We start from the raw sequence: 57,671 nt of genomic DNA on the forward strand, positions 1-57,671 counted from the left end.
TTGCTTGTCTGCTCAGTTTTGGCATTAGTTTTAGTGCGCATGCAGCGATTGAAGTTTATGACTTCGACTCCGTACAACAAGAAGCGCAGTATCGCGGTCTTATCGAAGAGCTGCGCTGTCCAAAATGCCAAAACCAAAATCTAGCGGGTTCTGATGCGCCGATTGCGCAAGATTTAAAACAAAAAACCTATGATTTGATTAAAGAAGGTCGTAGTGATACCGAGATACGTGCTTATATGCAAGAGCGTTATGGCGATTTTATTACTTATAAGCCGCCCGTACGTCCGTCGACATGGATACTATGGTTTTTTCCGCCATTACTATTGATTGTGTTGGTGATTGGCTGGTTTTGGCAAAGTAAACGCAGCCAGCGCGTTGCGCGTGGTCAAAGCGGCGTCACCGTAGATAGCGTTGCGGCGTTATCAGCGGCAGAAAAAGCGGAACTTGATCGTCTGTTATCGCGTAGCAATAAACATAGCAATGACAATAACGAGCATGACATCACCAGTACAGAGGACAAAAAATGACCCTATTTTCTACTTTTGGCTTATTTATTGCCCTAAGCTTACTGATTGCGCTGTTACTGGCGGTCATCGTTATCATGCCATGGTTACGAGCATCACGCTTACGAGATAAGCCGGTTGACAATCAGCTGCTAGATATCAATATTGCGGTATTCCGTGAGCGCCTAGCAGAGCTGCAAACGGATAAAGACGGTGGCACTATCGATGAGGTGCATTACCAAAATCAAAAGCTGGAGCTTGAGCGTCAGTTATTGGATGCGCAGCGTACCGTAACGCCGATGGTGGCGCCCGGTATCAAAAGCCGTCTAATTATCATGGTATGGGTGCCAGCATTAGCGGGACTAGCGTACTTTTTAATCAGCGACCGCACGCCGGTGTTTGAATTGTGGGCAGCGGAAGATAAAGTCGCGCAGGTGGCAGATGACTTATTGACCGGTAAAATCGATCAGCCGCCCGCTTGGGCGATTGAAGATGGTACGCAACTGATTAGTGCCATGCAGACCAACGTTTATCGTCATGCTGATGACCCTGATCGCTGGATGCGTCTGTCTGAACTATTCTTATCATTAGAAGCCACCGATTCAGCACTTGAAGCCTTGTCGCGCGCTTATCGTTTGTCACCAGACAATGAAGAGATTGCCACGACTTATGCGCAAATCAGCTTTTTTGCCAATAAAGGGCAATTAGATGCTAATAGTCGCCGCGTCTTACAAGATGTACTGGCGAAAAACCCGCAGCATGAAGGCGCTCAAATGCTAATGGCAATGGGTGAGGCACGCGGTAATAACTTTGAGCAAGCACAAGGCTGGATTAAGCGTTTACGCGCCAGTATTGCTGCCAAACCGGGCGACCATAGCCAAGCGCTGGCAAGTCTTGATGAGTTGAGTGCGAATGTAAGCACGCAGCAGCAGCAAGCTTCTGAAGGCATTGAGGTGACTGTCTCTATTAGTGACAGTCTGTTGCCATTGGTCAAAGCGGATGATGTGCTGTTTGTTGCTATCCGTGATGTCAAAGGTGGGCCGCCATTTGCCGCCAAGCGTTTACCGATTAGCGTGATTAAGCAGGGTGAGGCAAATATTAGCCTAAGCGACTTAGATGCTATGATGCCAGAGCGTACGCTGGCTTCTGCTCGCAGCGATAAAGTTCAGCTTGCCGTCATTGCGCGTATCAGCCATAGCGGCACTGCTACTGCCGAGTCAGGCGACTTATCTGGTAATCCTGTGGTGATTAGCGCCGACCAAAATCAGGTCAATGTGGCTATTAATCAGCAGATTCCTTAATGACTAAATATCAAGATATAAGTGGTTAATAATTGCGCGCTATCGGGCTTCTGATGGCGCGCAATCTTATCCTATGAACAGATAAGTCATCGTAACTTGCCGCATCAAGACTAAAAATACTTGAGCTTTTGAAAGCCACAAGGTAAGGTAAGCTCTGCAACCCACCAATCCCTAAGTTTTATTAGTCCCAAAATCCTATCTTTTAAGGAGAGTCGTATAATGATGCGTATTATTTTGCTAGGTCCACCAGGCGCCGGTAAAGGCACCCAAGCCCAGTTCATTTCTAAAGAATATGATATCCCGCAAATCTCAACGGGCGATATGCTACGTGCCGCAATCAAAGAAGGCAGCGAGCTTGGCAAACAAGCCAAAGACGTAATGAACGCTGGTGGTTTGGTTTCTGATGATCTTATCATTAACCTCGTGCAAGAACGCATCGCTAAGCCTGACTGTGTCAACGGCTGCATTTTAGATGGTTTCCCGCGTACCATTCCACAAGCCCAAGCGCTTGCAGATGCCAACGTGACGATTGACCATGTGATTGAAATCAGCGTGCCTGATGATGAAATCGTTAAGCGTTTATCAGGTCGTCGTCAGCATGCAGGTTCTGGTCGCGTTTATCATATCGACCACAATCCACCTAAGGTCGATGGTATTGACGATGTGACGGGCGAGCCGTTGATTCAGCGTGAAGACGACAAAGAATCTACCATTCGTGACCGTCTAGCGACTTATCATGAGCAGACGTCAACCTTGGTTGGTTTCTATCAAGATAAAGCCAAAGAAGGTGGCGATGCCCCTAAATATGACAAATTCGATGGCACTCAAGGCATTGATGATGTTAAACAGCAAATTTTATCTGCGCTAAAAGGCTGATGCTTCTTTAGAATTGCTGATAGGACTTGTTGATTAACAGTCATATTCAAAACCCTGCTACTTGTAATCACAAGCAGCAGGGTTTTTTAATGGTCAAGATAAACGCTAAAAAACGTCCATAAAAAAGCCGCTTACTTAAATAAGTAAACGGCTTTTAGCTACTATTAGTTTAATGTAGCTTAGCTAATGCTTTATCCTGCTAAGTGTTACGCATTACCTTGCGCATCAACTTGTGCTTGCTGTTGGCTTTGTGCGTAAGCTTGGTCAAAGTTCACTGGCGCAAGCAATAGCTGCGGGAAGCTACCACGTGTAACGATGTCACTGATGACTTCACGAGCATACGGGAACAACACGTTCGGGCAGTAAGCGCCTAGGATTTGACCGATTTGGTCTTCTGGAATATCTTTTAATAAAAAGATACCCGCTTGATGAACTTCAGCGATAAATGCCGCTTCCTCAGCATTTTTAGCATTAACACTGACCGTCAATACCACTTGGTAATGGTCGTCATCCAATTTTTCTGCATTGCTAGATAGATTGATATCAAGCTCAGGGTTCCACTCTTTGGTGAATACGCCCGCGCCTGGGACTTCAAGTGACATGTCTTTTACATAAATGCGTTCTAGTGCCAATTGTGGTTGTGCTTGTTCTTCAGCCATGGTAATTCCTCTAAAATTTAATCAAATAATGGGCAAATGGTCATTGTCATAAAATATCATTGTAATATAAATCGAGATAGAATTTTGAGATTTTATCTCGATGTTTTTCAGCAATATAGTTTTTAGCAAGGTGCTTTACCCTTGCCGCCGTCTATTTTTACCTCGATAAAAACAGACCGCAAAACAAGATAGCAAATTAACCCGCCAATAGCTCGTCAAGTTTGCCTTGTTGGTTCATTTGGTTAAGCTCATCAAAACCACCGACAAAGGTATCGCCAATAAAGATCTGTGGCACCGTGCGATAGTTATTGGTTTTTTGCATCAATGCTTGGCGCTCTTCACGGCTTATATCATGCATGCCAATCTCTTCATAATCAACGCCTTTGGTTTTTAGCAATTGCTTGGCGTTTGAGCAGTATGGGCAGATAGGGGTGGTGTAAACTTTCACAGATACAGTCATGGTTAATCCTTGTTTATAAATTTATGCGGCAACAGTTTTATTATAAGTAATATGATAAATAGTGATATAAAAAATCATAGCGTAGAAATTAGCATAATCCGTTACCAATATGTAAATTGCAAATCTATTCGATGCTGCTCAGTATAAAGTGGGGATGGCACTGCTAAATTCAAGCATTATTGGCTGAAAAGCGCTCACAGTAGCATAACTGCCACATAAAAAAAGACACCTTTTAAAGAGGTGTCTTTTAGATTAGCGCTGTATATTTCCAAAGCTACATTGTGCTTATACTTACTTAGCCCTGCATAAACCAACGCTGAATCTATTGTCTTACTTATGTAAACTTGGCTTGGCTTTGCCTTTATTCTTCGGCTTAGCATCTTTTACACCAACCAACGGCATGCCAGCGCCTTGCCAGCCGCCGATACCACCTTCTAGGCGATAGACACTGTCTTTACCAATCATCTGAATCGCCGCGCCTGCTTGCACGCCCATATCACAAATGATAATCACTGGTTGCTCAATCGCACGAATTTCCTCAATGCAGTCTTTAAGCTCAGTGAATGGTATGTTGCGGCTGCCTTGGATATAGCCGGTTTCAAATTTCTTTTTGGCGCGAATATCGATCAGCTGCGCATTTTGCGAGTTAACCATCATACCCAAAGTATTGGGCGATATTTTTCTGCCACTACGTTTGTTTTCAATAGCAAAAAATAGCACGGCAAGTACGGCTAATATACCAAATAAAAACGGGTGGTTGCCCACAAATTCCAGCGCACGATCCAAACCATACCTCCAAAAAAATAAGTGTTCGGTTAAGCTGAGAAGACAGCCTAACGATATGAACAAGGCGCTATTATACCGATTAGACTAGCCATAGTAAACGTGTGATGAGCAACGTTTACTATGGCAGTGATTAATAAGGTAAGGGCTAATAAAGCACTGATTAATAAAGCATGCGTTAATAAGGCTCTGATTAATAAGGTTTAGTATCTGCCTCTTCTCTTAAGGTGACAAGGTTTTCAACACGGCGCTGCAATACCACGCCATCAGCAACCGCTTGCCATAACGCGCAGCCTTTGCTGTTATGAGTATGGCGACAATCGCGGAATTGGCAATCACCTGCTAGTGGGGCAAGCTCAACGAAACCTGAAATGATATCATCAGGGGTCAAATGCCAAATACCGTACTCGCGAATACCGGGGGTATCGACAATGCCACCCTGGGTTAAGTCGTCTGGGTTAAATGGCAATAAGCGACTGGTCGTGGTGGTATGCTGACCAAGTTTCGAGTTTTCAGAGATAATATTGACGCTCTGTGCCGATTCAGGTAGTAGGGCATTAATTAAACTGCTTTTACCGACACCAGACTGACCGGCAAAAATAACCAGCTTTTTATCGATATAGCGCTTTAATTCATCTAGCCCTTCTTGCTCATCGCTATCAGCAATATTTTCAGGACAAGCGACCGAAGTGAGGACGCTTTCATAACCAAGTGCCGCATACTGTGCGAGTAGCTCATTGGTATCGACGCCGTTTTCTTGCGCCAGCAGATCAGCTTTATTAAGCACCAAGAGCGGCTTGACACCAGCATGATGACAAACGACCAAATAGCGGTCAATGAGAGTCGGCGCAGCAGCGGGCAACGGCGCAAACACAATCGCTAAAATATCGACATTGGCGGCAACAGGTTTAAGCTTATGGTAGCGATCAGGACGTGAGACCAGAGAAGTACGTGGTTTGACCGACTCGATACGTCCAAAGCCAGTATTAGGATCAGCATTCCAGCGCACTTGGTCGCCAGCGGCTAGCATCGGTAAGTTAGTACGTACATGACAGCGCCAGATATCGCCTAACGCCAGCTCTTGCCAAAACGGCTCAGGATCATCGGGCGCAATCTCCGGCTGCACGGGAATTACTGCCGGCAAGCTGGTCACCTGTACTTCTAACTGCTTACCATAATGCGCCATGACCACGCCATCCATCAAACTGTCATCGATGCTATCTTGACTGTCCAGCTGCTGTTTGTCGATGCGACGAATCTGCTGTTTAGTCAGTTTGCGTTGCCGAATTAATGCCATGGGTTTTGAACCTATTAAAAAAATATTGCTAAGTGTAGCGTGAAAATTTGCTAACATACAGCCTAAAGCGCCGCTAGCCGATAGTGGTTTTGTAATGTTTTAGTTTTTTTAGACATTATCATTGAGCAAGCGCAAACATATATTATTTGAGCATGACCATTTATAGATGATTTATTTGGTTAACATTGCTTGCAAGTTGTTCCAAAATTTATTGACCATAGGATATTTTATGAGTACCGACGACCATCCCAATAAAATTAAAATCAAAAACCAAGGTAAAAAAGGGCTGGTATGGATTGACCTAGAAATGACCGGGCTTGATACCGTAAACGATGAAATCATCGAGATTGCGACCGTGGTGACAGATGAGGATTTAAACGTCCTTGCTGAAGGGCCGGTGTTTGCCATTAAAGTATCAGATCAAGTATTAAATAAAATGGATGACTGGAATACCAAGCAGCACGGTCAGTCAGGCTTGGTCGACCGTGTGCGTCGTAGTACGGTGACATTGGCAGAAGCGGAAGCGGAAACCATTAAGTTTTTAAACAAATGGGTTGATAGTGGTAAATCGCCTATGTGCGGCAACTCAATCTGCCAAGATCGTCGCTTTATGGCGCGCCAAATGCCTGAGCTTGAGCGCTTTTTCCATTATCGCAACCTTGATGTGTCATCAATTAAAGAGCTTTGCTTCCGCTGGCGTCCTGATATTTTGAGAAATTTTGAAAAAGGCGGCAGTCATTTAGCGTTAGACGATATTCGCGACTCTATTCGTGAGCTAAAACACTATCGTCAGCACTTTTTTAAATTAATGCCTTAAAGTCTAGTGTTAAAGGTTAATGTCTTAAAAATACTGCTTTAACTATAAGTCCGTACAACCTATCAAGCCGCTAAAAAAGCCTGCAAATGAAACGAATGCCAAAATATGGCTCGTTTCTTTGCGGGCTTTTTGTTTAATCAATATTTTATTTAACTGGTCTTGGATTAACTCTCATATAAATGGATTAGCGCTCCTCATCAGGGCGCTTAATGCTATCTGGACTGGCTTTATAAACAGCATCTAACTCTGCTTCTGTCAGATATTTTTCTACCGCAGGATATAACGCTCGCTCTTCAAATCGGATATGGTCGTATAATAAAGTGCCAAGCGCCTTAACCTGCGCGACTGTGATGTCTTTATTCCCAGATTTTTGTGACGCTTCAACTTCATTTATTATTTTATGTAATTGCTTATGTTGTCCATCAAGGGTGTCGAGTACCGAGGCAACATCAGGTTGAGTGGTACGATAGGGTTCTAAGGCATTAGCAATTAAATTATCTTCAATTTGGAAATGATATTGCATATCGTTAATATAGGAAGTGAGATTGTGCCAGTGCTTGGCAATCTCTTCGGATTCATCAGCGCATTCTTTCGCATGGCGCGACAGGTTAAGTCCAAGATGATGTTGGCGCGATAATGGCTGTAATTGATTGGCGCGTTTCATAATTAAAACCTTAATTTTTCAAGAAATCATGATTGGTTAATTATTTGGAGTGATATGGTATGTTCAACTATCTATTAATTCTGCACCTACTTGGCGCAGCAATATGGACAGGGGGTCATTTAATACTAGCATTAGTGGTGCTGCCTAAAGTACTAACTTCACGTAATTTAGAGGCGTTGTTACAATTTGAGGGGCAGTTTGAAAAAATTGGTATGCCAGCTTTGGCTATTCAAATTATCACTGGATTGTGGATGGCATATAGGATGCTACCCGATGTGAGCGCATGGTTTGCTTTTGATAATGACATTAGTGTATTGATTGGTATCAAGCTGATATTATTATTGCTGACGGCTGTCGTCGCTATGCACGCACGTTTTAGGGTAATACCAAGGTTATCAGCCAACAATTTGAATGGATTTGCCGTTAATATTATTTTGGTGACCCTACTTTCAGTGGCATTCGTTGTGGTCGGTACGCTGTTCCGTACGGGATTTTAGTGAAAATTTATCTAGATAAAATGATAAGTTCTAAGTAGTAGTTAATAGCTGATAACAATCAACAAGCACAAAAAAACCTCAAGTAAACGAATACTTGAGGCGAAACTTGCTTAAACTCGAGAGTTTAAATTCGTTTTAAATATGGCGCAGCGGACGGGACTCGAACCCGCGACCCCCGGCGTGACAGGCCGGTATTCTAACCAACTGAACTACCGCTGCTGAGGTCGTTTTAGTTTATTTAGCCACTTAGCTTACTACTTAAGAGTAACACTATACTAAATAGTGGTGGGTGATGACGGATTCGAACCGCCGACATTCTGCGTGTAAGGCAGACGCTCTACCAACTGAGCTAATCACCCTGAGCGAGGATAAAACGAAGCACTGCTTCGTCCGAGCGCAAGAGAATTTATATTGTCGTAAATTCTAGGAAACTACGCATCCAAACTAGGTATTACTGGAATCCTTTAAAAAGGATTTTCCTGAAAGTTTTAACATTCAAAGTTGTCACCCTTTGAATAACTTTCAACAGAAGAGAACTAACTAAAGCCTCGCTCTGTGGGTGTGTATTATATACATTTACACATGGCTGTCAAATATTATTTCAAGTATTTTTAAAATTGTGGTTGTTAACCTTTATTAACGGTCAAATTAAGACATAAATAAAGTGATTGTCAGGCGATACAGTTAGCTATTGCGCGCTTGCTAAAAGCTACTATACTGATAATGCTTTTGGCATCTCGTTAACAAGGCGTCTACTTAATAAGCCAGCTGGTTAATAAATAGGTAAATAGTTTGAGTGATATAGGGTCATGGAGGCGAGCATAAATAATTTTAATATAGAAGCGCTTTCTATTGAAGACTACTTTACCACATGGTCGGTAGGAGACTTTGCTGGATTGGGTCTGATATTGCACGTGATTCTCATGATAGTCATGACGCTGCGTATTGTCTCAGTGCAGCGCAATATCGGGGTGTCGATTGCTTGGGTTGCCGTGCTTTATACTTTGCCTTTGGTTGGCTTTATCGCTTATATACTCCTAGGTGAGCCAATGATTGGTCGGCGTTATCGTGAGCGTATGAATCAGGCGCGGCTACTGATGAATGATATGGCTAAGCGTGAGCAGCTGGTATTTGATGAAGGACAAGAGCTGCTGCCTGATAATTACCGCGGTGTCAGTAAAATAGGCACACGCTGGACAGGGTTTGGGGTATTTCCTAACCACCAAATGCAATTATTGACCACGCCGAGTGCTATCTTTGGGCGCTTGATTGAAGACATTAATGCCGCCCAGCGCATTATCCTGATGGAGTTTTATATTATTTATCCAAAAGGTCAGATACTCGATGTCATGGAAGCGCTAATGGCAGCGGCGCAGCGCGGTGTAGAGTGTCATATTTTGGCAGACAGTGTAGGGAGTTTTAGCTTTTTTAATAGCAAACAGCATCGGATGTTAGAAGAGGCTGGGGTTTTTGTACACCAGTCGCTACCGGTGGGATTATTTAAAACTTTGTTTAAGCGCTCCGATTTGCGTAATCATCGCAAGATTATCGTCATTGACGAACATATAGGCTATATCGGTAGCTTTAACTTGGTTGACCCGAAGTTCTTTAAACAGAATAAAAATGTTGGTCAATGGATTGATGTAGCGATACGTAGTTTCAGTCAAGAGCCGATGAATATTGCCACAGCGATGGCCAAAGTAGTGGTCACCGATATCGGGGCGGAAAATAAAGACAACCTAGACGCACTCAATCACCGCGTGAATACCTATACCCGTAAGCTTTATGTCATGCATCCGACCATTAACGATATCAACAGCCGCGTCAAAGTTTTAGACGAGCTTGTTGATTCTGATGAGCCGCCAGAGATTGGCTCGACATCGATTTTGATACCGCGCATGCCAGTGGTAGAAGATGTGCTAGCGCAGCTGATACCTTCGGCGCCGCAAGTAACGGCACATGTGATTTATAATACGTTGGTCACGGTGATTCATCGCGCCAATAAACGTATTCGTATTACCACGCCATATTTTGTCCCCGATGAAGCTTTATCAGGGGCGCTGACTACCGCCGCCAAACGCGGGGTCGAGGTGACGATTATTGTGCCAGAAAAAGTGGATTCGTTTTTGGTGCAGCACGCTTCCCAAGCGTATTATCAAGAACTGCTTGAAGCAGGGGTAACCATTGCTTTATTTAAAGGCGGACTGCTGCATGCTAAAACGGTGGTTATTGACGATGATTATTGTCTGTTTGGCACGGTAAATATCGATATGCGCAGTTTTTATTTAAATATGGAAGTTAGCTTAGCGATTTATACGCCAGAAATGGTCGCGCAGGTTGCTGACTGTCAAGAAGTCTACTTACAAAGCTGTCATTTTTTAGGCTTAGAAGAGTGGCAAGAGCGCCACGGGGCAGAGCGCTTGTTTGATAATGTGGTGCGCTTATTTAGTCCTTTATTGTAGCGCTTTCGCTTTTAAGTTAAGGTAAACTACTTATTTTTATTATCATCTCACTTATACAATTACTTATATAACCACTTCTATGATTGTTTTTTGAAATCTTAGTTTTTAAAAGCACTTAATTTTTAAAGGATAGGCTTGCCTTATGTCTGCATCGCCCTTAACGCCCCTTGATTATATTGCAGCAGGCTATTGGCAAGATTTCTTAGCTGGCCGACCCGTCGCTGGCGGCATGGCTTATGAAGCTGAATTGCATCACTGCAGACTCGATGAATCGCTGGCAAGTTTACAGCGTATAGATACCTTGCTGTCGCAGATACGCCGCGACATGATAAAGTCTGGCACGTGGGATGAGACGGCGCTATTAACAGATGAGCGCTATCGTAATTTTATGGTGTTTTTAGCGTTTTATGCAGGGCGCGTATTGGCACAGCAATGGCAGTATACGCCGCATTGGTTCGGTGAGTTTGAGCTACGTAAGCGTTATCCTGCTCTGCCGCTGCTGACCGATGAGTTTTATCAACATATGGCCGTAGTCTATCGTAATGATGTTGAGGATACTGATAAGCCTAACGTGAATGCCTCACTATTTTTTGCCTTAGAGCCGATAGGACTGCGGCTGTTTGGTCATATTGATAGACAGTTTCAATCGGTGCAAGGTAGTCAAGTGGCAAGCGGCCTATACCAAGCAGTGAGTGCAAGACTGCCAAACGCCATTGATAACCATCATGCATTACCTATAGCTACCGAGCATGCTACTAAAGAAGTAACTGAAGCAATAGTACCTCAACATAGCTGCCAAAGTATTCAGACAAATACTGATGCTGTTAATCATACTTCTTATAATGAGCTTCAAACAACACCTGAAATTGTCCAAGCAGATACTCTATTAGCAAAAACTGCTTCAGTAAAAAATCCACAAGCAGAGTCAGACACAATAGCGATAAAACCAATAATAAAACCAGCAGTAAAACCACTGATAAAAGAAGCGCCAACCCCAGAGCTTTTTAGCCAATTGCTCATAGAGCTTGATGAAATAGAAGTACCACAAACCGCTGGCAAGACAGAATACGAGCAAGCCTGTAAAGTCTTAGATCAATTTGAGCAGTATATTGCTAAGCAAGATAAACCGCGCGCGCAAGTTACCTTTTCACAGCAGCATTTGGCAGCCAAGCAACAAGCTCTGTTAAAACTGCAAGACGCGGCCCATGCAGGTAATAGCGCGGCGATGCTACGTTTGGCGATGTATGAGCTACTTGGCGAAGGAATAAGTACGGATAAAGTGACTGGCATGGAAGCAGGTGTTGAATGGGTCAAGCAAGCAGCGAGCAAAAACGACAGCCGTGCCCAGCGATTATTAAGTAAGCTCTACTATCAAGGCTTTGGCGTACCGCAAGATATGACCAATGGCAAATATTGGCTTGAGCAAGCGGCCGAAAACGGTCATACAGAAGCGGCCAGTTTGGTAAGTCAATGGCAGCAAGCGCAGGCGTTGATTAGCACACAAAAGCAAGAGCAGCATAGCCTTAAACGTTATCAGCTATTGTTTGCGGTAATTATTGTCGTCGCTATATTAATTTTCATTATTGTCTAGCTGTCTATGTCAAATTCTGGCTTTTAAATCTTTGTTTCTGATAGCGAGTGCTTTAAAAGTATTGTTTAGCATTAAATTCAGGTAGAATTGGCGCGTTTTTTATTGGCATTTCTTATTGTCATTTTATAACGTCACCTCCTATCGTCCGATCCATTACTAATCTGGGCTTCTTCATGCCATCTTCTGACAACTCCTTACCCTCTTCTGATAAGTCGACTCAGCCAAGCCGAGCCGTTTATAAGCCACCTGTTTATTATCAGGTGACGATTGGTTTGCTAAAACCGCTCTATCGTCTGCAAGTATGGCGTCGCTCGCATAAGCGTGATAATTATCAGCAAGAAGTGCAGCAGCGTTTTGGTAAGCGCTATCCTGCGCCACCCATGCCTGATGCAAATATTAAATCTAATGCGACTGCCATCGAAAATGGCAATCATAAAGAGTGCAATGGTAAAAAAGTCATTTGGTGCCATGCGGTGTCTTTGGGCGAGACCAATACCGTCGCGCCTTTGCTGGATGCGCTATTAGCAAAAGGCTATCAGATATGGTTGACCAATACCACGCAGACAGGATATGCGCGCGGTGCCAGCCGTTTTGCCGATGATATTGTCCAAGGTCGCTTAAGTCATAGTTATGTTCCTGTCGACAGCCCTGCGGTGATTGAGACATTTTTGGCACATGTACAACCCGTCGCCGCACTGTTTGTAGAAACCGAGCTTTGGGCCAATATCTTAACCAAACTGTCCGAGCATCATATTCCAAGTGTTTTGGTCAATGGACGGCTGTCGGCGTCTTCTTTTAAAAGCTATCAAAAAATTGGCGCGGTCAGTGCCAGTATGATGAAAAATTTGAGTTTGATTATTGCGCAAGATAATGAATCGGCAAAACGTTTTCGGCAACTGGGCGCTCATAGCGCGCAAATCCGCGTGGCAGGCTCGCTAAAATGGGTAATCAATACGCCAAAGCCAAAAAATGACAATGACAATGATGATATAAAAACAGCTGACATAGTAAACGATGGCGCAGACTTGGACTTGGACTTGGACTTGGACTTAGATTTAGGTATAGCAGATCGTCCGATTTGGGTAGCAGCAAGTACCCATAGTGGCGAGGAAGAGATCATATTGTCATGGCAACAGCAAATACTGTCTAACCCTTTATTAGCTAATAGTTTACTGATTATTGTGCCAAGACATCCAGAGCGTTTTGGTGACGTGGCAGAGCTGATTGAAAAATCAGGATTGGCGATGGCGCGGCGTAGTGTTGAAGATGCCATTAGCGCAAATACTCAAGTGTATTTGGCTGATAGTATGGGTGAGTTGATGCGCTGGTATGCGCTTGCCGATGTGGCATTGGTAGGCGGCTCATTGGTCGATATTGGCGGACATAATCCCGTTGAGCCGGCAAGCGTAGCAACGCCGGTATTGATGGGCAGTTATACCCAATCTTGCCAAAGTGTGGTTGATAAGCTTGCTAGCGTTGGAGCGTTATATCAACCCAATAATGTGTTTTATAGCGCGATTAGTGCGAATGGCCAAGCATCTCAGCCGCATTGCTCTGATAGTAAACAATCTTCTTCAGATGATGATGACAATCTTCTTTATCAGCAGCTAAAGTATTGGCTGAGCCATTTAACTTTAGCAAAACAGGCAGGGCGAGCGGGTGCAGCAATGACTAAGCAACAGCAAGCAGTCTTGCATCGTCAGCTATCGATGATCGAAAGTGTTATTGAACAATACGCTAAACCATCTTTTGAGCAAGACCTGAGCCAAGACGTGAATTAACAGCGGATATAAGTGAGGCTATGAACTGTATATTATTGCCAGCGACCAACTTTCAGCATGATAATGCGTCTGCGTATATCAATGATTTGGCGCAAATTGCTCATGTGAATAAAGTATTAACTGCCAAGGTAGGCGATAGGTTGAAAATTGGTCAGCTTGGTGGTCAGCTTGGCAGCGCTATTATTAAAGCCATTACCTCCGATAGTATTCAACTAAGCGATATACACCTGCCTATTAATCCGCCAGCGAAGCTTAATCTTACAGTGGTGTTGGCATTGCCAAGGCCAAAAGTGCTACGTCGCCTAATCATGGATATGACGGCGCTTGGCGTCAACGATATCATCCTTATCAACAGCTACCGCACGCAAAAAAGCTATTGGCAAAGTCCAATGCTAGCTCGCCTTGACGAATTTGTATTAGAAGGGCTGCAACAAGGCGTGGACACAATTGCGCCGCGCATTAGCCTACAAAAACGCTTTAAACCCTTTGTCGAAGATGAGCTTGCAAGCTTAATGACCAATCGCGCTATCGTTGCTCATCCTTATAGTGCGCTGTCTTTTGCCCAATATATGCAAAAGCTAGAAAATACTGAACCCCTTCATAACTCAGCACTGCCAAGTATGGTTTTTATCGGCTCAGAAGGCGGCTGGATTGATTATGAGATTGATTTACTTGCCAAGCAAGGTTGTATGGCGGTCAATATAGGGCCACGCATCTTACGCACCGAAGCGGCGGTCAACGTCATTTTAGGACAGTGGTTGCTAAATGGTCAGGATTAAGTAGAAAGTCAGAATTAAGCATCAGACAGATGCATAAGATATTTCTATCATTTTAAAAATTAAGGACATATTACTGGTATAGCAGGCTCAGATAAATGTATTGATAATTAATCTCATTTCTATTAGTATAATGTGTTTTAGACATTAAGGTCTTATTAATCCCGCTATTCAATCATTTATCAATGATTTTAATGTCGTCTTATCTCACTTATCCGTAGCACCATTATGGGGAATGCCATGTCATTAACTGCTATCAGTGCAAATCTATCTTCTAGTAAGCTTACTTTACCCATTGCTGTATTTGGCATGATGTTGGGTCTTGCGGGCTGTAGTAACTCATCGACGCCAGAAGAAAACGTAGATGCTGACACTACAACCACTGCTGAACAATCTGGCACTGAGCAAGAAGTGGCGAAAAATGATGACGCAACGGCCGCTGGTGGGCAAACCGTTACGATTTACTCATCACGTAATGAGCAGTTGATTAAACCGTTATTGGATAAATATACCGAAAAAACAGGTGTTAAAATCGAGCTGGTCACCGATAAAACCGGCCCATTGATGGCGCGTCTGCAAGCGGAAGGTAAAAACACGCCTGCGGATATGTTATTAACCGTTGACGCGGGTAACTTATGGCAAGCAGCAGAGCAAGGCTTATTGCAGCCTGTGTCTTCTACCATCTTAGAAACCAATGTTCCTGCTAAATACCGTGACCCAAAAGGTCAGTGGACAGGTCTGTCTTTGCGCGCGCGTACAATTTTTTATGATCCAAGCAAAGTTAGTGCTGACCAACTATCTACTTATGCAGATTTGGCCGATCCAAAATGGAAAGGCAAACTTTGTCTGCGTTCATCAAAAGCTGTTTATAACCAATCATTGGTTGCAAGCATGATGGAAAATCTGGGCGAAGAAAAAACAGAAGAAATTATTCGTGGTTGGGTAGCTAACTTAGCAACGGACGTCTTTAGTGATGATACCAGTATGTTAGAGGCAATTGCCGCTGGTCAGTGTGAAGTGGGTATTGCTAACAGCTATTACTATGGTCGCCTGCTTGATGAAAAACCAAATTTCCCTGTAAAAATATTTTGGGCGAACCAAGGTACGACTGGCACTCATGTCAACATCTCTGGCGCTGGGGTTATCGCTAACTCAGACAATCCAGATGGCGCGCTTAAATTGATGGAGTGGTTATCTTCTGATGAGGCGCAAGGTCTTTATGCCAGTTCTGATAAAGAGTATCCTGTCAAAGTAGGTATCGATGAATCAGAGCTACTCAGATCTTGGGGTCCGTTTAAACAAGACAGTATCAGCGTGCAGAAGTTTGGTGAGCTACAAACCCAAGCCATTCAAATGATGGATAAAGCGGGTTATAAATAACAGACTGTCAGTCGCTAAGCGGTTGGTTTTTAGCGATTAGATGTTTAGTCATCTAGCATCTAATCGCGTCATTATGCGTATGACACGGTAACAACTTATGATAACAATGCCAGAAGCGTCTGCTAAACAAGACAATACTGTCAATGAAGCTAATAACGACAATAATAGCCCGTCTATCAGTCAAGACCATGTCGTCCGCAAACGTATTATCTCGAAATCAGTCTTAGGACTGATTTCGTTGTTTATGCTCGTACCGATTTTAATCGTACTATTATCATGGACGCAGCCGGTCGCTGATATTTGGACGCACATGCGTCAATATGTATTGCCGCAAGTGTTAAAAAACACCGTCATTTTATTGCTGATGGTGACACTGATTTCTGGCATTATCGGAACGGCACTTGCGTGGGTGACCAGTATGTACCGCTTCCCGGGACAACGGTTTTTTGCCTGGGCGCTGATGCTGCCATTAGCGATGCCCGCTTATGTTTTAGCATTTGTCACTGTCGGTATCGTTGACTTTAGTGGACCACTGCAAACGGCGTTAAGGGAGTTTGGTTTTACCACCGCCATTCCCTCGGTACGTAATGTGTGGGGCGCAGGTTTGGTATTGTCGTTGGCATTTTATCCTTATGTCTATTTGCTGGCACGCCAAGCGTTTTTATCGCAAGGCAGGCGCGCGATTGAAGCGGGGCAAATGCTTGGTTTAAGTCGTAGTAAGGTGTTTTTTCGGCTGGCATTACCACAAGCGCTGCCTTGGGTTATTGGTGGTTTGCTGCTTGCTAGCATGGAGACGCTGGCAGATTTTGGCGCAGTATCGGTCTTTAATGTCGATACTTTTACCACGGCGATTTATAAAGCTTGGTTTGGCTTTTTTAGTTTAACCACTGCTGCGCAGCTGGCAGCGTTATTAATCGGCGTGGTCTTTATCGTCGTCTTGTTTGAGCAGTATTGGCAAGCAAAGCGTGGCAATACCATCACTCAGGGTAGCAGTAAGCGTTTTGAAGCCAGTAAGCCTGCGAAGTGGGGCATGACTCTACTTTGCACGCTGGTGTTTTTAGTGGCGTTTTTGATTCCGTTTTTACAGCTGCTTTATTGGACCGCAGAAAATTTCCAGCAAGATTTTGATGCACGTTATATTGATTTTGTCACCAATAGCCTTGTGATTGCGAGTATGACCACGATATTTATCGCCTTTTTGGCGATTATCATTGCTTGGGTCAAACGTCAGTATCCAGATAAATCCACCAAGCTGATGACCACCTTAGCCAATTTGGGTTATGTTGTACCGGGCACGGTGTTGGCCGTTGGAATATTTATTCCGATTGCGTGGCTTGATAATCAGCTGATAGCTTTTGGTATTACCTCAACGCAGTTTTTTTCTGGTAGTGTCATCGTCATGCTGCTAGCCTTATCGACGCGCTTTATGACGGTGAGCTTTCAGCCGGTAGACCGGCAGCTACAGCGCTTGACGGTCAATCAAGAAGCGGCAGCTAAATTACTTAGCGATAGCCCGTATCAGCGCTGGCGGCAAGTAATGTTGCCCGTATTGAGTCCGGGAGTATTAACGGGTTTGTTGATGGGCTTTGTCGAAGTCATGAAAGAGATGCCGATTACCTTAATGACACGGCGACAAGGTTGGGATACGCTGGCAGTACGGGTGTTTGAGATGACCAGCGAAGGCATGTGGGGACGCGCCGCATTGCCCAGTTTGTTGATTGTACTGGTTGGTCTGATTCCTGTTTGGGTATTGCTGCGCCAAAGTGATAAACAAGGTTAAGTTAAATGCGTTTTATTAAAAAGCTATAATTAAAGAGTCATAATTAAAAAGCAACATTAAGAAATAACTATATTAAAAAGAGCAACATTAAAAACCGCGTCAATGATGGGTTTTATTCACTAATAGCTTACTGGTACCGTCTATGTATACTGACTTGATGAACGATTCAACCAATCCAGCAGCGTCTAAATCTTTAAAGCCTGAATCCTTAAAGCCTGAATCCTTAAAGATAGGCGGTAAGCCAAGACCGGAGCATGTGAAAAAACCACCCGTCACCCTATTAACTAAAGCTCAGGTAGCACAGCTGCAAGCGGATAAAAGCTTGCCTCACAGCTCATCAACACAAGATACTTTAAATCAAAGCATATTAAATCAAAGCGTATCAAATCAGACTGCCTTAAATAAAGAAACAGCAGGACAAATTCACTTGCAAGATAACCATGTTTTTAATTCCTCTAAAAAGAACACTAGCATTGATGATGCTTATTTTAGCGTTCAAGATTTAATCGTTGGTTATGACGATACGATTATCGTTAATGGCTTATCGCTAGATTTGCAACAAGGTGAAATCGGCTGCTTTTTAGGCTATAGCGGCTGCGGCAAAACCACGGCCCTAAGGGCGATTGCAGGCTTAGAACAAAGCCGTGGCGGCAAGATTAGCTTAAGCAATCAGCGTTTAACGGAACAAACCGCACGTACCAAATTTGCGGTCGCGCCAGCCAAGCGCGGCATGGGCATGGTATTCCAAGATTATGCGTTATTTGGGCATTTAAGCGTGGCAAAAAATATCGCTTTTGGTCTTAATAAATGGTCGGCTGCTGACAAAAAAGCCCGCGTTAAAGAAATGCTAGAGCTTGTCGAATTGACGGAACATGCCGATAAACGTCCTAACGAGCTATCGGGTGGTCAGCAGCAGCGCGTGGCGTTGGCCCGCGCATTGGCACCAAAGCCCAAGCTTTTGCTACTTGATGAACCGTTTTCTAACTTGGATGTGGTGCTACGTGAGTCACTGGCGATGAACGTCCGTGATATCCTTAAACGTACCAATACCACCGCTATTTTGGTCACTCACGATCAAAACGAAGCCTTTGCGTTAGCCGATAAAGTCGGGGTCATGGATAAAGGTAAGTTGGTCCAATGGGCGACGCCAAGTGAGCTATATCATGAACCAGTCAGCCCGTTTGTCGCTGAGTTTGTTGGCGAAGGTGCGATGATAGACGGTATTATCAAAGAAGGTCATGTTGAAACCGCGCTTGGTGATATTTATCGCCGTATGGAAGTTTATGATGAATCGGGGCAGCCGCAGTATTGCGAGTACGACTATCCGAATGGTACGCCGATTAAGGTGTTAGTACGTCCTGATGATATCGTGCATGACGATGAAAGCACGCAAACGGCTTTAGTAGTCGGACGTGTATTTCGCGGAGCAAACTATCTTTATCGCTTACAGCTTGCCGATGGTCAAACCGTACTGTCGTTAGTTGCCAGTCATCATAACCATGAGATTGGTTCACAAATTGGCATCTTGCCTATCCTAGAGCACGTAGTGGTGTTTGATGAAAAAGACATCAATGCCACCACATGGTCAGAGTATGATAGGTCAGAGCGCGTAGAAGACGTCAGGTAGTTATGAGTTTTAAGCTTGGCGCTGCTCTTGAAGCTTAGCAAGAACTTTAAGCTTGGCGCGTTGCCAGTATATGCAAATAACGTCCAAGCCATTTATACGGCTCGAGTTGTGAGTAGCGCAGCTCCATGCGTATCACTGCTTCAGGGTCGTTATGACCGCCACGTTTTAGCGGTGAATAATCATGAAATACCCGCAAGCCACTGGCAAGTATCGTTTGATAATGATGAGCTTCTAACCAATATTTAACTTCTTCTTTAGCGACCGGATGATTGGGCGTGAGGCTTTTTTTATTGTCCGCTTTATACTCGGTGTTATCCAATAAATTAAAATTACCCATAATAAGATTGCGATAATCAAAACTCGCCGGATTATAAAAGCACAGCGATAGCGCGCCATTTTCAGTTAAATGCTTATCAAAAAAACCCATCACAGCGGCTGGCTCTGCCAACCACTCAAGCAGCGCATGACACATTATCAAATCAAACTTTTCATTATTTTCTGCAGCCAACTTATCTTCTAATTCTTGATACGGGCAAACGTACCACCTAATATCCAAATCCTTTTTAACTATTTCAGCGTTTGCTTGTGCTTTCTCCAGCATATTGGCTGAGATATCATTGATAACCAGCGTATGCCCTTGAGTGGCAAGCTCAATTGCAATTTGCGCCAGCCCAGCGCCCACATCCAAAATACGTAACGGTCGCCCAAGTGTCTGGCTCATCTGCGTGCAATAGGCAACAATATCACGGCGCAATACTGCCAGACGAATGTCGCCCTTTAAGCCGCCGTAAACCTTTTTTTCAAAGTGGTCAGCAATCGCATCAAAGCTGCGATCCGTACGTGTATCGGGTTGGTTAAGTGACGGTGTGATGGCTTGCTTGCTTGGCTGGTCAGTTGATTGGCTGCTTTCGTGATTCATAACGGGCTCTGTTTTATCTAAAGTATTTGAAATGCTTTTGCATCACTTTTTTATTGGATTTTAATAGGGTTTTAGCGTATAAATAGTAAAGCCTAAGCATTAGTTTTCATTGATTTTTACATTGACTGTCACATTGATTATCACTCAGTCGTCTAAGCCATCTGACTTAGAAGTTTGATTTAAAAAAGCGAGTTCTAAAAAGTATTTATTAAAAATATCAGCTAGGTTTTATTTATCTATTGCCAAGGATTTTAGGCAATTTTTTTGTTTTACTACTGCTAAGGATAGCAATCATGGTCTTACCCCATTCATCCATTATAAACAAACCCATCATGACACGCGGTCTATTATCGCTAGCGATTGCCAGTAGCTTATTACTTGTTGGTTGTGGCGATGATAATGAGCGTTTCGTTGAATCACCTTCATCTTCTGCCAGCGCTAAATTTGTAAAAACCTTTACGGCAAACGATATAAATAGTAGTTTTGGGCTTGGAGGTACCGCAACGCCTGTAGCTAAATGCGGCGTTACCATAGAAAAAGTCAGCTACGATACCGAAGGCGCCGCCGATGAAGATACCAATGCCACGGCCGCTTTAATGCTACCCACTGGCGATGCGGCTGAATGCCAAGGTGATCGCCCGGTATTATTATACGCGCATGGCACGACAACGGATAAAGGCTATGATTTTGCCCAAGTAGGTAATATCAAAAACCCTGCGGTAGGGGAAGCAAACTTAATTGCTGCAAACTTTGCCGCCCAAGGCTATATCGTTGTCGCGCCCAACTATGCGGGCTATGATACCTCAAAACTTGACTACCATCCTTATTTGGTTGCCCAGCAGCAGTCGACCGACATGGTCGACGCTCTAGATAGCGCGCGCAGCATTATCGAACGCAAAAAACGCGCCAATAATGCCCATTACAGTAAAATTGATGACTCGGGTAAGTTGTTTATCGCTGGTTACTCGCAAGGCGGCTATGTCACTATGGCAACTGCGCGATTACTAGAATCACAGAAAAAACCAGTAACGGCAATTGCGCCATCTTCGGGCCCTTATGCGTTGGCGGCTTTTGGCGATGAAATCTTTATGGGCAATGTCAATATTGGCGCGTCACGTTTTGCACCTCTGCTTGGTATTGGTTTACAGGAAAAATACGGCAATATTTACAATAAAAAATCAGATATTTTCTTAGATAAATATGCCGACGCGCAGCTGCCTAGTGATGTAGCGTTTGGTGAGTTGGTCAAAGCCGGTAAATTACCAAATAATGCTTTATTCCAAAAGAATCCTAGTGACCCAAGGCTGGCAGGTTTAAAACAAGGTAAGGTGTTTTCTGTATTGGGCGGCTATGACGAAAATGACTATTTGATTAAGACAGGCTTTCGTGCAGCCTATGTGGCAGATACTATCAAGAATCCTGATGGGTTATGGGCAGAAAATGGCAACGGACTGACAGCAGCGACTCCTGAGAATAATCTTCGTAAGGCGCTAAAAGACAATGACTTACGTGGCTATGTGCCAAAAATGCCAACACTTATCTGCGGTGGTAATCAGGATCCGACCGTTTACTTTGATACCAATACTGGCTCGATGGTAAAACTACTACAGGCCGCCGCAGCTAATAATCCTGCAAAACCGCTCAATATCACAGTATTGGATGTTGATAAAGATAATGAAGCCCAGCGTCCTGGCAAACAGACTTTCACAATGATTGGGCAGGCGTCAATGAATAAGTGGAAGGCCACTGAAGTCATGACCAACGTCCAAACCAACTTTAGTAGTAGTGTTCAAGTGGTTCGTACAAATGCGTTTAATAATGCTATAAATAATGGAGATACTCAACTAGAGGCTTTCCAAGCTCGTGAGCTAGCGTTCTACACCAATTATCATGGAGGTTTAGTTAGTCCAGCTTGTACACAAGCCACGCGTGAATTCTTTAATCAGGAATTCAAAGCTGTTTAAAATGCTTGCTAGTTAAACATATAAGTAGTTTTTGTCTTCCTCGCGAAAAACTGTATCCCCGGGGTACAGTTTTTTTATGAAACAGCCTTTAAAAATGGTAAAGACAACACTCTATTGTTAAAGTCGTTTTTATCCTTATTGCTAAAGGCAAAACTCAACGCTAATGAGCTGTTTTGCTTGATTTTAATAGCATCGAGAACCCCCTAAATAGACAAAAATGTGCTAAAATAGCTTCTTTAATTAAACATTACTTTTAACAAAAACCGTATCGCCATTTTCCTATGGTTTTGCCCGTTTGATGGTGCTTTTTCGTGTTGATATAGCAATCATAGTTGCGTGTTTGTGCAGCTATATTTTTATATCAGTGTAAGCACCTTTTTAGGCGCGCAACCCTTAGAGAAAGTATGTGAGTGAAGGAGTGTATATGAGCGACTCGATCAGTCCTATTGCCATCGTGGATGAATTAAAGCAGTCCTATTTGGATTATGCGATGAGCGTGATCGTCTCGCGCGCGCTGCCTGATGTGCGTGATGGGTTCAAACCGGTACACCGCCGCGTGATGTACGCGATGCATGTGCTGTCTAACGATTATAATAAAGCTTATAAGAAGTCGGCACGTGTGGTCGGTGACGTCATCGGTAAATATCACCCGCATGGCGATAGTGCTGTTTATGATGCGATTGTACGTATGGCGCAGGACTTTAGCTTGCGTTACCCGATGGTTGATGGTCAAGGTAACTTTGGCTCAATTGATGATGATCCACCGGCAGCGATGCGTTATACCGAAGTCCGTATGACCAAGCTGACCCATCAAATGCTTGCTGACTTGGACAAAGACACCGTCGACTGGGAAGACAACTACGATGGCTCTGAGCGTATGCCAAGCGTGTTGCCTGCGCGTATTCCAAACTTATTGGTCAACGGTGCAACCGGTATTGCAGTTGGTATGGCGACCAATATGGCGCCGCATAATCTAACTGAGGTGATTAATGCGTGTTTGGCTTATGCCGAAAATCCGCAAATATCTGCCGAAGAGTTGATGTCGCATATTTCAGGTCCTGACTTCCCAACAGGCGGTATTATTTATGGTCGCGCGGGTATCTTAGACGCCTATCGCACCGGTAAAGGTCGCCTACACGTACGTGGTCGCTATATCATCGAACCGATGAGCGATACCGGTGTCAACCGTGACCGTGAGCGTATTGTCTTCACCGAAGTGCCTTATCAAACCAATAAAGCTAAACTGATTGAGCGTATTGCTGAATTGGTACGTGATAAGAAAATCGAAGGTATTACCGAAATTCGTGATGAGTCTGATAAAGACGGCATGCGTATTGCCATTGATTTGCGCCGCGGTGAAACGGCGGAAGTGATTGTTAATAATTTGTTCCTGCAGACACCGCTTGAATCTAGCTTTAGTATCAATATGGTGGCGCTTGATAATGGTCAGCCAAAGCTATTGACCTTACGTCAGCTGATTGCAGCATTTGTACGCCATCGCCAAGAAGTGGTAACGCGCCGTACCATTTATGAGCTTAATAAAGCCCGCGTCCGTGGTCACTTATTAGAAGGTTTAACCGTTGCCCTAGCGAACATTGATGAGATTATTGCGACGATTAAAGCATCAGCTAACCGCGGTTTGGCTCGTGAAAACTTACTGACTAATACGTGGGGCTCAGGCAGCGTGGTAGCGATGCTAACCGCTGCAGGTAGCCAATCGGTACGTCCAGACTTTATCGAAGGTGAAGATCCAAAAGCGCCGTTTGGTCTGATTGAAGGTGAAGAGCGCTATCGTTTATCACTGGAGCAGGTCAATGCGATTTTAGACATGCAGCTGCATCGTCTAACCGGTCTTGAGCAAGACAAATTGACCGAAGAATACCAAGATTTGCTGCGTGAAATTGCAAATTTAGAGTCTATCCTTGGCGATTTTGATAAGCTAATGACCATTATCTCAAACGAGATGATTGAGATTCGTGAAAACTTTGGTGATGAGCGTCGTACCGATATTATCGATTCACGTATGGACTTTAACCGTGAAGACCTAATCCCAGAACAAACTGTGGTCATGACGGTTTCTCGTACGGGTTATGCAAAAACGCAGCCGATTGATGATTATGTGGCGCAAAAACGTGGCGGTAAAGGCAAATCTGCGACCGCGATGAAAGAAGACGATGTGATTGATCACTTAGTTGTGACCTCAACGCACGCCACCGTACTATGCTTCACTGATAGTGGTCGTGTCTTTAGTCTACGTGGTTTTGAAGTACCGATTGCCAGTCGCGGTGCGCGTGGTCGTCCATTGGTGAATTTAATTGGATTAAATCCGGATGAAACGGTCACCACGATACTGCCTATTCCAAAAATAGTAGAAGAGTTATCTAGCAAAGCTGAGATATCAGCAGATGGCGATGACAGCTTATCAGAAGATAATAATTTAGACGATAGCACGCAAGCGGAGCCACCTTTTGTCTTCTTTGCAACTGCCAATGGTACCGTGAAGCGTGTCGAGCTAAAACAGTTTGCCAATATTCGCTCAAACGGTTTGATTGCCGTTGGTTTGGAAGAAGGCGATAAATTGGTCAGCGCTCGTATCACCAATGGTAGCCAAGAAGTCATGCTATTTGCTTCAAGTGGTAAAGCAATTCGTTTTGATGAAAATGATGCGCGTGCAATGGGTCGTACGGCTAAAGGCGTTCGTGGTATGCGTCTGGCGGCTGATGAGTTTATTAAATCATTGGTGGTTATCGAAGATGATGTGCGCGAAATTCTGATTGCTTGTGAAAATGGCTTTGGTAAACGTACCTTTATTGATGAGTTCAATACGCAAAATCGTGGTGGTGGCGGTGTGATTGCTATTAAAACCAGTGAGCGTAATGGTGCACTGGTTCGTGCTACCAAGGTTGATTCTACAGACGATATTATCTTAATCTCTGACAAAGGTACATTAGTGCGTACCCCAGTTGAGCATGTAGCAAGCTCTGGTCGTAATACGCAAGGTGTAACGCTGATTCGTCTATCAAAAGACGAGAAGTTAGTTGCTATGGCGCGTGTTGAGCACGAAGAAAGCGACGACGAGCTAGTCGATGCTATGAGAGAAGATGGAACGTTTGCAGTGGAGGGTCAAGAGCAAATCGATATTGATGCCGAAACTGGCAACAGCGCGACGACCGATATCAATGAAGTTATTGATGCTGCAAATGATGACTTAGTAGATAACGAAACATCGAATGATGCAGCAGATGAAAACACAGACGATGACGAGTAACTATCTCAGTTGTTAGCTTTTTAGTTTAGTTAGCAATACTGCTCTAGAAAAAGCCTCTGACGATATCGTTGGGGGCTTTTTTTTGAGTGCTGTTTATTCTCAAAGTTTGTTTTAAGCTTTTAACCTATACATCTTAGCTTTTATAGTTAAGATACATTAAAACGCTACGGCACTGCTGGTATAAGTTTTTCTTGCTTGCTGTGCCTACGCAGACAGAGGCTGCAAAAAACTTATATCAGCAATACGTGAAATATTGATATTACATTTGACTGATTATGATTTCTAACCTTTATAAACTTATTATAAATAATACCCATTAAGCGCTATTTTAAGGCCGTTGTTATGCTTACGACCAATCAAACTTTTCAGGGAACCTTAGCCGCAATATCATCCAGTTTTTTGTTTTCATTGATGTTCTTGTTTGGGTTATTTATGTTGCCCTTAACGGGTACACAAGTAGCGTCATGGCGGGTGCTGATGATGCTATTGAGTTTGCTGATATTGGTCAGTTTCACTAAGCAATGGCAACACGTTTTTGATTATCTAAAAACTCTAAAAACCCCAAAAGAATGGCTGATATTTATATTACCTACGCCGATATTGGGCGGGCAGATTTGGCTGTTTATGTGGGGGCCGGTCAATGGTTTCGGTCTTGATGTCACCTTGGGTTATTTTTTATTACCGCTGGTGATGATAGTGCTGGGGCGCTTTTTTTATCATGAGCATATGAGTGCATTGCAGTGGATGGCAGCGCTACTTGCAGCATTGGGGATTGGCTATGATATCTTTCAATATGGGACGGTATCGTGGGTAACGTTATTTGTGTGCTTGGGTTATCCGCCTTATTATCTCCTGCGGCGTAAGCTTGCCGTACCGCCTATTACCGGTTTACTGTCAGATTTGACCTTGCTGACGCCGGTGGTACTCATCATGCTGTATAGCAGTGGCGGCTTTAGCGTGGCGGCACAAAACATAAAGTTTTGGTATTTATTGCCGCTGCTCGGTGCTTTTAGCGCGCTTGCCATGTCGCTGACCATGGTTGCGAGTAGTAAGCTGCCAGTGTCATTATTTGGTGCATTAAGTTATGTAGAACCGATGCTGTTGTTTGTTTTATCCATTACCGTTTTAAACCAAAGCCTCGATGAAGGCGGCTCGTTATTTATGTACGGCATGATTACTTTGGCGTTATTTATCATGATTGCTGATAGTGTGATGGGTTATCTTCGTCGTCGCCGTGATAATCATTTGCATGGCTACCGCGAGCCACAAGTAGGTGGTTTTCCACCGCGCCGCCGTTTGATAAATCGCCGTATCGATGGGGTGTTAGCCGCCCATCGTTTCCGTAAGATGCGTCGTTATCAAAAAAAGATGGATAGAATACAGCGTAAAATCGAGCAGCTCGATACTAAGTAAATAGAGCGATGGATATGCGTTAAACGGATAGAGTTAATAAGCCACATATCAAAATGAATAGGCGGGTTAAGTCAATGTATTGCTTATCTATTCTGACTTTGACATAATGTAAAGCTTGATATAAGCACTCAGTATTTACAGCGTTTATCTCAACATTATACGATTGATTTATCAGCAAAAAATTCTATAGATAAAAAGCTTATAGACAGAAGGCCTCCGACGTTCGCGTCTGAGGCTTTTGTTTTTTTTCAAAATTGCCAAGGACGTGCGCTTATCTCTAAAGGCTGTTGTTATGTTCCCCACCAATCAGACGTCGCAAGGCACCATCGTTGCAGTGGCAGCAAATTTTCTCTATGCATTGCTATTTTTATTTGGTCTATTGATGCAGCCATTATCGGGGACGCAAGTTGCTTCTTGGCGCGTGCTGATGATGCTACTCAGCTTGGTGCTACTGGTCAGTGTTCTTAAGCAATGGCAGCATATTTTTGATTACCTCAAAACCTTAAAGACCGCAAAGGAGTGGTTTTTATTTATCATACCCACACCGATTTTGGGCGCGCAAATCTGGATATTTATGTGGGCACCCGTCAATGATTTGGGTCTAGAGGTGACATTGGGGTATTTCTTATACCCCATGATTATGATTATCGTGGGGCGCTTTTTTTATAATGAAGACATGACGCTGCTACAATGGGTGGCTACCATCTGTGCTGCGCTCGGTATTGCCTATGATGTCTGGCAATATGGCGCTATTTCTTGGGCAACTTTATTTGTCTGTTTGGGATATCCGCCTTATTATCTCCTGCGTCGTAAGCTTGCTGTACCGCCGATTACGGGGCTGATCTCGGATTTGGTTTTATTAACACCGGTGGTTATCATCGCCTTATATATGAGCGGTGGCTTTGAGCTTGCGATAGCGACGGATAAATTTTGGTATCTGTTGCCGCTACTGGGTATCATCAGTACGGCGGCGATGGCACTGACTATGGTCGCTAGTCAAAAGCTGCCCGTCTCGCTATTTGGCACTTTATGCTACCTTGAGCCGATATTCCTATTTATATTTTCCATCACGATTTTGCACCAAAGCATCGATGAAGGTGGCTCGTTATTTATGTACGGTATGATTTTTATCGCGCTGCTGATTATGATTGCCGATAGTGCGCTTGGTTATGTGACTCGTAAGCGTGACGACCGCTTGCAAGGGTATAAGGAGCCTCAAGTCGGCAGTTTTCCGCCGCGCCGCCGCCTAAAAAATCGCCGTATTAAAGGCGTGCTGACCGCGCATCGTTTCCGTAAGATTAGAAAATATCAGCAAAAAATAGACAAGATGACGCGCAAAATTGAAGAATTACATGCTAAATAACACTGATAGCTTAAGGGCGATAAGTTTGACTTGCTAGGCATGGTTTTGTAGCCGTGCTCTACACAGTTTCTGTGTTAAAGGCTGGTTAATTGCGCTATTATCGACAGCAGTGCTGCCACGCTCAAAACAGTGCTTAATCATGTCTAATCAATCATGTCTAATCCTGCTCAAAAGGCTTAGCAATGTTAGCAATGGAATGCGGGCGCTACCTATCATTATTATTGCTTATTCACACTATAACTAGGATGGTTTATGTTACACCTTCATCATTTAGCAAACTCACGCTCGTTTCGTATTATCTGGCTATTAGAAGAGCTTGAGGTTGATTATAAACTGACTTGCTATGCGCGCAATAAAGCCTATCGCGCGCCTGACAGTTTAAAACAAATACATCCGCTCGGTCATGCGCCGATGTTAGAAGTAAATGAGCGTGTGCTCATTGAGTCAGGATTTATCATTGAGTATTTGCTTAAGCATTATGATAGCGAGAAGCAATTCAAGCCTGCGGATGACAATGAAGCGGCGTGGGAGGCGTATACCTTTTGGCTGCATTTTGCCGAAGCATCAGTGATGCCGCCATTGGTCATGCGTTTGGTGTTTACCAAAGTGGTTGAGCAGTCGCCAATGCTTATCAAGCCTGTGAGCAAAAGCATTCGCAATCAAGTCGAAAAAAGCATGATTAGCAAAAGCTTAGATACCATATTGACCATGATGGAGCAGCATCTGCAAGACAATCATTGGTTTGCCGGTAGCGAATTCAGTGCCGCTGATATCCAAATGCATCTTGCTGTTGTCGGTGCCAATGCTGGTGGCGGTTTAGATAGCAGTAAATATGCCAATATCTTAAACTGGCTCAAACGCTGTGAAGAGCGCGATGCCTTTAAGCGTGCAGAAGAAAAGGGCGGTCGTTTACAGTTTTAAACGAAGCGTATTTAATCGTTAATCAATGACTAATTTAATATGATAATAAAAGGTTTTGTTTATTTATAGACAAAACCTTTTTTAGGATAAAAAATGACAGACCTGAATAAACCCAATAGTAAACCCACTGACAGTGAGGTTGCTGCTAAACAAGCACCGAATAGTACCGATGATAGTGTGCATAGCCAGCAAGTATCTATCAAAGCATGGTCACAAAAACTGCTGGTAGTGATTTTATGTGTTGCTAGCTTTTATGGTGGCTGGAAATCTTATGAGTCCAATATGGTCAATGAATGTACGGCCAATGGCGGGCAAATGATTGAAGGTCAAAGAACCATGCTATGTCAGTCGTTGTAGAAAATAACGATTTAGATAGAAGAGGGTGTCTATGCTAAAGCTTACCTTTTTGGGTACTTCCGCAGGGGTACCAACCAAACAGCGTAACGTCACAGCGCTTGCCATCGAGTGCCTCAATCCTTATAGCTCAGGGGCAAATCAACAACAAAAGAAAAAATCGCGTCCTTGGGTTTTAATTGATTGCGGTGAAGGCACCCAGCAGCAGCTCTTACATACCAAGTTATCCTTACATCAACTCGAAGCGATTTGTATTACCCATGTGCATGGCGATCACTGCTATGGTTTGCCAGGATTGCTGGCGAGTACGGCAATGTCAGGTCGTACTGCAGCGCTAACGCTTATTGCGCCAAAAGCGATAGCAATGCTGCTTGAAGCTATTACTTTAACGACTGAGCTATACTTTCCGTTTGCCATTAACTTTATGGCGATAGAAGATTTGTTGTCTGAGCCAAATGATGAGCATAAAGGTGATGTAACTATCAATTTAGACCACCAGCATCAGCTAATTATAGATATTCATCCTTTATCGCATCGCGTCGCCTCTTATGGATTTGCGATGACTGAAACCATCAGCCGTCGCACGCTCAACACCGATAAATTAACAGCAGCAGGTATTCCAGCAAGCGCGCTGTGGGGCAGACTGCAACAGGGCGAAGATGTTGTGACCGAAGGTGGCCGTAAGCTTTACGCAGCAGATTATGTTGACAATGAAGTTCAAAATACACGAGTGGTGGTTGCTGGCGATAACGACACGCCGGAGCGCTTAAGAGAGGCAGTAGCTGGTGCAGATTTACTGGTGCATGAAGCCACTTATACCCATGAGGTGTTAAATAAGATTCAGGCAAAAAATCCAGACTTTGATCCCATGCATAGTAGTGCACAGCTGGTAGGTAGGTTCACTCAAAACAATGAGGTTAAGAATTTAATCTTGACCCATTTTAGCGCTCGCTATCAAAGCTTTGATAACCCACAGAGTAGTACACCGAACATGGCGCATATTCGTTTGGATGCCCAAAGTACTTATGCAGGCAATCTATGGTTGGCAGCAGATTTTGACCAATATATGGTGAATGGCGCAGCTGATTTGATAGACGAAGAAGAGGGTAGCCGCGTGCAGTATCTAGGCTCTGCACGCGATTATAAACAATAAATCTAAATAACTTTTAAGAGTTATTATCCTCAGCTGCCAATTGTGTCTGTCCTATCCAGTAGCGGCTAAACTGGTACGCCACACGTCCCGAACGTCCACCGCGCTCTGATGCCCAGCGTAATGCTGCTGCTCTGATATTATCAGGTAGCGTCTTATTTTCTTCTTCATTATGATTGCTTTCTTTAACGTCATTCGCATTATCTAGATTGCGGTTTGGCGAAAGCGATAAATAATGGCGCACGATGTGTAAGTAAGTGTTTTGATCCATGGGATGAAAGGACAACCAAAGCCCAAAGCGATCAGACAGCGATACCGTCTCGTCAATGGTTTCATAAGGGTTGACCTCATCGGTTTGACCATTATAAATATTGACATTGTCTTTCATCAGCTGTGGCAACAGATGACGGCGGTTACTGGTGGCATAAACCAATAGCTTGTCTTGTTCTGAGTCCAACGAGCCGTCTAAGACACTTTTTAGCGTCCGATAACTCTCATCTTGACCGTTAAATGCCAAGTCATCACAGTACACCACATAGTGGCAGCCACAATCCGCTGGCAGCGCATTAATGGCGGCGCGAATCTTATCAAGCACCCGCAGGTCATCACGGGCAATTTCAATAATACGCAGACCTTCGCTATGATAAGCTTGTAGCAATGCCCGAATCAGCGATGACTTGCCAGCGCCGCGTGTGCCTGTCATCAAGACGTGATTGGCAGGATAGCCTTTAAGAAACTGCCGTGTGTTCTGTACCAGTTTTGCCTTTTGCGTATCGATACCATGCAAGTCATCTAAACTTAAAAATAAGTTAACTGCCAGCGGCTCTAGATGACCCTGATGACCGCCAACCCAGCGATATGCCAGCTGTGCAGGATCAATCTCGATGGTTGGCGTGACCTGCTCTTGCAGATACTGCCCAAGCAAATCCAATAAATGGTCGGGTAGGGCATAATTCATATGGGTGTTAGTGGATTGGGGCATAATAATTGGTCGCTTATATAAATTAAAATGTCGTTTGGCATACTAGACGCATAAAGGCCTCACTTTACCATGAAAAATAGTGCCAGTAATCCATCTACAGAAAAAGCGTGTGCAAAGCACGTAAGTACAGAACAAGCACTACAAACGCAAGCACAGAAAATTCTCCCAGTGCTGACTACTTTATTCTCAAGCTTGCATTATAGCGAGATAGCGCATCAGCGAGTCAGTCAGCAAAGTGATAGTGGTGAGGCCAATTACCAAGGGTTAACGCGCAGTCAGCATACACAATTTGGTCAGGTGATGATTAAATGGCAGTTAAGTGCTGACAGCAATAAAAACTCGGCTGATTTAGCTTATGAGGCTGAGGTTTTAAAATCTATAAATATATCAATCAGTGAAAACGGCCTGCCTGCTATCGCTCCACCAATACTAGCCTACGATAACGTCACGATTCAAATACTAAAACCGTCTTCGCAGCTGATTATATTGGTCACGCCTTATTATCCAAATGGCAGCTTGGCATCTCAGCTTAATTCTCAAAATCACTCGCAATTAACAGACGTACAAAAGCATCACCTCATTAAGCAGTCCGCTCATCTCGTCACTAATCTACATAACACTGGCTGGCTACATAATGATATTAAGCCTAGTAATATTTTGCTAGATGGTTTCATGCCAAATCATGCGGATAATAGCAGTATCACACCTGATTTATTATTGACGGATTTTACTTTGGCAGAAGCAATTAATGACGATATTGCTCAAAACAGTGATAAAAATAATACGGGAGATAGTGCTGGTACGCCAGCCTATCTTGCCCCTGAACGCTGGCAAGGACAGGGCGCAACGCTACAAAGTGATATTTACGCGTTTGGGATACTGCTGTATGAAACATTAACGGGCGAGCGGCCTTTTAATATTGATAATCAGAGTAATGAGCCATTAAGAGAGTGGGCAATTCAACATTGCCAACAGCCAATTCCAACATTGCCGTTAGAATATAGTCGCTATCAAAGTATCATTAATAAAGCGTTGGCGAAGCGGGTAGAGAGAAGGTATCAAAGTATGGAAGATATTGTGGTGGATTTGGAAAGATTATAATCATGAATGCTAAATTCTAGACACAAAAAAACCTGCTAAAAAGCAGGCTTTAATATTTGGTCTAAGATGTACTATCCGAAAATGGTGGGGCTGGAGAGACTCGAACTCTCACACCTTGCGGCGCCAGAACCTAAATCTGGTGCGTCTACCAATTCCGCCACAGCCCCATTTTCGTTACTCTATCATCAAAGGCAGTTAAATTCAAATGCCATCGAGATAGTTAACTGATTCGGTAGTGCGTCTCAGTGGTTGGCTATTATATAGAGTTTGAATCGTTTGGCAACCCCTATTTGCGATTATTTTTAATTATTTAGCAATTATTTTCGATGTGTTTCATAAAATACTGATATTTATAGGAATTTTTTATAATAATTTCTGACTTTAATTTCAATTATCTTGCCTATCTGATGCGGTAATCTCTAATTGCTGTAATTTGCGCGTCAAGGTATTGCGTCCCCAACCGAGTAAGTTAGCGGCTGCTATCTTTTTACCACCGCTATGGTTTAGAGCAGCTTTAAGCAATACACGTTCAAACTCTGGCGTTGCGGTTTGCAAGATATCAGTTTCGCCAGTTTGCAGAGACTGCTCAGCCCATATGGCAAGTGCCTGCTGCCAGTTCTGGTTATCGTTATTTTGACTGACTTGATTGTTTTGACCGTTTTGATTGTTTTGCTTGGGACTATACGCGCCATCACTGTGTTGCTGATTTTGAATTGCTTCTATTGAGGACTGGCTGTGATGTAGAGGCAAGGGCGTATTTTCAAGTAACTCTGGCGGTAAATCCTCGACCATGACAGTGTCGCCCGTTGCCATCACCGTCAACCAGAGGCAGACATTCTCAAGTTGACGGACATTGCCACGCCACTCAAAAGATTGCATCACCTGTAGCGCCGTGGGATGAAGCTGCTTTTCAGCGCTATTCATCTGTTCAGCGGCGCGCTGCATAAAATAGGTGGCTAATGCTGGAATGTCTTCAGGTCGCGTCCGTAATGGCGGTAATGGCAAGCGAATGACATTGAGGCGATAAAATAAATCTTCACGGAATTTGCCTTGTTTGACGAGCGCTTCTAAGTTTTGGTGGGTGGCGGCAATGATGCGTACATCTACTTTGACCGGTTGCTGTCCGCCCACGCGAAAAAACTCACCATTGGCCAATACTCGTAGCAAACGCGTCTGGGTGCTATACGGCATATCACCAATTTCATCTAAGAATAGCGTTCCGCCATCAGCTTGCTCAAAACGACCTTGCCGCGTCGTTGTTGCGCCAGTAAACGCGCCTTTTTCGTGACCAAATAGCTCAGACTCAATCAAATCATGCGGGATAGCCGCCATATTAAGGGCAATAAAAGGTTGCTGCGCTCGCGGAGAGTGCTGATGCAGAGCGCTAGCAACCAACTCTTTACCTGTACCTGATTCTCCCGTAATCAAAACGGTAATAGGTGAGTGCGCTAAGCGCCCAATAGCGCGAAATACCGTTTGCATGGCTTGTGATTGACCAATAATGCCGCTCGGGTTGTTATTCGTTTGAGGTTTGGGTTTTTCCTGAGCTTTATTTTCAGCAGCTTTAGGAGGTTTTCTAGCTGATTTGGCTACATTTGGTTTGCTCGCAGGCTGTTCTTTGGTATCGGTACTTACATTCGTATTAGACTCGATTGAATGATTTGATACGACTAGATTCGGCTGATAATTAATGGCTTTATAAATCGTGGCGACCGCGTCATCTAAATCAAAGGGCTTGGGCAGATATTCAAATGCGCCAGTTTGATAGCTACTGATCGCAGACGTAAGGTCGGAATGTGCCGTCATAATGACAATCGGCAGCTTAGGAAAGTGCTGATGCACCCAATCACTAAAGGACAGACCATCCATCATAGGCATACGAATATCGGTCAATATCACATCTGGTAGTTGGTCGGCTGCTTCGTGCTGTTGCAAAACATCATTAAGGCGTGTCCATGCAGCTTGCGCTTGGGTAAAGCTAATAACGTTGAGACCGGCATCCGCAAAAGTATCTGCCAATACCAAACGCAGTGCTACATCATCATCGATAAGCCATAACGTCGCAGGAGTGGTATCAGGCGCGTTGTTGACGGTGACTATTGGAATTTGCTCATTGCTCGTAAGATGTTGAGTGTCATTATACTGAGTCATGTGTTTTGCCTAATAAGCAGTGAGAGGAGGAAAATGTCAGCATTAACTTGCAGCGATTGGCTGCTGAAAAGGTAGGTAAAGGGTAAAACGGGTCTGACTGTTATTGTCATTTTTTTTAAAACCGCCGCTAGGGTTCTGTAATTGGGTAGAGCTGACATCAATCATACCATGATGGCGACTGATGATATCTTGTACGATGGATAAGCCAAGCCCAGTACCGGCGGCGCGACTGGTCACCATCGGGAAAAATATCTGACCAATCAGCGCATCATCTATCCCTGAGCCGTTATCGGTAATGGTAATTTGTAAGACTTGTTTATGCTGTTGGCTACCGATGGTGTGTTGAAAGGCAACCCGCGTTTGAATATGCAGTTTTGGTTGATAGCTGCTAGCACCGTCAAGATGACACTGCACAATATCTGACGACAAGTTATTGGATGCGGCTGGCACGTTTTGTTGCAGCGTTTGCTTAAACTCAGTCATCGATTCGCAAGCATTATTAATAAGGTTTAAAAACACTTGGATTAACTGATCTTTATCCGCGCATAACTCAGGCAATGACAAATCATAATCACGCTGTAGCGTCATTTCTGGATATTGGTTAACTATTAAGGCCAAAACATGCTCTAGCGGCTCATGGATATTTAGCATTTGCCAGCTTGGTAGCTGATTAGAGCCAAGGAGCTGTCCAATCAACTGGGTCAAACGGTCGGTCTCTGAGATAATGATATCGGTATAATTGCGGAGCTTTGCCGCATTTTTTTGCAGGGTATTGTTATGATTTAAATCGGTGTTTTCATTGCTGATAACAGCCGTAGCTTCCCTTTCAAAAGAAGACATATTGCTAAATTTGATAAATTGACGCTGCAATAATTGCGCGGCACCGCGAATGCCAGCCAATGGATTTTTGATTTCATGGGCGACCGAACGCAGCATATGACGGGCAACGCTATATTGTTGTTGTTGACGCTGCTCTTCTGAAATACGGCTCTGACGATCTTTTCCCCACATTTCAATAATAAAATAAGGCTGCTGCTCATAAATGACAGGCGTCACGCTATAATCTACGGATAGTGTCAGTCCGCCATTGAGCTGGGTGTGGATGAGGTGGTCATGATCGATAAAGGGTTGTTGATAGTGCTGTGCTTGAGAAAAGCGCTCAGTCAAAGAGCAAGTTTTGTCTTCTCGATTGTTATTAATAAGACGGTCTTTTAACGTTAACTCATCGGGTGCAAGCAGCGTCAGTATTGATTGATTAAGCAGGCGTCCACTACTGATGGCCAGTAACTGTTCAGCTTGGGCATTTAGCCAAGTGATAGACAATTCATCGTTGATCCATAAAATAGCTGTAAATAAATGCTGCGATATAAATGCCAAATCTGGCGTTGGTTTTGCGGAGATCAAATCAGCTGTCATAAGTGCTGCCTAGAGTAAAGAGATGCTCGATATAATATTTAACCATAAATCAACACTATAGAGCGGCAAAACTGGCGGTTTTTGCAAAAAAAACGTACAATGCGCACAGCCATTTTTCTCTAGCAAGGTCAGCCATGCCCAATATTTCTACCGAGTCCGTTAATACGACTATAGCCCCTTCACAGCCAGCTTCTACATCTTCAGCTTCTATGCCAAAAGACACTGCCACTATTTTTAATCCTGCTAAGCCGACGGCAACGCCCGCGCAAAGCTCGACGGACAGTGTTCAACCTTATCACCATAAAGCCAACCACAATCAAAACCGTAGCATTGAGCAAAGTAGCGATGTGGTTGCAGCTACATCAGCGAAAGCGACAGCAGCGACTATGAATGCGCCAGTGAACGCCGCGCCAAAGATTGGCTTTGTGTCCTTAGGTTGCCCAAAAGCTTTGGTCGATAGTGAGCGCATTATCACGGAACTCAGCCGTGATGGTTATCAAGTTGCCAGTGATTATGAAGGCGCAGACTTGGTCGTGGTCAATACTTGCGGCTTTATTGAGTCGGCCGTGCAAGAGTCGTTGGACGCTATCGGTGAAGCGATTAGCAAAAACGGTAAGGTGATTGTCACAGGTTGCTTGGGTAAAGAAGCGGAAAAAATCCGTGAAATGCATCCAGCTGTGCTAGCCGTGACCGGTGCACATGCTTATGATGAAGTGATTACTGCCGTATCGCAGTATGTGCCCAAGCCAAATCGCAGTCAGGATGCAAACTATGATCCAAAAATAGATTTGATTAATGAGGCGGGCATCAAATTAACCCCAAGCCATTATGCTTATCTAAAAATATCGGAAGGCTGTAACCATCGGTGTACCTTTTGCATTATTCCAAGCTTACGTGGCGATTTGGTCTCGCGTCCGATTGATAGCGTGATGAATGAAGCTTTGGCGCTGAAAAACGCTGGCGTGAAAGAGTTGCTTATTATCTCGCAAGATACCTCCGCTTATGGGCTGGACTTAAAATATAGAACCAGCTTTTGGAATGGTATGCCGCTGAAGTCAAAATTTTATGACTTATGCCAAGCATTAAATGACTTGGGTATTTGGGTGCGCTTGCATTATGTTTATCCATATCCGCATGTCGACAAAGTGGTTGAGCTAATGGGCGAGAAGAAACTGCTGCCTTATCTTGATATTCCATTCCAGCATGCCAGTCATCGCATCCTCAAAGCGATGAAGCGTCCAGCGCATAGCGAAAATACCTTGGCGCGCATTAAAGCATGGCGTGAGATTTGCCCTGATATCGTTATTCGTTCAACCTTTGTGGTTGGTTTTCCTGGTGAGACGGAAGAAGATTTCCAATGCTTGCTTGATTGGTTGGTCGAGGCGCGCCTTGATCGTGTTGGTGCTTTTACTTACTCAGAAGTTGAGGGTGCGGTCGCCAATGACTTGCCAAATCATGTGCCTGAAGACGTTAAGCAAGAGCGCTATGAGCGTTTGATGACGCTACAACAGGATATCTCAGCACAAAAACTACAAGAGAAAGTCGGTAAAAATCTAATGGTATTGGTCGATGAGATTGATAGTGAAGAGGGCATTGCGATTTGCCGTAGCTACGCTGATGCGCCTGAGATTGATGGTCACGTCTACGTTGATGATATCACGGCGCAAGTTAAAGTCGGACAGTTCCTAACCGTCACGATCGATGACGCTAGCGAGTATGATTTGTTTGCCAGTTACAAAGGCTAGTTAGCTATAAGGCTGATTAGTGATAATAGCTGATTAGTCACTACAATATGCGAATGAAAATTGCCCAATAGCGGGCAGTTTTTGCTACAATTAGCGCAATTTAGCCTTTTTACCCGTTTGTCATCAGTCACGGTGCTTTTTATAGTGCTTCGGGTTATGGCATGTCGGGTAAATCTAACGGCAAACTCTATTGGTGTTTTACCGCTCATTTTAATTATAATTTAATGCTAACAAGGTGACCTCATGTCTGACAAAAACCCGCGTTACTCTCGTATCTTGCTGAAACTCTCTGGTGAAGCCTTAGCCGGTGGTAAAGAGATGGGGATTGATACCGAAGTGCTCGATAAGATGAGCTTGTCTATCGCCCACTTGCGCGGACTTGGGGTACAAGTCGGTATCGTCGTTGGCGGTGGGAACTTATACCGCGGCGCCCAGCTACAAAAAGAAGGCTTGGTCGGCCGCGTCACTGGTGACCAAATGGGCATGCTTGCCACTGTCATGAATGGTTTGGCGATGCGCGATGCCCTTGAGCGTCGTAATATTAAAACGCGTTTGATGTCAGCATTGCCAATCGGCGAAGTCACTGAAAGCTATAGTAGTCGTAACGCTATTCGTTATCTCAAAAACGGCGAAGTCTGTATCTTTGTTGCTGGTACTGGCAATCCTTTCTTTACCACTGATACTGCCGCTTGCTTACGTGGTATTGAAATCGAGGCGGGCTTAATTCTAAAAGCGACCAAGGTTGATGGCGTTTACGATAAAGACCCAAGCTTACATGCTGATGCCAAAAAATATGATGGCTTAACCTTTGATGAAGTGCTCGAGCAAAAACTTGGTGTAATGGATTTAACAGCAATCGCTTTATGCCGTGAGCACAACGTACCACTACAAGTGTTTGATATGACCAAGCCTAACGCATTATTAAACGTTATTATGGGCGAAAATGAAGGCACGCGCGTTTATCATTAAGCTTAAGCGTAGGTTTTATCATTGATATGAGCATGAAATCACTGATGTGGTCAGCAGCAATCTTTGAATAAGATTTATACCTAACAGCTTTATACCTAACAGCAATGAATGATTTATCGATAGCGATAAATAAGGATACATAATGATTAATGAGATTAAGAAAGACGGCGAAGCACGTATGGCAAAGACGCTAGAGGCGCTTGAAAGCACCTTTAGTAAAGTACGTACTGGTCGAGCCCATCCAGGTATGCTATCTGGTGTGATGGTTAGCTACTACGGCGCAGATACGCCATTGAATCAAGTGGCAAGCGTTAATGTCGAAGATTCACGCACGCTATTGGTACAGCCATTTGAGCGTACTATGGTACAAGCGATTGATAAAGCCATTCGCGAAGCAGACTTGGGCTTAAACCCGATGACAGCTGACGTGATTCGTGTGCCGATGCCAGCGTTGACCGAAGACACGCGCCGCGATATGCAAAAGCTTGCTCGTAGCGAAGCTGAAAACAGCCGCGTTTCTATCCGTAATATCCGCCGTGATATGATGAATGATATTAAAGAGTTGGCAAAAGAGAAAGAAATCTCAGAAGATGACGAGCGCCGCGCCAGTGATGATATTCAAAAAATCACTGACAAGTATATTGAAACGATTGACAGCCGTCTAAGCAAAAAAGAAAGCGACTTGATGGAAGTGTAGGAAAGAAGCGTTGTCTTTTTATTTAGTTAGTTAGTTAGTTAAAGACAATGCACTTTCGTCAAAGATAATTCGTTGTCCATATTCTTTCTCTAAAAAAACAGCCAATATTGAATAATGATTGGCTGTTTATTGCCGTATCAGAATGATTGTCGTATAAGAAATTAAGCTTTTATTTTGCCATAAGTTCTATATCCAAGCCTTTTCGTCGTTTTTTAATACACTTAGGTTTTTTAGTAGATGTAAGGCAAATAGGCAATAATTTTTTGCAAGACTGTCATTCAGTTCGATTACCATTACTTTATCCAAACCACAAGCAAGTTAGCCTATGTCTACTCCAGATGCTTTATCTCCCGCTCTTCTTCCGCGTCATATCGCTGTCATCATGGATGGCAATAATCGTTACGGTAAAATCAATCATTTAGGCAAAGGTCAGGGGCATATCGCTGGTAAAGATGCGCTAGATCCTATTGTCGAATACTGTGTCAGTACTGGCATTGAAGTACTAACTGTATTTGCTTTTTCTAGTGAAAATTGGCAACGTCCACCGAGTGAGGTGGCATTGTTGATGCAACTGTTGAGCCTAACCATCAATGAGCAAATGCCACGTATGCTTAAATATCGCATTCGCCTGCGCTTTATTGGTGATCGCAGTCAGCTTAGTGAAGATTTGCAAGTATTGATGGCAGATGCTGAGGCAAAAACGGCTGATTTTACAGCCATGACTTTAGTCATCGCTATTAGTTATGGCGGTCAGTGGGATATTGCTCATGCCGCCAAACAGTTGGCACAGCAAGTAGAGGCAGGCAAGCTGCGCGCGGAAGATATTAATAAAGAGATGCTCGGCGAATATGTACAATTAGCCGATGCGCCAGCGGTCGATATGTTGATACGGACGGGCGGTGAATATCGTCTGTCGAACTTCCTATTATGGCAATCTGCCTATGCTGAATTGTTCTTTACCCAAACATTGTGGCCAGATTTTAAAGTAGCAGAGCTGGCTGCAATGATAGCCGAATTCGCCCAACGTCAACGCCGCTTTGGTAAAACGAGCGAACAAGTGGTGACAGAACAGCAGACGCGCTAACATAATTGAAATTCATAACTGATGCTCATAATTAAAGCTTATAATCGTTTTAAAAATGGCTTATTAAAGTATGCTAGACGTTTGAATTACACTTGTTTGGTCAATGATAAGCTGCTTTAATGAGCGTTAATCATAATTGATGGACTATTATGGTTCACTGTTATAGTTCATAATTATGATGCATTTTGACCAAACATTCTTCGTTATATAAGGCTCGATAAGTATGTGGCAACGAATTAAGACGGCAATTGTTCTCGTTATTATCGTTGGTATTGCAATGTTTGCGAGCCAAACTCCTATTTTATTTGCGCCACTTTTGGCGATTGGCGTCATTATCGCCGCCCACGAGTGGACGAAGCTGATGCCAAAATGGCAGCAGCCTGCGTTATTTGTGCTCTTAGTGTTGGCACTGACCATCGTCTCGCTGATGTTTAAAGTCACGTGGCTGTTTTGGTGGGTGGCGTCATTGGTTATCTGGCTGATGGCGCTGTCTTGGGTGCGGGTATTTCCCACTCATACCAACTGGTACGGTAAAAAATTGGCATTGATGGGTGCAGTAATATTGACCGCCGCCATTACCGCTATGTTTTACTTATGGCAGCTGTCAGCATGGTGGCTGTTATATGTATTCTTGCTAGTCTGGTGTGCCGATAGTGGCGCTTACTTTGTTGGGCGTAAGTTCGGTCGCCGCAAGATGGCACCAAATGTTTCCCCCAATAAAAGTATGGAAGGACTGGCAGGCGGTTTAGTCACAGGCTTGCTTGTGGTCATTGTCATTAGTGTCTTTAAACTACAATTGACTGGCGTACCATTAGTCGCTTTTGTAGCCTTGTCGGCACTGACAATTTTAGCGTCCGTATTGGGCGATTTGTTTGAGTCTATGCTCAAACGCCGTGCTGATGTTAAAGATTCTGGAACGATTTTACCGGGGCATGGCGGCGTTCTTGACCGCATTGATTCGTTATTGTCTGCCACACCGATATTTGCACTGGGCTTTTGGGCGCTACAGCAGCTTGGTCTAATTGTCGTATAACAATAAGTAGTCCAAAAGTAAAAAGCTATCAGGCTAAAAGTATAAAAAGAGGTAGGGCTTACATATTTGGTAGCGACTAGGCTGCCTCGTATTAGGTTCTATACCTTATATTTATTGTCTTTATTTCTCATTTAATTTCACCGTATTATAGGCACCGATGGTTATGACCCAACGCATCGCCGTACTAGGCGCGACAGGCTCGATTGGCGATAGCACGTTAGCAATTTTAGCGGCGCAACCACAGAACTATGAAGTTTATGCCTTATCAGGCTATCACCGTTTAGATAAGCTATTTGCTCTCTGTCAGCAGTTTTTACCCAAACGCGTCAGTGTGCCGACAGCAGCGGTCGATGATTTCGCTCAGCGTCTTAGCGCAGCAGGACTTGATATCGATGTGGTCGGCGGTGAAGTAGGGCTGGTCGATATTGCAACCGATACGCAAACTGATACCGTTGTTGCGGCTATCGTAGGCGCAGCCGGACTGCCTTCTACCTTAGCTGCTGCACGCGCAGGTAAGCGCATCTTATTGGCCAATAAAGAAGCATTGGTCATGGCCGGGAAAGTCATGATTAATGCGGTTAAAACGCATCATGCGACCTTGTTGCCTTTAGATTCAGAACACAACGCCATTTTTCAGTGTTTGCCATTAGCAATTCAGCAAGACAATACCCAAGTCCATCAGCCAAATCATGGGGTGCGTAAATTATGGTTAACGGCATCTGGCGGACCATTTCTGCAACAGTCTTTTGAGCAGATGCAGCAAGCTAGTGTTGCTGAAGCGGTGAAACATCCGAATTGGTCGATGGGGCAAAAAATATCGGTCGACTCGGCTACGATGATGAATAAAGGGCTTGAGCTGATTGAAGCTTGCCATTTATTTGATCTGCCAGAAAATAAGATAAATGTGGTCATTCATCCACAAAGTATTATTCACTCAATGGTAGAATATAGCGATGGCAGCTTTTTAGCGCAGCTAGGCAGTCCTGATATGAAGACGCCAATCGCCCACGCGCTCAGTTATCCTGACCGTATCGATAGCGGCTCGCAGCCATTAGATTTATTTGCCTTAAGTGGTTTAGAGTTTATTGAGCCTGATTTGCAAAAATTTGCCTGTTTGCGTTTGGCAAGGCAGGCGATGCAAGCGGGTACACAGGCCACGATTGTGCTAAATGCTGCCAATGAAATTGCGGTAGCGGCATTTTTAAACGGGCAAATTCGCCTCACCGATATTGCGGATATTAATGCGCAAGCATTAGATGAGATACAAGTATCAGTATTAGATGAGACTGCCGATATTGAAGATATTTTAGTTATCGATAAAATAGCGCGTCAACATACTGAGACGCTGGTGGCGAAGTTGGCCTAAACCTATAAAATTTAGCTATTTGATAAGTTCTATTAAAAAATGATATCGACAGATGATGCTAAACAGTACGCCAAGAAATGATAGTGATAAACGATGTTAAAAGACAATACTACGAGCTAATACTAAGAGCTAATACTGAGAAAAGATCATGACGTTTTTATTAACGCTGCTTGCGGCAATATTTGTCTTAGGTCCGCTCATCGCCTTACATGAGTGGGGTCATTACATCGTGGCGCGTCTTTGCGGCGTTAAAGTGCTGACATATTCTATCGGCTTTGGCCCAAAACTCTTTGGTTGGACCAGCAAAAAGAGCGGCATTGATTATCGCATCTCGGCATTGCCACTTGGTGGTTATGTCAAAATGCTCGATGAGCGTGAAGGCGAGGTGGCAGCCGATGAGCAGCATCTAGCCTTTAATCGTCAATATCCGCTGAAGAAAATTGCGATTGTTGCCGCGGGTCCTATCATGAACTTTGTCATCGCTATTGCGCTATTTTGGGTGTTGTTTATGACCCCATCAGAGCAATTAGCGACAAAGATAGGGCAAGTATTACCCGACACGCCAGCAGCGATGGCACAGTTACCCGTTGGTGATAAAATCGTTGCAATCGATGGTCATGAGGTGCAAACGTGGGAAGGTATTAACTATCGTTTGGCGGGGCGTATGGGTGAAACGGATAATGTCAGCATCACCTTACAATCTGATGCAGAAGGTAATAACGCAACCAAAATTTATCAAGCACCGATTAAAGAATTTATGCAAGGCGATGCGCAAGGCAAAGATGCGTTATCAAGCTTTGGTATGATACCGTGGCAACCAAACATCGCACCAATCGTTGGCGATTTAACGCCCGATGGCGCTGCCAGTCGCCAAGGCTTAAAGGTTGGTGACCGCATTACTGCCATTAACGGTGAAGAGATTGGTGATTGGATCAGTGCCACGCGTATCATTCGTGATAGCCCTGAGACTTTGCTGAGTTTCACCGTGCTGCGTGACGGCAAGTCGGTACAGTTATCCATTATGCCGCAAGGTAAAAAAGACAATTTAGGTAACGATTACGGGCAAATTGGTGCTATGGTGGCACAGTCTGAAATCGTGATTCCTGATGCCTATAAGACCACCGTCGTTTACGGTCCTGGCGAGTCACTAGTTAAGTCATTTGAGAAGACGGAGCAGTTGGCAGTCATGACGGTGAGCTCAATGGGCAAGATGCTGTCTGGCATGATAGGTTTAGAGAATTTATCAGGTCCCATTACCATTGCAAAAGTTGCCAAACAAAGCTTTGATATTAGCTGGCAGATGGTATTATCTACAGCAGCTTTGATCAGTTTAAGCCTTGCCGTATTGAATCTTTTACCCATTCCAGTATTAGATGGTGGACATATTGTCTATTACGTTATTGAGCTGATACGCGGTAAACCACTCTCTGAAGGCGTGCAAATGGTTGGACTTAATATCGGTTTACTCTTGCTGGCAGGTTTCATGGTGTTAGCAATTGGTAATGATATCAGTCGGCTATTTTGACAAAGGATGCTGTCGCTTGGCAAGTAAGCCGCGATAGGCTAATGGTTGCGCCCTTATCAAGCATTGATGATTGAAGCGATACGGTGTTTATTTCATAATGTCGCCACTGTACTAATTTTATTTTTTAGTTTATTTTATGATGCGTTTTATATAAAGTGTCCTGAGTCTCCCACGCTGAAGTTTACGACTTTATGCGAAATGGGCTAGACAACACGTGCTTTTTACCTTAACTTAAGCAAGTTTTTTATTGACGGATAGTGTTTATGCGTACGCCTTTATTTATGAGCGCGGCTGGGTTGCCGTTAGTTGTAGCGATGATGAGTATGCCCGTTCAGGCTGCAGAATTTGTAGTGACTGACATTGGTTTCAATGGTCTACAACGCCTAACTCCTGATAGTCTCTATCCAGTTTTACCTATTACGGTGGGTGATACGGTTAATGATAGTAATTTGGCTGCCAGTATTAAGGCGCTATATGCGACTGAAAATTTCGCCGATATTCAAAGCCGTGTCGAAGGTGGCAAGCTGCGCTTTGATGTCGTCGAGCGTCCTATCATCGCTGAAGTCAACTTTGAAGGCAATAAACTCATCCCAAAAGAAGGGCTTGAACAAGGGCTTGGTAATGCAGGCTTGTCTGTCGGTGATGTGCTGAAACAAGCCACGTTGCAAGGCGTTGCCAACGAGCTACAGCAGCAATATATCAGTCAAGGTTATTACAATAGCAATATTGAAGTTGATCAAACGTTATTAGATGGCAATCGCGTAAAACTGGACGTGCGCTTTGTTGAAGGCAAGCCTGCTAAAGTCGTCGATATCAATATTATTGGTAATAAACACTTTAGTGATGAGCAGATAAAAGACGTTTTTGCGGTAAAAGAGTCGTCATGGACGCGTCTGTTGTCTAAGTCTGATCGCTATGCCAAAGAAAAACTGGCGGCCAGTTTAGAGAATCTAAAAGCCCTTTATCAAAATGATGGTTATGTGCGCTTTTCAGTAGACAATGCCGTACTTAACATTAGCGAAGATAAAAGTAGTGTGTTTATCGAAGTCAGCTTAAGTGAAGGCGAGCAATATCAGTTTGGTGACGTGAACTTCTTAGGTAAGCCAACCTTTGAAAATAATGAGCTAAAAGAGCTGGTTACTTTTGCACCCAATGAAAAATACTCACAAGCTAAGCTGGATGCTACAACGGCCGCACTTAAGAGTCGTTATGGTAATGAAGGTTATTATTTAGCCCAAATCAGACCGGTCCCGCGTATCAATGATGAAACTAAAGTAGTCGATGTCGATTACTATATTGATCCTGCGCGTCCTATTTATGTTCGCCGTATCAACTTCACGGGTAACTTAAAAACCCAAGATGAAGTGCTGCGCCGTGAAATGCGTCAGTTAGAAGGCGCACTTGCCTCTAGTGATAAGATTCAACTGTCACGTACACGCTTGATGCGTACCGGTTTCTTTAAAGGCGTCAATGTCGATGTCAAGCCCGTACCTAATCAGCCAGACCAAGTCGATGTGAATTATACGGTTGAAGAGCAGCCTTCTGGTAGCTCCACTATTGCTGCGGGTTACTCGCAAAGTGGTGGTGTGACGTTCCAGTTAGACTTGACCCAAAACAACTTTATGGGGACTGGTAACCGTGTGAAAGCGGCGCTATCACGTTCTGAGACGCGTGATTCTTATAGCTTGGGTTATACCGATCCTTACTTTACAGAAAACGGCGTGTCGCAAGGTATCAGCGCTTATTATCGTGAAACCAAGTACGATGACAGAAACGTCAGTAACTATGTCACCGATGCTTATGGTGCCACCCTGAACTATAGTTATCCTGTTGATGAAACCAAACGCGTGAGTGCGGGCTTGAACGTTGATAAAACTACTGTACGTGGTGGTAACCGTCTTGGCGTCTCAAACGTGCAGCAAATTATTGACGATGGCGGTACGTTTGAGCCCTTCAGCGGAGACTATGAAGGTCGTACTGGTTTTAAAAACGATTATCAAAGCTATAATTTACTATTTGGCTGGGATTACAGCACGCTAGATCGTCCTGTATTTCCAAATAAAGGCATGAGCCATACGGTCGATGCGACCATTGGTCTTGGTGATGCCAGTTATCAGAAACTGGTCTATCGCGGCAATATTTATCAACCTATCTATAAAGATTGGGTGGCGCGCGGTTATACCAAACTTGGTTATGGTAATGATTTGCCGTTTTATGAAAACTTCTATGCCGGTGGTTATGGTTCAGTACGTGGTTATGAAGCCTCAACGCTTGGGCCTAAATCGCAAAGCTACTATGATGCGGTTAGTAAAGAGCCAGGCTCATTGAAACCAGAAGAGATTGGTGGTAATGCGTTGGTTAGCTTTGGTACAGAACTGATTTTACCAATGCCATTTAAAGGTGATTGGGCAGATCAGGTACGTCCGGTACTGTTTGCTGAAGGCGGTCAAGTATTTGATACGACAGATAAAGAAGACCGCACCTTTATCGATCCGGCTACTGGAAAAGATACCGGTGTACCATTATTAACCCAAGATAATAAGATGCGTTTTAGTGCTGGTTTAGGTGTCACTTGGTATACGCCAATTGGTCCGATTTCTCTCAGTTATGCGGTGCCGATCGGTGACAAAGAAGGCGATGAAACTGAAAAAGTTCAGTTCCAAATCGGTAACACTTTTTAGTCCAAAGAATCTATGTAAAATCATTTAATTGTTTTAGTTTATGCAGCTAAATAAATTAATTAATAGACAATTAAACTTTAGCAGGTCGCCAAGATGATATCTCAACTTGGCGACCATCTTATTCATACCCATACTAACAACCACTATACTAATAACAATTATGATAACGATTGAGCAACTCATCACTCGGATTGAGCAGCGTCAACCTGTTCTTAACAAGGGCGAACTTAGCGCTGCACAATTATGTCTAAATTTAGACGGTGTTGGTAATTTAACGACCGCCAATCCGCAGCAATTAAGTTTCTTAGCCAATCCGCATTACCTTCCTAGCTTAGCAAACAGTCAGGCAGGGGCAGTGCTGACCACGGCAGAACATCATGATAAAGTTGCCAAAACTGCCGTTGCATTAGTCGTTGCTGCGCCTTATTTGGCTTATGCTAGCGCCAGTCAACTTTTTGCTCATCAGCCATCGAAAAGCGGTATTCATCCTAGCGCCATAATCGCTGAAAGCGCAGTGATTGGTAATGGAGTGACTATTGGGCCTTTTTGTGTCATTGGCGAACGGGTGCAAATTGGTGACTGTAGTGCGCTTGAGGCAAATGTGGTTATCGAAGCAAATACCACGATTGGCAGCGATTGTGTGCTCAAATCGCAAGTGGTCATCGGACACGATTGTGTACTTGGTAATCATGTAAGATTGCACGCTGGGGTTAGCGTAGGGGCTGAAGGTTTCGGCTTTGCCCCTACGAGCAACCCTAGTACTACTGGTTGGGAGCGTATTGCTCAGCTAGGACGTGTGGTGATTGGCAATCATGTACGGATTGGGAGCCAAACCTGTATCGATCGCGGCGCTATTGATGATACGGTAATTGGCAATCATGTTATTATTGACAACCTGGTACAAGTCGCCCATAACGTGCGTATCGGTGATGGTACTGCCATCGCGGCGCAAACTGGTATCGCAGGTAGTACGACGATTGGCAAGCGCTGCATTATAGGGGGCGCTGTTGGCATTACTGGTCACATTGACATTACTGATGATGTGACATTATCTGGCATGACCATGGTGACAAAATCCATCACAAAGGCGGGCTCATACTCTTCTGGAACAGCCGCCATGCCGACTGCCAATTGGCGGCGCGCAGCGGTACGTTTTCGCCAGCTTGGTCGTGAATAATCCAGCATGACCGGTACAGCATGACTAGCACAGCGTAATTAATACCTGACAATGAATGCTTAATTAACACGACAATCAATTATTTATAAAGTTTAAAAACACAGCAACGCTTAAAGACAAAGTAAAGCTTAGCATATAGCAAGGAAGCCCCATTATGAGCATAACTGATATTGATAGACCTACTGATGAAGACATCAAAAGTTTGGCGGAACAAGGTTTAACATTACCCTTAACCTACCATACCCTAAAGCATTATCTGCCGCATCGTTATCCATTTATGCTGGTCGATAGAGTAATATCTTGTACCCCTGGTGAATGTATTACCGGTATCAAAAATGTGACCATTAACGAAGAGTTTTTTAATGGGCATTTTCCTGATGAGCCGATTATGCCAGGTGTCTTGATGGTTGAGTCGATGGCGCAGGTATCCGGTGTTCTTGGTTTTATCAGCGCCGGTTTGACGGCAGAAGACGGTTATCTGTATCTGTTTGCCGGGGTGGATAAAGTGCGTTTTAAGCGCCGTGTTATCCCTGGTGACCAGCTGATTATCCGTGCCAAAACCGTGATGCAAAAGCAGGGTATTTATAAGTTTGATTGTACCGTCCACGTCGAAGATGAGCTTGCTGCTAGCGCTCAGATTATGATTGCACGTCAGGAACAATAAAGTATTTCTATAGACGTTGCACAGCGGGTCGGTGAGATTGTTTAGACCTGCTGGCTGCCGCGAATAGTAAAGATTAGCGTTATATTTATATTTTAGACAGAATGATAGTTTTAGACACAGTGTTTTTTAAACAGAGCTGGTATTAGGGTGATTATTAACGCTAAACTGTCTGTATTTGTTTTACCATTTACTCGCATCAGATGATACAAAGGCCCTCATTATGAGTCAGATCCATCCAACAGCACTCATCTCACCGTCCGCTAAGATTGATGAAACTGCCACCATTGGTCCTTATTGTATTGTCGGTGATGAAGTTTCCATTGGCGCCCATACGGTTTTACACCGTCATGTGGTCGTGGCACGACTGACGCGTATCGGTGCGTACAATCAGTTTTATCAGTTTGCCAGCATCGGTGAAGACCCACAAGATTTGAAATACGCTGGTGAGCGTACGTGGCTTGAGATTGGCGATCATAATACCATTCGTGAAGCCTGTAGCTTACACCGTGGTACTGAGCAAGACGGCGGCCTAACTAAGATTGGCAATCATAATCTTTTGATGGTCAATACTCATATTGCCCATGATTGCCTAATTGGCGATCATAATGTGTTGGCCAATAACGTTGGCATTGCAGGCCATGTGACCATTGGTAATCATACGATTATCGGTGGTAATTCCGGTATTCATCAGTTTTGTACCGTTGATGATTACAGTTTAGTCGGGGGCGCAAGTCTTATTCTAAAGGACGTGGCTGCTTTTACCATGGTATCTGGCAATCCTGCGAAAGCACATGGTCTAAATGTCGAAGGTATGCGCCGTAAAGACTGGTCTAAAGAGACGATTGATGTCTTGCGTCAAGCGTACCGTACTGTTTATCGTTCAGGCTTAACGACGGCTCAAGCGCTAGAGATTTTGAAAGAAGAGCTGTTACCACAAGAACCAAAAATTGCATTGCTAATCGATTCGCTGCAAAAAAGTCGCCGCGGCGTTGTGCGTTAATATCATTTAACTAAATATATAAGCAGTAGATAGAAGCAATAGCTAAAACCAATATCAAGCAGCCATATATAAAACATATATAAGAAATGCTGCAACTGACGTCTTACATATAAACCTAGAACCGGTAAACTCTTGTAAGTTGTTCCTAAAAATATAAAAAGCCATAACTATTAGTTATGGCTTTTTATATTTATCGCTACTTGACTTTTTTGGTTGCTTAGCAGAAACTGAGCGTTTACGATATTGTAAACAATTCTTTCATAATGTTGCTAGACGTGTCACATTGACCCGTTAATTAAATTACCGCATAAAATAGTGGGTGATTTATAATAATCAAGGAAGATTATAAGTAGCATTAATTGAGGCATGAGGAAGGCAAAATGGCTATTAATAAACAAGAACATGCTCAGTGGAGCTCAAGTTTTGGCTTCGTACTGGCAGCAGTAGGATCGGCAGTTGGTTTAGGAAATATCTGGAAGTTTCCCTATATGGTTGGGGAGAGCGGTGGTTCAGCTTTTGTTATCGCCTATTTATTTTGTCTTGCCCTTATTGGTTTTCCAATTTTGGTTGCAGAATGGTTGATTGGTCGCCGCGGGCAAAAAAACCCTATCAATACGTTTTCTGATGTCGCGGCAAGCGAAGGCAAATCGCGCAGTTGGGGTATTGTCGGTGCGACCGGTATCTTAGGTGGCTTTTTAATCCTATCGTTTTATAGTGTCATCGGTGGTTGGGCGCTTAATTATATTACCAAAGTTGGTTCAGGAAGCTTTGCGGGTCAAGATAGTGACTCTGTCGCTGCAACCTTTGATGCGATGTTGGCGTCAGCGGGCACCCTAACTATCTGGCATACGGTTTTCATGGTCATTACCGCCTTGATTGTTGGCGTGGGTGTGACGAAGGGTATTGAAAACACCGCTAAAGTTCTCATGCCATTATTGGGTGTGATTTTATTCGTTATCGTTGGTTATAACGTCATGAACGGCGGTTTTGGCGAAGCGGTTAACTATCTGTTTGCTCCAGACCTTAGTAAGTTAAATGCCGACGTCATGCTAGCGGCACTCGGACATGCTTTCTTTACGCTGTCTATCGGTATGGGTATTATGGTAGCTTATGGCTCTTATCTGGGTCGTGATGTCAATCTATTAAGCACCGCGCGTACGGTGGTAATTTTAGATACCGTGATTGCCTTGGCTGCTGGTTTGGCCATTTTCCCAATCATCTTTAACAATGGTCTTGATCCTGCTTCAGGCCCTGGTCTTATCTTTGTCAGTCTGCCAATCGCGTTTGGTAGCATGGGTGCTGGTGCTGTCATTGGTACATTGTTCTTCTTATTGATTACCTTTGCCGCCGTAACGTCATCAATCTCGTTACTTGAGCCAACGGTTGAGCTTTTAGAAGAGCGTACGCCAATGAGCCGTACGGTATCGACCATCGTGGCCAGTATTGCGGTTTGGTTACTAGGTATCGCAGCCTTGTTGTCATTCAACTTATGGGCTGACTTTACCATTATGGGTAATGGTATTTTTGATGTGCTAGACAAACTGACCAGTAAATTCATGTTGCCTTTGACCGGTCTTGCGGCGATTATCTTTGTCGGTTGGCAAATGGATCAGCGCAGCATCCAGCAAGAGCTTGGATTGTCGAATTTCACTTGGCAGTTATGGCAAATCGTTGCTAAATTCATTGCACCTATCGCGGTAATCATTGTTTTTGTGACCACTTTAATGAGCTAATGGATAGACTTTCTCTTACTTATTAATAGTATTAGTATTCTAAGTAATAAAAATTCCAGCTAAACAAAAAGGGCTTAAGATTAATCTTAAGCCCTTTTTGTATGTTAACTAATCTAATCAATAGCCGTTAAGTGTCTCGAATAGTCCTAACAACGCCTAACGTAAATTAAGTTCAGGAACCGTCTGTCCGCGTTTACTATAAAATTCATTCACGAATTCATCAAAGGCATCTTGTTCAATCGCGTCTCTGATACCTTGCATCAAACGTTGGTAGTAACGTAAGTTATGAATGGTCGCTAATTGCGCACCTAGCATCTCTTTACATTTATTAAGATGAGATAAGTAAGCACGGCTAAAGTTTTGGCAAGTATAGCAATCGCATTCAGGGTCTAATGGACCTTCGTCCGTGCGATATTGGCTGTTGCGTATACGTACCACGCCTGCGTTTTCAGCGTCGCCTGCGACAAAGTAATGACCATTACGCGCGTTACGGGTCGGCATGACGCAATCGAACATATCGACGCCGCGGCGTACGCCTTCAACGAGGTCTTCAGGCTTACCAACACCCATCAAATAGCGCGGCTTGTCAGCTGGCATATCATCTGCAATATAGTCTAAAACGTCTATCATCTCTTCTTTTGGCTCGCCAACAGACAAACCACCGATGGCATAACCATCAAAGCCAATCTCAAGCAGACCTTCAAGAGATTGCTTACGTAAATCGGCATACATACTGCCTTGGATAATGCCAAATAACGCATTGGTATTGCCAAGTTTATTATGCTCATCAACGCAGCGCTGTCCCCAGCGTAGTGATAACTCTAGAGATTTTTTGGCTTCATCATGAGTAGCAGGATAGGGCGTACACTCATCGAACTGCATGACGATGTCTGAGTTCAAGCTATATTGAATCTGCATCGATTTTTCTGGCGATAAAAATACTTTTGCGCCATCAATAGGCGATTTAAAGTTAACGCCTTCTTCGGTAATTTTACGCATCGCACCCAGACTGAATACTTGGAATCCGCCTGAATCAGTAAGGATAGGTTTATCCCAATGCATAAATTTATGCAGACCACCAAATTTATCAATGATATCCGTACCGGGGCGCAGCCATAAATGAAAAGTATTGCCCAAGATAATATCAGCGCCAATCGCTTCGATATCACGAGGTAACATACCTTTAACGGTACCGTAAGTACCTACAGGCATAAAGGCCGGCGTTTGTACATCGCCATGATTGAGATGAACCGTACCACGGCGCGCACGCGTGATGCCGCTGGCCGTTTTATGTAAGACAAATTGCATAAGTTAACCGCTATTTAAGCTAAGAAAATAGCGCCAATTATAGCATTGTTAGGCATTTTTTTGGACATCGATATTTAAGGTAGCGTCAATTTGAATAGATAGCAAAAGAAGCTATAAAATAGCCTAAGCATATTTAAAGTTAATTTAAAAGATCAATCTTTTTTATTGCCACGCTATAACCAAAAGACACAGACAGTTCTGCCAAGATATTGCTACAGTAAATAAAGAGCTGCTGCAAATTAAGTAGTATTGAAGCCTATTTTTGCACGGCGGAGAAATAGTATGAGCAAAGCAACCTACCTATCGTCGAAACATTCGCTTTTAAATGGAACGCTATTAAGTGGCGTGTTATTAACCAGTACATTATTGTTACCAGGAGCAGCTATGGCAACCGAAGAGCCAAAGTATACGATTTTGTCGCAAACAGATGAGTTTGAATTGCGTCGTTACGGTGAGCAGTTGGCAGCACAGACTTGGGTATCTGGTGACCAAAATGAGGCCAGTCGTAAAGGGTTTAAGATATTAGCGGACTATATCTTTGGTAATAATACGGCATCAAACGGGGAGAGTCGTAAAATCAGTATGACAGCGCCCGTCGCCATGAAGTTTGAAGAAAAGCAATCTGACACTAAGAAAAATGGCGCGTCGCAAAAAATTGCGATGACCGCACCTGTGTCTATTAAACAAGAGCACCAGCAACAGACTGATGATAAATGGCGCGTACAATTTACCATGCCAAGCCAATACACTATGCAAACGCTACCCAAACCTAACAATCCAAATATCGAGATTGTAGAAGTGCCAGCGCAAACTTATGGCGTTATTAAGTTTTCAGGATTGGCTGGTGCTGAAAAGGTTGCTGCTAAAACTGAAGAGTTGCAATCTTGGATGCAGGCGCAAAAATTAACCATAACAGGTACACCTGAATTGGCACGTTACAATCCACCTTGGACACTACCGTTTCTGCGTCGCAACGAAGTGATGATTGCTTATCAGTCCAAATGACCCATTAATAACAAAAATGACTCAAAAAAAAGACAGCAAGCGCTGTCTTTTTCTATTTAAGCTTAAGCCGATTAATTTAGCTGTTTTGCTCGCGGATGATATTTAGCATACGGCGTAATGGCTCAGCTGCGCCCCATAACAACTGGTCGCCGACAGTGAACGCGCCTAGATATTCAGGACCCATATTAAGCTTACGCAGGCGTCCTAGGGCGACCGTCAAAGTACCGGTCACTGCTACAGGTGTCAAACGGTTGATAGTCGCTTCTTTATCGTCTTCGACCACGTCTAACCACTGATTACCGCTGTTTTTCAATGCCGCTTCGATTTCTTCTAGCGGGATGTCTTTTTTAAGTTTAATCGTTAAACCTTGAGCATGACAGCGCATGGCACCCACGCGGACACACATACCGTCGATAGCAATCTTATCTGCTTCAGAATTACCAAGGATTTTATTGGTTTCAACACCGCCTTTCCATTCTTCACGTGACTGTTTGTTTTCTAACTGCGCGTCGATATAAGGGATCAAGCTACCTGCTAGTGGTACGCCAAAGTATTGCTTTGGAAAGTTATCTGAGCGCTGAGTTTGGGCGATTTTTTTATCAATCTCAAGGATGGCGCTGGCAGGATTGGCAAGCTCATCTTTAACGGCATCATGGAGTACGCCCATACCTTCGATAAGCTCGCGCATGTTGTTGGCACCAGAGCCACTTGCTGCTTGATAGGTCATGGCGCTGACCCATTCGACCCAGCCTTTATTAAATAACTCACCAATCGCCATGAGCATCAGTGATACGGTGCAGTTACCACCAATAAAGTCTTTTTTACCATTTGCCAGCGCACTATCAATGACACTGCGGTTGACGGGGTCAAGAATAATGATGCTGTCGTCTTCCATGCGTAAGGTGCTTGCCGCATCAATCCAGTAGCCAGTCCAGCCGCTATCGCGGAGTGGTTGATGTACTTTTGAGGTGTAGTCGCCACCTTGGCAGGTAATAATCACATCACAAGCAGCAAGTGCTGCAATATCATGAGCATCTTTTAGTTGGCTGGTCTTGATACCATCAAAGCTTGGTGCGTCGCCGCCGGCGTTACTGGTTGAAAAAAAAACCGGTGTCATACCGTCAAAGTCTTTTTCTTCACGCATACGTTGTATCAATACTGACCCGACCATACCGCGCCAGCCTACCAAGCCTACTGTTAAATTACTCATGAAACTTAATCCTTTTTACAATAAATTGTTGCATCGCCAACCAATAACAATGCCGTGAATAGCCCCAAAAAGCAAGGTTTTTTAGAGAATTTCCAGTGTTTTATAAACACTAGATATAATGTTCACTATCACGCTGAGTGATAATTATAAATATAATTTCAATAAAGCTTGCAGCTTATTATGCAGCGAACTATTTATGACAGTTATTGTTTAGCAAAGTGGCAGTTTATCAAGCGCTTTAGATTGTAACTTTTTATAGTGGCTATAGCGTAATTTATGTTCAATAGTAGGCGTTGCGGTCATGAAATGCTAAAGTAAGCAGCGGCTATTAATGTTGATATTAAAAGTTTAAATATCGACAATTTGGATAGCAAAGACATTAAATAAGTTTAATATCAGTTAGTAAAGGTAATTAATCAATATCATCATTGGCTTCACCATTCATTTAAGAAACGGTCGATACACATTATGGATTTCTCCCTATTATATTATGGCGCACAGTGGTTAGCGGGGCTAATCGCATTTGTTACCATTTGGGGCTGGCTACCACTTGATAATTGGTGGGTGCGCGGCGTTGAGTTCCCACGTATCCAAATTATGATATTGGGCATCATTGCATGGGTCGGTATGCTGGCATTTGGCTCGGAATGGCAGCTTGGGCAGTGGCTGCTATTTATCGTTTTGAGCATCACTTTGGCCTTTCAGCTGCGTATGGTATTGCCCTATACCAAACTGTGGAAAAAAGAAGTAAAAAATGCCAAGGATAAGCCGGAAGTTCAGGAGTGTCAGTTAAAAATCATGGTCTCAAATGTGTTGACCCCTAATGATGAGACCCAAAAACTGGTTGATTTGGTCAAAGACAAACAGCCTGATATCTTAATAACTTTAGAAACCGATGAGAAATGGGAAACAGCCCTCAATCAAATTGAAGCAGATTATCCTTATACGGTAAAAGTACCGTTAGACAATCTGTATGGGATACACCTGTATTCCAAGCTTGAGCTGATAAATCCTGAAGTTAAATATTTGATGATAGACGACATACCTTCTATTCATACGCAGATGCGCTTGCAAGGCGGACAAATCATTTGGCTTTACTGCTTGCACCCGATGCCACCAAGCCCGACAGAAGCGGATAAATCTACGACTCGCGATGCTGAGCTACTGATGGTTGGAAAACATATTAAAGAGAATAACCAGACCGCTATCTTGGCGGGTGATTTAAATGATGTTGCTTGGTCAAAAACCACCCGTCGTTTTCAGCGTATCTCGGGTTTGTTAGATCCACGTATCGGGCGCCATTTTATCAATACCTTTCATGTTAAGTACCCATTTTTACGCTGGGCATTAGATCATATTTTCCACAGTGCGTGCTTTACCGTGGTCGATATCAAGCGCATGCCGTCTATCGGCTCTGATCATTTTCCGGTGATGACCACGCTACAATATGAGCCAGAGCAGGCGAGTAAACAACAAAGCAATGCGCCTACCGAAAAAGCAGAAGATGTCAAAGAGGCAAAAAATACCATCGAAGCAGGCAAGAAAGAGGGCTGTAAAGTATCAAAAGAGCACGCAGAAGCAGAAGAGAAGAGCGATTGCTAAGATGGTTCAAGTACTTTTATAAAGGGCTCGCATTAAACAATTGCGACGTAAGCAAATGCTTACGCTAAATAAGGTCATTAGCCTCTATGCGTTCTTAACCAATTGGCCTAGAATACAACCATCAACACAAGGATACGCAAGGATGTAGTGTTGAGGTAGTACTAATAAAAGCACAGGTCAGCCCGCTGTCTTATAGAGTACTGTTTGTGACTTAGGATGAGTCAACACGGAAGAGATAATAACAATAATATGAAACGCCATAGCCCTGAACCCATCGCCCTAGGTTCGGGGCTTTTCTTTGTGTGCGATTTTTTATCATTATTTGAAAATATTATAGCGCGCTACTGGTGTAAATTTTCCTTCCTTGCTTTTTATGCCTATACCTATACAGAGGCTGCGTAAAATTTATACTCGTAGTATGGTGTTTATTTTATAGTGCATTAAATATGGAATAAAAAAGTAAGTATATTTGAGTTAACACTATTTCTTATTCGATAAAAAAGGGCATATGCATTGGCATATACCCTTTTTTTATAAAGCACTTTAACTCATACTTGATTAAGTTAATCCTAACTAACCAAGTACCTGAATGTAAGCGCCGGCACGTAACTCTTGT

General features: G+C 43.7%; 46 protein-coding genes and 3 tRNA genes (1 of these 49 running past the window's edge). 34 read left to right on the plus strand and 15 right to left on the minus strand.

All coding sequences use genetic code 11. From position 1 onward, the window contains the following. Positions 1-8 precede the first annotated feature (8 nt). The 3 genes from B3Q63_RS05780 (at position 9) to adk (ending at position 2,680) form a co-directional block, all read left to right on the plus strand. Complete coding sequence (locus B3Q63_RS05780) at positions 9-527, plus strand: cytochrome c-type biogenesis protein (protein WP_296175134.1); 519 nt, start codon at positions 9-11, stop codon at positions 525-527. Beyond that, complete coding sequence (gene ccmI / locus B3Q63_RS05785) at positions 524-1,804, plus strand: c-type cytochrome biogenesis protein CcmI (protein WP_201619758.1); 1,281 nt, start codon at positions 524-526, stop codon at positions 1,802-1,804. Before B3Q63_RS05780 ends, ccmI begins: the two co-directional genes overlap by 4 nt. Positions 1,805-2,023: 219 nt before the next feature. Then, a complete protein-coding gene (adk, locus tag B3Q63_RS05790; protein WP_201565190.1) occupies positions 2,024-2,680 on the plus strand; it encodes an adenylate kinase in 657 nt (218 codons plus the stop codon). A gap of 206 nt (positions 2,681-2,886) precedes the next feature. On the opposite strand, the gene secB is transcribed toward adk, so the two are convergent. From secB to rsgA, 4 genes are all read right to left on the minus strand, one after another. Next, a complete protein-coding gene (secB, locus tag B3Q63_RS05795) occupies positions 2,887-3,339 on the minus strand; it encodes a protein-export chaperone SecB (RefSeq protein ID WP_149488954.1) in 453 nt (150 codons plus the stop codon). A 196-nt stretch (positions 3,340-3,535) separates the two neighbouring features. Further along, the gene (gene grxC, locus B3Q63_RS05800; protein ID WP_201619759.1) at positions 3,536-3,799 is read right to left on the minus strand and encodes a glutaredoxin 3; all 264 of its coding nucleotides are present in this window, start codon (positions 3,797-3,799) and stop codon (positions 3,536-3,538) included. Positions 3,800-4,129: 330 nt separating this feature from the next. Continuing rightward, positions 4,130-4,585, minus strand: a complete 456-nt coding sequence (locus tag B3Q63_RS05805) for a rhodanese-like domain-containing protein (RefSeq protein ID WP_296174790.1) — start codon at positions 4,583-4,585, stop codon at positions 4,130-4,132. A gap of 190 nt (positions 4,586-4,775) precedes the next feature. Further along, positions 4,776-5,879: a ribosome small subunit-dependent GTPase A gene (rsgA, locus tag B3Q63_RS05810; protein ID WP_201628081.1), complete on the minus strand. Its 1,104-nt coding sequence runs from the start codon at positions 5,877-5,879 to the stop codon at positions 4,776-4,778. 229 nt (positions 5,880-6,108) lie between these two features. Here rsgA and orn point away from each other — a divergent pair, with 229 nt between their 5' ends. Continuing rightward, complete coding sequence (gene orn / locus B3Q63_RS05815) at positions 6,109-6,696, plus strand: oligoribonuclease (RefSeq protein ID WP_183620749.1); 588 nt, start codon at positions 6,109-6,111, stop codon at positions 6,694-6,696. A 184-nt stretch (positions 6,697-6,880) separates the two neighbouring features. Here orn and B3Q63_RS05820 read toward each other — a convergent pair whose 3' ends face one another. Beyond that, a complete protein-coding gene (locus B3Q63_RS05820) occupies positions 6,881-7,360 on the minus strand; it encodes a hemerythrin domain-containing protein (protein WP_296174795.1) in 480 nt (159 codons plus the stop codon). 59 nt (positions 7,361-7,419) lie between these two features. Here B3Q63_RS05820 and B3Q63_RS05825 point away from each other — a divergent pair, with 59 nt between their 5' ends. Beyond that, positions 7,420-7,857 carry a CopD family protein gene (locus B3Q63_RS05825; protein ID WP_281491124.1) on the plus strand — a complete coding sequence of 146 codons (438 nt, stop codon included), beginning with the start codon at positions 7,420-7,422 and terminating at the stop codon, positions 7,855-7,857. A 142-nt stretch (positions 7,858-7,999) separates the two neighbouring features. Here B3Q63_RS05825 and B3Q63_RS05830 read toward each other — a convergent pair. After that, positions 8,000-8,076, minus strand: a tRNA-Asp gene (locus tag B3Q63_RS05830). A 64-nt stretch (positions 8,077-8,140) separates the two neighbouring features. Next, positions 8,141-8,216: transfer RNA gene (locus tag B3Q63_RS05835), tRNA-Val, on the minus strand. A 450-nt stretch (positions 8,217-8,666) separates the two neighbouring features. On the opposite strand from B3Q63_RS05835, the gene B3Q63_RS05840 reads away from it, so the two are divergent. The 7 genes from B3Q63_RS05840 to B3Q63_RS05870 all read left to right on the plus strand — a co-directional run bounded on the left by B3Q63_RS05840 (position 8,667) and on the right by B3Q63_RS05870 (position 19,254). After that, positions 8,667-10,319, plus strand: a complete 1,653-nt coding sequence (locus tag B3Q63_RS05840; RefSeq protein ID WP_296174799.1) for a cardiolipin synthase — start codon at positions 8,667-8,669, stop codon at positions 10,317-10,319. Positions 10,320-10,461: 142 nt separating this feature from the next. Beyond that, positions 10,462-11,910 (plus strand): tetratricopeptide repeat protein, encoded by a 1,449-nt coding sequence (locus tag B3Q63_RS05845; protein ID WP_296174803.1) that lies wholly within the window; start codon positions 10,462-10,464, stop codon positions 11,908-11,910. 173 nt (positions 11,911-12,083) lie between these two features. Next, positions 12,084-13,691, plus strand: coding sequence for a 3-deoxy-D-manno-octulosonic acid transferase (locus tag B3Q63_RS05850; RefSeq protein ID WP_296174806.1), 1,608 nt, complete (start codon positions 12,084-12,086; stop codon positions 13,689-13,691). A gap of 20 nt (positions 13,692-13,711) precedes the next feature. Then, on the plus strand, positions 13,712-14,470 hold the full coding sequence (locus B3Q63_RS05855; protein WP_296174809.1) for a 16S rRNA (uracil(1498)-N(3))-methyltransferase: 759 nt from the start codon (positions 13,712-13,714) through the stop codon (positions 14,468-14,470). A gap of 237 nt (positions 14,471-14,707) precedes the next feature. Continuing rightward, the gene (locus tag B3Q63_RS05860; RefSeq protein ID WP_286796215.1) at positions 14,708-15,847 is read left to right on the plus strand and encodes a Fe(3+) ABC transporter substrate-binding protein; all 1,140 of its coding nucleotides are present in this window, start codon (positions 14,708-14,710) and stop codon (positions 15,845-15,847) included. Between the two features lie 97 nt (positions 15,848-15,944). Next, a complete protein-coding gene (locus tag B3Q63_RS05865) occupies positions 15,945-17,627 on the plus strand; it encodes an ABC transporter permease (protein WP_296174814.1) in 1,683 nt (560 codons plus the stop codon). 142 nt (positions 17,628-17,769) lie between these two features. Continuing rightward, positions 17,770-19,254, plus strand: coding sequence for an ABC transporter ATP-binding protein (locus tag B3Q63_RS05870; protein ID WP_296174816.1), 1,485 nt, complete (start codon positions 17,770-17,772; stop codon positions 19,252-19,254). A 46-nt stretch (positions 19,255-19,300) separates the two neighbouring features. On the opposite strand, the gene B3Q63_RS05875 is transcribed toward B3Q63_RS05870, so the two are convergent. After that, the gene (locus B3Q63_RS05875) at positions 19,301-20,173 is read right to left on the minus strand and encodes a methyltransferase domain-containing protein (protein ID WP_296174818.1); all 873 of its coding nucleotides are present in this window, start codon (positions 20,171-20,173) and stop codon (positions 19,301-19,303) included. 293 nt (positions 20,174-20,466) lie between these two features. On the opposite strand from B3Q63_RS05875, the gene B3Q63_RS05880 reads away from it, so the two are divergent. From B3Q63_RS05880 to B3Q63_RS05910, 7 genes are all read left to right on the plus strand, one after another. After that, positions 20,467-22,137 (plus strand): alpha/beta hydrolase family protein, encoded by a 1,671-nt coding sequence (locus tag B3Q63_RS05880; protein WP_296174820.1) that lies wholly within the window; start codon positions 20,467-20,469, stop codon positions 22,135-22,137. A 424-nt stretch (positions 22,138-22,561) separates the two neighbouring features. Next, entirely contained in the window at positions 22,562-25,405 is a 2,844-nt protein-coding gene (gene gyrA / locus B3Q63_RS05885; protein WP_296174822.1) for a DNA gyrase subunit A, read from the plus strand. Between the two features lie 342 nt (positions 25,406-25,747). Beyond that, positions 25,748-26,818: an EamA family transporter RarD gene (gene rarD, locus B3Q63_RS05890; protein WP_296174825.1), complete on the plus strand. Its 1,071-nt coding sequence runs from the start codon at positions 25,748-25,750 to the stop codon at positions 26,816-26,818. Between the two features lie 292 nt (positions 26,819-27,110). Further along, positions 27,111-28,181 carry an EamA family transporter RarD gene (rarD, locus tag B3Q63_RS05895; protein WP_296174828.1) on the plus strand — a complete coding sequence of 357 codons (1,071 nt, stop codon included), beginning with the start codon at positions 27,111-27,113 and terminating at the stop codon, positions 28,179-28,181. A gap of 252 nt (positions 28,182-28,433) precedes the next feature. After that, complete coding sequence (locus B3Q63_RS05900; RefSeq protein WP_201625113.1) at positions 28,434-29,102, plus strand: glutathione S-transferase; 669 nt, start codon at positions 28,434-28,436, stop codon at positions 29,100-29,102. 93 nt (positions 29,103-29,195) lie between these two features. Further along, complete coding sequence (locus B3Q63_RS05905) at positions 29,196-29,459, plus strand: hypothetical protein (protein WP_296174831.1); 264 nt, start codon at positions 29,196-29,198, stop codon at positions 29,457-29,459. 31 nt (positions 29,460-29,490) lie between these two features. Further along, the gene (locus B3Q63_RS05910) at positions 29,491-30,609 is read left to right on the plus strand and encodes a ribonuclease Z (protein ID WP_296174833.1); all 1,119 of its coding nucleotides are present in this window, start codon (positions 29,491-29,493) and stop codon (positions 30,607-30,609) included. Positions 30,610-30,622: 13 nt separating this feature from the next. Here B3Q63_RS05910 and B3Q63_RS05915 read toward each other — a convergent pair whose 3' ends face one another. Further along, positions 30,623-31,588, minus strand: a complete 966-nt coding sequence (locus tag B3Q63_RS05915; RefSeq protein ID WP_296174835.1) for an ATP-binding protein — start codon at positions 31,586-31,588, stop codon at positions 30,623-30,625. Between the two features lie 69 nt (positions 31,589-31,657). On the opposite strand from B3Q63_RS05915, the gene B3Q63_RS05920 reads away from it, so the two are divergent. Next, positions 31,658-32,689, plus strand: coding sequence for a serine/threonine-protein kinase (locus B3Q63_RS05920; protein WP_296174837.1), 1,032 nt, complete (start codon positions 31,658-31,660; stop codon positions 32,687-32,689). 82 nt (positions 32,690-32,771) lie between these two features. Here B3Q63_RS05920 and B3Q63_RS05925 read toward each other — a convergent pair. The 3 genes from B3Q63_RS05925 to B3Q63_RS05935 form a co-directional block, all read right to left on the minus strand. After that, positions 32,772-32,856, minus strand: a tRNA-Leu gene (locus tag B3Q63_RS05925). 220 nt (positions 32,857-33,076) lie between these two features. Then, on the minus strand, positions 33,077-34,840 hold the full coding sequence (locus tag B3Q63_RS05930) for a sigma 54-interacting transcriptional regulator (protein ID WP_296174839.1): 1,764 nt from the start codon (positions 34,838-34,840) through the stop codon (positions 33,077-33,079). Between the two features lie 42 nt (positions 34,841-34,882). Further along, positions 34,883-36,256, minus strand: coding sequence for a two-component system sensor histidine kinase NtrB (locus B3Q63_RS05935; RefSeq protein ID WP_296174840.1), 1,374 nt, complete (start codon positions 36,254-36,256; stop codon positions 34,883-34,885). A 134-nt stretch (positions 36,257-36,390) separates the two neighbouring features. Between B3Q63_RS05935 and rimO the strand changes: the two genes are divergently transcribed. The 12 genes from rimO to B3Q63_RS05995 all read left to right on the plus strand — a co-directional run bounded on the left by rimO (position 36,391) and on the right by B3Q63_RS05995 (position 51,930). Then, a complete protein-coding gene (gene rimO / locus B3Q63_RS05940) occupies positions 36,391-38,001 on the plus strand; it encodes a 30S ribosomal protein S12 methylthiotransferase RimO (protein ID WP_296174843.1) in 1,611 nt (536 codons plus the stop codon). 243 nt (positions 38,002-38,244) lie between these two features. Then, positions 38,245-38,970, plus strand: coding sequence for a UMP kinase (pyrH, locus tag B3Q63_RS05945; protein WP_149489717.1), 726 nt, complete (start codon positions 38,245-38,247; stop codon positions 38,968-38,970). A gap of 142 nt (positions 38,971-39,112) precedes the next feature. Beyond that, positions 39,113-39,667, plus strand: a complete 555-nt coding sequence (frr, locus tag B3Q63_RS05950) for a ribosome recycling factor (protein ID WP_201565416.1) — start codon at positions 39,113-39,115, stop codon at positions 39,665-39,667. A 325-nt stretch (positions 39,668-39,992) separates the two neighbouring features. Next, positions 39,993-40,751 (plus strand): polyprenyl diphosphate synthase, encoded by a 759-nt coding sequence (gene uppS / locus B3Q63_RS05955; protein ID WP_296174847.1) that lies wholly within the window; start codon positions 39,993-39,995, stop codon positions 40,749-40,751. A gap of 223 nt (positions 40,752-40,974) precedes the next feature. Next, on the plus strand, positions 40,975-41,784 hold the full coding sequence (locus B3Q63_RS05960) for a phosphatidate cytidylyltransferase (RefSeq protein WP_296174848.1): 810 nt from the start codon (positions 40,975-40,977) through the stop codon (positions 41,782-41,784). Positions 41,785-41,941: 157 nt separating this feature from the next. Then, positions 41,942-43,150 carry a 1-deoxy-D-xylulose-5-phosphate reductoisomerase gene (gene ispC, locus B3Q63_RS05965; protein ID WP_296174850.1) on the plus strand — a complete coding sequence of 403 codons (1,209 nt, stop codon included), beginning with the start codon at positions 41,942-41,944 and terminating at the stop codon, positions 43,148-43,150. Between the two features lie 148 nt (positions 43,151-43,298). Further along, positions 43,299-44,675 (plus strand): RIP metalloprotease RseP, encoded by a 1,377-nt coding sequence (gene rseP / locus B3Q63_RS05970; RefSeq protein ID WP_296174853.1) that lies wholly within the window; start codon positions 43,299-43,301, stop codon positions 44,673-44,675. 263 nt (positions 44,676-44,938) lie between these two features. Beyond that, the gene (bamA, locus tag B3Q63_RS05975; RefSeq protein WP_296174855.1) at positions 44,939-47,356 is read left to right on the plus strand and encodes an outer membrane protein assembly factor BamA; all 2,418 of its coding nucleotides are present in this window, start codon (positions 44,939-44,941) and stop codon (positions 47,354-47,356) included. A gap of 160 nt (positions 47,357-47,516) precedes the next feature. Next, positions 47,517-48,533, plus strand: a complete 1,017-nt coding sequence (gene lpxD, locus B3Q63_RS05980; RefSeq protein ID WP_296174857.1) for a UDP-3-O-(3-hydroxymyristoyl)glucosamine N-acyltransferase — start codon at positions 47,517-47,519, stop codon at positions 48,531-48,533. Between the two features lie 154 nt (positions 48,534-48,687). After that, positions 48,688-49,197: a 3-hydroxyacyl-ACP dehydratase FabZ gene (fabZ, locus tag B3Q63_RS05985; RefSeq protein ID WP_227670482.1), complete on the plus strand. Its 510-nt coding sequence runs from the start codon at positions 48,688-48,690 to the stop codon at positions 49,195-49,197. A 220-nt stretch (positions 49,198-49,417) separates the two neighbouring features. Continuing rightward, positions 49,418-50,197, plus strand: a complete 780-nt coding sequence (gene lpxA, locus B3Q63_RS05990) for an acyl-ACP--UDP-N-acetylglucosamine O-acyltransferase (RefSeq protein WP_201565387.1) — start codon at positions 49,418-49,420, stop codon at positions 50,195-50,197. A gap of 380 nt (positions 50,198-50,577) precedes the next feature. Continuing rightward, positions 50,578-51,930, plus strand: coding sequence for a sodium-dependent transporter (locus tag B3Q63_RS05995; protein ID WP_201628053.1), 1,353 nt, complete (start codon positions 50,578-50,580; stop codon positions 51,928-51,930). A 156-nt stretch (positions 51,931-52,086) separates the two neighbouring features. Here B3Q63_RS05995 and tgt read toward each other — a convergent pair whose 3' ends face one another. Next, entirely contained in the window at positions 52,087-53,238 is a 1,152-nt protein-coding gene (gene tgt, locus B3Q63_RS06000) for a tRNA guanosine(34) transglycosylase Tgt (protein WP_296174863.1), read from the minus strand. Between the two features lie 282 nt (positions 53,239-53,520). Between tgt and B3Q63_RS06005 the strand changes: the two genes are divergently transcribed. Beyond that, positions 53,521-54,243: an SOUL family heme-binding protein gene (locus tag B3Q63_RS06005; protein WP_296174865.1), complete on the plus strand. Its 723-nt coding sequence runs from the start codon at positions 53,521-53,523 to the stop codon at positions 54,241-54,243. Positions 54,244-54,319: 76 nt separating this feature from the next. On the opposite strand, the gene asd is transcribed toward B3Q63_RS06005, so the two are convergent. Beyond that, positions 54,320-55,453 carry an aspartate-semialdehyde dehydrogenase gene (asd, locus tag B3Q63_RS06010; RefSeq protein WP_201625924.1) on the minus strand — a complete coding sequence of 378 codons (1,134 nt, stop codon included), beginning with the start codon at positions 55,451-55,453 and terminating at the stop codon, positions 54,320-54,322. 468 nt (positions 55,454-55,921) lie between these two features. Between asd and B3Q63_RS06015 the strand changes: the two genes are divergently transcribed. Continuing rightward, entirely contained in the window at positions 55,922-57,055 is a 1,134-nt protein-coding gene (locus tag B3Q63_RS06015) for an endonuclease/exonuclease/phosphatase family protein (RefSeq protein ID WP_296174868.1), read from the plus strand. 573 nt (positions 57,056-57,628) lie between these two features. Here B3Q63_RS06015 and B3Q63_RS06020 read toward each other — a convergent pair. After that, a protein-coding gene (locus B3Q63_RS06020) for a peptidylprolyl isomerase (protein WP_296174870.1) crosses the window boundary here: on the minus strand, positions 57,629-57,671 show its 3' portion. The gene runs 1,376 nt beyond the window's last position; only the last 43 of its 1,419 coding nucleotides appear in the window; its start codon lies beyond the right edge, outside the window; the stop codon is at positions 57,629-57,631.

Source organism: Psychrobacter sp. UBA2769, from assembly GCF_002352555.1.
Taxonomy (GTDB): domain Bacteria; phylum Pseudomonadota; class Gammaproteobacteria; order Pseudomonadales; family Moraxellaceae; genus Psychrobacter; species Psychrobacter maritimus.

Excerpts from the sequence above, each read along its gene's own strand:
- ccmI (WP_201619758.1), top strand. The coding sequence starts at position 524 with ATGACCCTATTTTCTACTTTTGGCTTATTTATTGCCCTAAGCTTACTG.
- adk (WP_201565190.1), top strand. The coding sequence starts at position 2,024 with ATGATGCGTATTATTTTGCTAGGTCCACCAGGCGCCGGTAAAGGCACC.
- secB (WP_149488954.1), bottom strand. The coding sequence starts at position 3,339 with ATGGCTGAAGAACAAGCACAACCACAATTGGCACTAGAACGCATTTAT.
- grxC (WP_201619759.1), bottom strand. The coding sequence starts at position 3,799 with ATGACTGTATCTGTGAAAGTTTACACCACCCCTATCTGCCCATACTGC.
- rsgA (WP_201628081.1), bottom strand. The coding sequence starts at position 5,879 with ATGGCATTAATTCGGCAACGCAAACTGACTAAACAGCAGATTCGTCGC.
- orn (WP_183620749.1), top strand. The coding sequence starts at position 6,109 with ATGAGTACCGACGACCATCCCAATAAAATTAAAATCAAAAACCAAGGT.
- B3Q63_RS05820 (WP_296174795.1), bottom strand. The coding sequence starts at position 7,360 with ATGAAACGCGCCAATCAATTACAGCCATTATCGCGCCAACATCATCTT.
- B3Q63_RS05825 (WP_281491124.1), top strand. The coding sequence starts at position 7,420 with ATGTTCAACTATCTATTAATTCTGCACCTACTTGGCGCAGCAATATGG.
- B3Q63_RS05840 (WP_296174799.1), top strand. The coding sequence starts at position 8,667 with ATGGAGGCGAGCATAAATAATTTTAATATAGAAGCGCTTTCTATTGAA.
- B3Q63_RS05845 (WP_296174803.1), top strand. The coding sequence starts at position 10,462 with ATGTCTGCATCGCCCTTAACGCCCCTTGATTATATTGCAGCAGGCTAT.
- B3Q63_RS05850 (WP_296174806.1), top strand. The coding sequence starts at position 12,084 with ATGCCATCTTCTGACAACTCCTTACCCTCTTCTGATAAGTCGACTCAG.
- B3Q63_RS05855 (WP_296174809.1), top strand. The coding sequence starts at position 13,712 with ATGAACTGTATATTATTGCCAGCGACCAACTTTCAGCATGATAATGCG.
- B3Q63_RS05860 (WP_286796215.1), top strand. The coding sequence starts at position 14,708 with ATGTCATTAACTGCTATCAGTGCAAATCTATCTTCTAGTAAGCTTACT.
- B3Q63_RS05865 (WP_296174814.1), top strand. The coding sequence starts at position 15,945 with ATGATAACAATGCCAGAAGCGTCTGCTAAACAAGACAATACTGTCAAT.
- B3Q63_RS05870 (WP_296174816.1), top strand. The coding sequence starts at position 17,770 with ATGTATACTGACTTGATGAACGATTCAACCAATCCAGCAGCGTCTAAA.
- B3Q63_RS05875 (WP_296174818.1), bottom strand. The coding sequence starts at position 20,173 with ATGAATCACGAAAGCAGCCAATCAACTGACCAGCCAAGCAAGCAAGCC.
- B3Q63_RS05880 (WP_296174820.1), top strand. The coding sequence starts at position 20,467 with ATGGTCTTACCCCATTCATCCATTATAAACAAACCCATCATGACACGC.
- gyrA (WP_296174822.1), top strand. The coding sequence starts at position 22,562 with ATGAGCGACTCGATCAGTCCTATTGCCATCGTGGATGAATTAAAGCAG.
- rarD (WP_296174825.1), top strand. The coding sequence starts at position 25,748 with ATGCTTACGACCAATCAAACTTTTCAGGGAACCTTAGCCGCAATATCA.
- rarD (WP_296174828.1), top strand. The coding sequence starts at position 27,111 with ATGTTCCCCACCAATCAGACGTCGCAAGGCACCATCGTTGCAGTGGCA.
- B3Q63_RS05900 (WP_201625113.1), top strand. The coding sequence starts at position 28,434 with ATGTTACACCTTCATCATTTAGCAAACTCACGCTCGTTTCGTATTATC.
- B3Q63_RS05905 (WP_296174831.1), top strand. The coding sequence starts at position 29,196 with ATGACAGACCTGAATAAACCCAATAGTAAACCCACTGACAGTGAGGTT.
- B3Q63_RS05910 (WP_296174833.1), top strand. The coding sequence starts at position 29,491 with ATGCTAAAGCTTACCTTTTTGGGTACTTCCGCAGGGGTACCAACCAAA.
- B3Q63_RS05915 (WP_296174835.1), bottom strand. The coding sequence starts at position 31,588 with ATGCCCCAATCCACTAACACCCATATGAATTATGCCCTACCCGACCAT.
- B3Q63_RS05920 (WP_296174837.1), top strand. The coding sequence starts at position 31,658 with ATGAAAAATAGTGCCAGTAATCCATCTACAGAAAAAGCGTGTGCAAAG.
- B3Q63_RS05930 (WP_296174839.1), bottom strand. The coding sequence starts at position 34,840 with ATGACTCAGTATAATGACACTCAACATCTTACGAGCAATGAGCAAATT.
- B3Q63_RS05935 (WP_296174840.1), bottom strand. The coding sequence starts at position 36,256 with ATGACAGCTGATTTGATCTCCGCAAAACCAACGCCAGATTTGGCATTT.
- rimO (WP_296174843.1), top strand. The coding sequence starts at position 36,391 with ATGCCCAATATTTCTACCGAGTCCGTTAATACGACTATAGCCCCTTCA.
- pyrH (WP_149489717.1), top strand. The coding sequence starts at position 38,245 with ATGTCTGACAAAAACCCGCGTTACTCTCGTATCTTGCTGAAACTCTCT.
- frr (WP_201565416.1), top strand. The coding sequence starts at position 39,113 with ATGATTAATGAGATTAAGAAAGACGGCGAAGCACGTATGGCAAAGACG.
- uppS (WP_296174847.1), top strand. The coding sequence starts at position 39,993 with ATGTCTACTCCAGATGCTTTATCTCCCGCTCTTCTTCCGCGTCATATC.
- B3Q63_RS05960 (WP_296174848.1), top strand. The coding sequence starts at position 40,975 with ATGTGGCAACGAATTAAGACGGCAATTGTTCTCGTTATTATCGTTGGT.
- ispC (WP_296174850.1), top strand. The coding sequence starts at position 41,942 with ATGGTTATGACCCAACGCATCGCCGTACTAGGCGCGACAGGCTCGATT.
- rseP (WP_296174853.1), top strand. The coding sequence starts at position 43,299 with ATGACGTTTTTATTAACGCTGCTTGCGGCAATATTTGTCTTAGGTCCG.
- bamA (WP_296174855.1), top strand. The coding sequence starts at position 44,939 with ATGCGTACGCCTTTATTTATGAGCGCGGCTGGGTTGCCGTTAGTTGTA.
- lpxD (WP_296174857.1), top strand. The coding sequence starts at position 47,517 with ATGATAACGATTGAGCAACTCATCACTCGGATTGAGCAGCGTCAACCT.
- fabZ (WP_227670482.1), top strand. The coding sequence starts at position 48,688 with ATGAGCATAACTGATATTGATAGACCTACTGATGAAGACATCAAAAGT.
- lpxA (WP_201565387.1), top strand. The coding sequence starts at position 49,418 with ATGAGTCAGATCCATCCAACAGCACTCATCTCACCGTCCGCTAAGATT.
- B3Q63_RS05995 (WP_201628053.1), top strand. The coding sequence starts at position 50,578 with ATGGCTATTAATAAACAAGAACATGCTCAGTGGAGCTCAAGTTTTGGC.
- tgt (WP_296174863.1), bottom strand. The coding sequence starts at position 53,238 with ATGCAATTTGTCTTACATAAAACGGCCAGCGGCATCACGCGTGCGCGC.
- B3Q63_RS06005 (WP_296174865.1), top strand. The coding sequence starts at position 53,521 with ATGAGCAAAGCAACCTACCTATCGTCGAAACATTCGCTTTTAAATGGA.
- asd (WP_201625924.1), bottom strand. The coding sequence starts at position 55,453 with ATGAGTAATTTAACAGTAGGCTTGGTAGGCTGGCGCGGTATGGTCGGG.
- B3Q63_RS06015 (WP_296174868.1), top strand. The coding sequence starts at position 55,922 with ATGGATTTCTCCCTATTATATTATGGCGCACAGTGGTTAGCGGGGCTA.